Raw genomic sequence first — 54,776 nt, 5'->3', positions numbered from 1 at the left:
CGGAGTAGTACTCGTGGTTGCCGGTGACGAAGAAGCTGCCGTGCCGGGACCGCAGGTCCCGCAGCGGCGCGGCGGCCTCGCCCAGCTCGGCCACCGAGCCGTCGACCAGGTCGCCGACGACCGCCACCAGGTCGGCGTCCAGGCGGTTGATGGCGGCCACGATCCGCTCGGTGTGCGCCCGGCCGCGCAGCGGCCCGAGGTGGATGTCGGAGACGGTGGCGATGCGCAGGCCGTCCATGCTCCGGGGCAGCTTGGCCAGCGGGATCTGCACCCGGTCCAGCTGCGGTGGGCCGAGCGCGGTGCGGATGCCGTACCCGGTGAGACCGGTGGCGGTGAGCCCGGCGAAGATCGCCGCCCCCCGGGCCAGCAGCAGCCGCCGGGACGGGTCGTGGTCGGGCTGGCCGACGGCGCCGGCGGCCGGCGGATCGGCCGGACCGGCCGCGCCGACCAGCGCCGGCTCGGGCGCGGCGGCGGTCGGCTCGGCCGCGACCACCCGGCGGCGCAGCACCAGCTTGGTCACCAGCATCGGCACTTCCAGTGCGACGAGCAGGACCAGCAGGTAGAACATGATCGCGAGCCAGAGGTAGCCGGGCCATGCCAGCCAGTACAGCCCGGCCTGGGTGCCGACCATGGTGGCCGGCACCAGCAGCGCCAGCACGAGCGCGGTGATCCCGCCGGCCCGCCGCCAGCGCCCCGGCAGCGTCGTGTCCCGGACCAGCCGCTTCCACAGGTAGAGGTGGATCAGGCCGGTGACCAGCGCCAGGGTCCCCACGAAACCCAGCACTGCGAGCATGTGCGCCTCCTTCAGCCGCCCGCGAAGGGGGGCAGTACGTCGATCGTGGTCCCGGCCGGCAACGGGGCCTGACGATCGTGGCAGGTCACCCCGTCCACCAGGAAACTCGCCACCCGCAGCACGGCGGCGAGCCGGTCACCGTGCCGCTCGGTCAGCTCGGTGACGAGGTCGTCGAGGGTGCGCCCGGCCGGCACGGTCTCCTCGGTGCGGCCGGCGGCGGCGCGCGCTCCGGCGAAGTAGCGCACGGTCAGCGGGGGCAGCCCGGCGGTGGGCCGGGTCGGATCGGTCACGGTCAGCCTCCGATGGCCGACATCGGCCGGGCGGGTTGCAGGAACGTCGGGTCGTCGATGCCGTGGCCGGCCCGCTTGCCCCACATCGCGGTACGCCACCGCCGGGCGATCTCGGCGTCGTCCGCCCCGGCCCGCAGCGCCCCGCGCAGGTCGGACTCCTCGGTGGCGAACAGGCACGCCCGTACCTGGCCGTCGGCGGTGAGCCGGGTGCGGTCGCAGTCGCCGCAGAACGGCCGGGTGACGCTGGCGATCACGCCCACCCGGGCCGGGCCGCCGTCGACCAGCCAGGTCTCGGCCGGCGCCGCGCCGCGCTCGGCCGGGTCGGGCCGCAGGTCGAAGGTGGTACGCAGGGCGGCGAGGATCTCCTCGGCGGTGACCATGGCGGCCCGGTCCCAGCCGTGCTGCGCGTCCAGCGGCATCTGCTCGATGAACCGCAGCTCGTAGCCGTGGTCGAGGGCGAAGCGGAGCAGCGCCGGCGCCTCGTCGTCGTTCACGTCCCGCATCAGCACCGTGTTGACCTTGACCGGGGTGAGCCCCGCGGCGGTGGCGCCGGCCAGGCCGGCCAGGACGTCGGCGAGCCGGTCGCGCCGGGTCAGCCGGGTGAACCGGCCGGCGTCGAGCGTGTCCAGCGAGACGTTCACCCGGTCGAGCCCGGCGGCGCGCAGCGTGGGGGCGAGCCGGGCCAGCCCGATGCCGTTGGTGGTCAGCGAGATCCGGGGACGCGGTTCGAGCGCCGCCACCTCGGTGACGATGCCCACCAGCCCGGGCCGGATCAGCGGCTCGCCGCCGGTGAAGCGCACCTCGGTGACGCCGAGGTCACGCACGGCGACCCGGACCAGCCGGACGATCTCCGCGTCGGTGAGCAGTTGCGGCCCGGCGAGCCAGGGCAGCCCTTCGGCCGGCATGCAGTACGTGCAGCGCAGGTTGCACTTGTCGGTCAGCGAGACCCGGAGGTCCCGGGCGACGCGGCCGTACCGGTCGACGAGGGGGCCGTCGGTCGGCTGGGCGGCAGTCACCTGTCGACGGTAGCGCGTGTCAGCCCGCCGAGGGCGGCCCGGGCGGCCCGGCCGACCGCATCGCGGTACGCGGCGCCGAACAGGGCGGTGTGCACCAGCAGCAGGTGGAGCTGGTGCAGCGGCACCCGGTCCCGCCAGCCGTCGGCCAGCGGCCACGCCTCGTCGTACGCGGCGAGGATCCGGTCGAGGTGCGGCGCGCCGCCGAAGAGGGTCAGCTGGGCCAGGTCGGTCTCCCGGTGCCCGCCGTGCGCCGCCGGGTCGACCAGCCAGGCCCGGTCGTCGGCGCCCCAGAGCACGTTGCCCGGCCACAGGTCGCCGTGGACACGGGCCGGCGGTTCGTCGCCGCCGAACTCGCCGATCCGGTCGACCACCTCCTCCACCAGGGCGACCTCGGTGTCGCCCAGCGCGCCGCCGTCCACCGAGCGGCGCAGGTACGGCACCAGCCGGGCGCGGGCGAACCAGCTCGACCAGGGGCCGGGGTCGGGCGTGTTGTCCGCCGGGAGCGCGCCGATGAACCCGGGCCAGTCGGCCCCGAAGGCCGGCGCGCCGGCCCGGTGCAGCCCGGCCAGCTCCCGGCCGAACCGCTCGGCCGCCTCGGCGGTCGGCTCGCCCGGCTCGACCCACTCCAGCGCCAGCAGCTCGGGCAGCGCCACCAGCACCTCCGGTACGGCCACCGTGCCGGCCGCGCGCAGCCAGCGCAGGCCGGCCGCCTCGGTGGCGAAGAAGTCCTCCGGCACCGGCCGCCCGGCCCGCTCCGGCCAGGTCTTGGCGAAGATCGAGTGACCGTCGTCCAGGGTCAACCGGGAGGCGGCACAGATGTCCCCGCCGGCCACCGGCGTCTCCCGGATCCGCTGGTGGGTCAGGAAGGTCGGCAGGTGGGACGGGTGCGCCCGCAGGTACGCCAGGTCCATGACGGCAAGGTAGCCCCTCCCCACCCCCGCCGCCGGGCCACCTTCCCCTGAATCTTGGAACCTCCCGGCCCGGCCGGGGGCCGTTTCCCACCGAGATCTCCGGCGATCCGGTGCCGGTGAGGGGTGGTGGATCGGCGTGGGCAGGGTGAATACGGTCGGTAGCTGTGGATGAGCGGCGTGTCGTCCACAGGGGCTGCCGGGCGGGGTCGCCGGATCGCAGGCTGCCGGCATGACCTCGACCGACCCGCCCCGGCTCGCCGTCCGTTCCCCCGCCGACCTGATCGCCGCCGTGCCCTACCTGCTCGGCTTCCACCCCGCCGACAGCGTGGTCGTGGTGGCCATGCGCGGCCGGCGGATCACCTTCGCGGCCCGGGCAGACCTGCCCGAGCCGGCGGGCGAGGCGGACCCGGCCCGGCACCTCGCCGCGGTGATCGCCCGCCAGCAGGCCGACTCGGCCACCGTCATCGGGTACGGTCCGCCGACCCGGGTCACCCCGGCCGTCGACGCGGTGCGCGCCGCGCTGACCGGCGCCGGGCTGGCCGTGCTCGACGCGCTGCGGGTCACCGACGGGCGGTGGTGGTCGTACGTCTGCACCGAGCCGGAGTGCTGCCCGCCCGACGGCTCCCCGTACGACCCGGGTGCCAGCGCGGTGCCGGCCGCCGCGGTGCTCGCCGGCCAGGTCGCCCTGCCCGACCGGGCCGCCCTGGTGGCGCAGGTTTCCCCGCTCGGTGGTCCGGTCCGGGTGGCGATGCGCCGGGCCACCGCCCGGGCCGAGCGGCGACTGGCCGACCTGCTCGACAAGGCGCCCCGCGAGGACCTGCTCGGCGGCCGGTCACTGCGCGCGGCGGGCGTGACGGCCGTGCGCGCGGCCCTGCGCCGGCAGCGCCGCGGCGAGCGGCTCACCGACGACGAGGTGGCCTGGCTGAGCCTGCTCCTGACCCACCTGCCGATACGCGACCACGCCTGGGACCGCACCGACGGCCGGGACGCGGACATCGCCCTCTGGACCGACGTGCTGCGCCGGGCCGAGCCCGAGTTGACCGCCGCGCCGGCCAGCCTGCTCGCCTTCGCCGCCTGGCGGGCCGGGCAGGGGGCGCTGGCCGCGGTCGCGCTGGAGCGGGCGCTGACCGAGCACCCCGACTACACCCTCGCGGCCCTCCTGGACGACCTGCTCCGCCGTGGCGTGCCGCCGTCGGAGCTGGACGGCTGGCCGGCGGTGGGCGCCGCGGGCGTGGTGCGCCGCCGCAAGCGGAGGCCGCGCCACCGGCCCAGGCTCGATCTTTGACCGCGGTGGTTGCCCGGCCTTCCCGCACGTGTTCGCCGATCGCACAACTTGTACTATCGTACAAGTTGTACGTTAGTACAAATTGTTGAGGGGGCGTCATGGCGGAAGCCGACAGTGTCGTGGCGGCAGCAGTCCGGCGGGCGGGTAGGCGCGAGTGGGCGGGTCTGGCGCTGTTGGCGCTGCCGACGGTGCTGCTGGGCCTGGATGTGACAGTGCTGTATCTGGTGCTGCCGAGCATGGCCACCGCGCTCGAACCCTCGGCGCCCCAGACGCTGTGGATCATGGACGCCTACGGATTCTTCATCGCGGGGTTCCTCATCACCATGGGAACCGTGGGCGACCGGATCGGCAGGCGCCGCCTACTGGTCATCGGCATGACGGCGTTCGCGGCCGTCTCGGCGTTCGCGGCCTTCGCCCCCAACGCCGAGCTGCTGATCCTCGCCCGGGCGCTGCTGGGGGTGGCCGGGGCCACGCTGATGCCCTCGACACTGTCCCTGATCTCGAACATGTTCGCCGATGTGCGCCAGCGCGCGGTCGCGATCGGGGTGTGGGCCACGATGTTCGCTCTGGGCATGGCCGCCGGACCCGTCGTCGGTGGCGCACTGGTCGACACGTTCTGGTGGGGTGCGGCCTTCCTGCTCGCCGTCCCCATCGCCGCCCTGGTCCTGGCCGGGGCACGGATCCTGCTGCCCGAGTACGCCGATCCGCAGGCCGGCCGACTCGACCTGACCAGCGTGGCGCTGTCGCTGGCCGCGATCCTGCCGGTGATCTACGCGATCAAACACTCCGCCGTCGACGGTCCCGACCTCAGCGCGGTGCTCCTCGCCGTCGTCGGGACGGTCGCCGGGGTGGTCTTCGTGCGCCGGCAACGTGGCCTCGCCTCGCCGCTGTTGGACGTCACGCTGTTCGCGGGCCGGGCGTTCTCCGCGGCCCTGGCGGTGCTGCTGATCGGACTGGTCGGGGTGGGCGGGACCATGTACCTGGTCACCCAGTACCTCCAGCTCGTCGAAGGTCTGACGCCGTTCGCGGCGGGCCTGTGGATGGGGCCACCCGCCCTGGCGATGTTCGCCGCGGCGATCGGCGCGCCGCTCATCGCCAGGCGAGTGCGGCCCGGCCTCGTCATGGCGGTCATGCTCGGGCTCTCCGTGGCGGGCTACGCGCTGCTCGCTGTCGTGGGCACCGGGGATGCCGGGATGGTGGTGGCCGGCTTCGCGTTCGTCTACCTCGGCCTCGGCGCGATCGCCGCGTTGGGCACCGACATGGTCGTCGGCGCCGCGCCCGCGTCGAAGTCCGGCTCGGCCGCCGCGATGTCGGAGACCGTTCAAGAACTAGGCATCGCCGTCGGCGTCGCTGTCCTCGGCAGCCTGACCACCGCCCTCTACACCTCCCGGATGGACCCGCCGGCGGACGTTCCGCCAGCGGTCGCGGGTCGTCTCACCGAGAGTCTCGCCGGGGCACTGTCCGTCGCCGACCAGGTGCCAGCCGAGGTCGTGCAGGCCGCGCGAGAGGTGTTCAGCAGCGGGGTGAACACCTCCGCCGCCGTGGCCGGTGTCGCCATCATCGCGGCGGCCCTGCTCTGCCTCACCGCGCTGCGGAACGTCCAGCCGCTCGGTGAGGAACAGCAAGCTGGAACGGAGCAGCGGGAGGTGGCCGACTACCCTGACACCTGTAGGAGGGGAGCATGAGCGACGAGAGCGACTCCGTCGATGGGCGCAAGGCCCGAGGCAACAAGCGCCGCGCTGAGATCATCGATGCGACCCTCGCCATCGTCACCCGTGACGGCGCCGCCGGCGTCACCCATCGCACCGTCGCCAAGCAGGCCGGCGTCGCCACCAGTCTGAGCACCTACTACTTCGCCACGCTTGACGACCTGCTCGTCGCGGCGCTGTCCAGCGTCGCCGATGTCTACACCGCGCGTATCCGCCAGATCATCGACGGCACCGGTGACAAGCTCCGTGGCCTGGCCGAGCTGATTGCCGAATCCGCTGGCCCCGGCCGGGAACGCGCCCTGGCCGAACGCGAACTGTCCACGCTGGCCGCGCGGAGGCCGGCGCTGGCGCCCGTAGCCCGTCGCTGGCGCGAGAACGTCGCCGAACTTGCCGCGACGCTCACCGAAGACCCCGAAGCGATCGCCGCACTCGTTGCCGCCTCCGATGGCCTGTGCACCGCCATCCTGATCGACAACGCTCCCTCCGATCCCGACTACGTACACCGAATCCTGGCCCGGGCCCTTGACGCGCATGCCGACAGAACAGGGCCCCGGCGCTGAACCCGACGCCGACGCTTCCGTTCAGCGGTCACGTTCGCCCGATCTTTTCGGGTTGGGGCTCGCGGCGCCGTTGACCGTGACCCGCAACGCGTAGCCGCTGATCTCGGCGGTGTCGAAGAGGTGACTAGCCCCGGGTGAGGTGGGCGACGAACGTGCGCCAGGCTGCGGGCGAGAAGGTCAGGGTGCCGCCGTCGCGGTCCTTCGTGTCGCGGACCAGGACGACGCCGGGCAGATTGTCCGCCACCTCCACGCAATCGCCGCCGTTGTTGCCGCTCTTCGTGCTCTTGCGCCACTGCGCACCGGTCAGGTCCATGATCGAGCCGCTTCCCTGAGCATCTCCAGGGACCGCCCTCGGGGCAGGGCTTCTCCCCGGATGCGTTCCCACCGTCGATCCAGGCTAGCAACGTCCGAAGGCTGCTCAATTATCTGAGCTTGTGCCTGGCTGTCGACGTGCGCGACCCGTCCACCGTCGCTCAGCTCCGCGATCGTGAAGGGCCCACCGAGCCCCGGATACATCCCCACCTCCGCAGGCACGACGTGCACCTGGACCGACGGAAGTTCGGCGCACTCGGCTAGATGCGCGCACTGCTCACGCATCAGCTCACGGTCACCGTAAGCAGGTCGGCGGATGACGGCCTCGTCTATGACCGCAACCAGGAGAGGCGGGCGCTGGCGATGCAGGATCGCCTGCCGTCCCAGTCGCGCGTCGACGAGTTCGTTCACCTCGTCGACGGTCAGTGCCTCTCCCGCCAGAGTGGCCCGCGCGTACGCCTCGGTTTGGAGAAGACCGGGCACCCATGCGAGCTGATACGCCCGCAGGGCGACTGCCTCGCGTTCAATGTCGACCCAGGCTCGCAGCCAGGTCGGCTCACGTCGCTTGAGGACGTCCGGCCACAGGTCCCCTACGTCCCGCCCGAGAATTGCCGCGACCCGGGAACGGTGCCGAGGCTGGGGCACGCGTCCTGGGTTGACCCATCGCTGCGCGGTCTTGGGGTCGACACCGATCTGACCAGCGAGAGATTCCGCTGTCTCGCCGGCCTCGGCCATCGCCGCTATCACTCCGTGGTTCATGCGGCCTCCGATGAGGACGTCCCGAACATCGACTGACCATACCTGAACGCTGTGTACCGGTCCCATCACGGAGGGGCAGGGTGCGGTCAGGTGCCGGCCGCGATGACCCGAACTCGGCGGCCGGGCTAGTGGGGCCGCCTCGGCGAAGGCGGGGCGGCCCCACCAGATCACGAGGAGGCAAGCCCGTGCGATTCAGGTTCTGGCGCCGTGAGCCCGTCCCCACGCCGCCCCCGTCTGTCGGCCCGTCGACCCGCAACGAGCGATCGACCTGGGCGCAGCCGACCGCCGTCTTCCCGACCGCCGGTCCCGGCCGCCCGGGCAACCTGACCCCGGCCCAGCGCTGGCGCGGAGACGGAGGCCGGTGGTGAGCCTGACCGTCGGCAGCACGATCCGGGTGCCCGAGGACTCCTACCGCTTCGGCACCGGGCCGCTCACGCTGCACGTCACCGAGATCCTCAGTCGCGGACCGTTCGAGGGGCACGTCTGGGCGGAGGTGCGCGGCCACGACGTACGCGAGGACGGGTCGCTCGCCGTCCGTGCGCGCTTCGCCTTCGTCCGGGTCGACCGGGTGCGCGTCGTACACGTGGTGAGCCTGTGAGCCGCCGGTTCCGGGACCACCTGCCCACCCGGCCGACCTGGCGCTGCCAGGCGTGCGGGATCGCCTGGCCGTGTTCGGCGGCCAAGCTGCGGCTGCTCGCCGAGTACCGGACGGACCGGGCGGCCCTGCTGGTCTACCTGGCCACGCTCCAGGCCGAGGCGGCCCTGGAGCTCACCGGACTGGACCAGGCCACGCCACCGGTCGTGCTGGCCGAGCGCTTCACCAACTGGGCGCGCCCACGCGGATGACCGTTGTCAGTCCGGGACGCGCCGACGCGAGCGGGGCCGGCACGCGGGCGAGGTGACTGCCGCGCTCCGGCCCCCTGCTGACAGCCGCCCCGGCCGGCCGGGTGCCGCCGCGCACCGGTCACAGCGGCCCGCGTATCCGGTCACCACCGGCCCGCGTACGTCGCGGTACCTCGACCGGGTGAGTCGCCCGTCGTGCCGCCTCCCGGCCGGTGCCGGCGCCGGGAGAATCGGCGGGTCCAGGGCCAGGGTGGACGCGGCCCCGACAGGTGAGGAGATCGGGTTGAGCTCATCCGCCAGCCGGTGTCCCGTCGCCGAGCAGCCTCCCGGCCGGCTGCCGGCGGCGCTGACCGGGTTCCTCGCGGTGCCCCGCGTCGAGCGGGCCGGCGGTTGACGATGCCGATCCCCGCGTTCCAGGTCCAGCGGTGGGTGAACTCGCCGCCACTGACTCCCGAGGCGCTGCGCGGCCGGGTGGTGCTGATCGACGTCTGGGAGTACACCTGCGTCAACTGGATCCGCACCTCCCCGTACGTCCGGGCCTGGCACCGCGACTACGGGCCGGTCGGCCTGACCGTCATCGGCCTGCACGCCCCGGAGTTCGAGTTCGGCCGGCACGCCGAGAACATCGACCAGGGCATCCGCGACCACGGCCTGACCCACCCGGTCGCGCTGGACAACGACTTCCGGGTCTGGGCGGGCCTGGGCAACATCGCCTGGCCGGCGCGGTACCTCTTCGACGCGGACGGGAATCTCGCCGACCGGTGGATCGGGGAGGGTGACTACGACCGCACCGAGGCGGAGATCCGGCGGCTGCTCGCCGCCACGGTGCCGGAGCGCGACCTGCCGCCGGTCACCCCGGAGGTGGCGGCCTTCGCCGCGACCACCCCGCCGACGTACGCCAATCTCACCGAGGAGACGTACGTCGGCACCGACCGGCGGGTCCCGGGCAGCTTCACGCTGACCGGCGACTGGCGGGACAGCGGCGAGTACGTCGAACTCGCCGGCGGGACCGGCGAACTCGGGCTGCCCTTCAACGCCGGCGAGGTGAACCTGGTCGTCGACCCCGGACCCGGCCGGCCGGTCCCGGTCCGCGTACTGCTCGACGGGGAGCCGATCGGCACCGAACGCGGCGCCGACGTCGGCCCGGACGCGGTGGCCCACATCGACCGGGCGGCCATGATCCGCCTCGTCGCCGGGGCGTCCCGCGACGACCACCTGCTGACCCTGGTCACCGACCGACCCGGCTTCCGCGCGTACGCCTTCACCTTCGGCCCCTGAGCGGGGACCGGGCCGGGACCGGTGCCGTTACCGGCTGCGCCGGGCGGTCCGCACGCCGAACACGACAGCGCCGACGACGAGCGCGACGCCAAGGAGCTGGAGGCCGGGCGAGTCGTCGGCCTCCCCGTACACGACACCGGCGACGCCGAGCGCGACGCCGAGCAGGGCGACGAGGGCGAGGACGTACTTCACGGGTTCTCCCTCCGGCGGCGAACCCGCCGCCGATCTCGCCGGTGCGCGGGCGCCGTGGTCGATGTGGTCAGTGCGGTGCCCGGTGGTCGCTCATTCGTCGACCCACTCGAGCAGGTCGCCGGGCTGGCAGTCGAGCACCCGGCACATGGCTTCTAGGGTGCTGAACCGGACCGCCTTGGCGCGGCCGTTCTTCAGCACCGCGACGTTCGCCGGGGTGAGCCCGACCCGCTCGGCGAACTCGCCGACGCTCATCTTGCGCTTGGCCAGCTCCACGTCGATGCGGACGACGATGGGCATCAGATCACCGCTTCCATGTCGGTGCGCAGCGTGGTGGCCTGGCGCAGCAGCGCCCGCATGACCACCATCAACAGCCCCAGCACCGCGACGCCGGTCACCATCAGGAACAGCAGCAGCGGCAGCCCGGGGTCGTCCGCGTTGAAGCCGACGTAGAGGAAGACACCGACGAGCACCACCCAGGCGGCGGCGACGGCCCACACGATCGCGTCCACCCAGACCAGCGAGGCCGGACTGAAGATGCGGTCGTTCTTGACCATGGTGAGCAGTTGCCAGGTGGCCACGATCACCACCTGGGCGCAGAGCACCCAGAACACCGCGAGGGCGGTCAGCGGCCACCGCAGGTACGCCTGGTCCGGCGACTCCTCGGCCATGTGCGCGAACTGCCCGGGCAGCGAGAAGGTCTGCAAGACGACCAGGATCCCGAACAACAACACGAGGAAGACCCGGAGAGGGGCTACCGCCCGATGCTCTGTGATCATACATCGACTATCACTCGTTACCTATCGATTGTCAATAGGTTTCGGGGCTCCCGCTGGAGACGCTGACGCGGTACGCCCGGCTCGTCCCCCGGGGGTGTCGATCGTCCGGGTGAACCTGGACAATGATCAGGTGCCCGCTCTACCCGTCGGCCCGTCATGAGTATCGGGCTGCTGCTCGCGCTCGTCGGGCTGGCGCTGGTCGACAGCACCAGCATCGGCACCCTCTTCATCCCGGTGTGGCTGCTGCTCACCCCCGGCCGGGTCGACGCCCGGCGGATCCTGCTCTACCTCGGCACGATCGCCGGCTTCTACCTCGCGGTCGGCCTGCTGCTGGTCTGGGGCGGTAGCCGGCTGGCCGACGCGCTCGGCGGCGCGCTGGACAACCGGCCGGTGCTCTGGGGCCAACTCGTCCTCGGGGTCGGGCTGTTCGCGCTCAGCTTCCGCTACGACGGTAAGCGCAAGCGGCCGGGCGGCGGTGCGGTGCTGCGCTGGCGGGACCGGGCCACCTCCGGTGACTCCTCCGCGCGCTGGCTGGTCGGGCTGGCCCTGCTCGCCGCGCTGGCCGAGGTGGCGACGATGCTGCCGTACCTGGGCGCGCTGGGCCTGCTGACCACCTCCGGGCTGGACGCCGCGGCCGTGGTGGCGCTGCTCGCCGGCTACTGCCTGGTGATGGTGCTGCCGGCGACGCTGTTGCTGGCCGCCCGGGTGGCCTGGCCGGCCGCGATCGAGCCGCTGCTGGCCCGGCTGAACGCGTGGATCGTCCGGTCCGCGGGCAGCGCGATGGGCTGGATCCTCGGCATCGCCGGGTTCCTGCTGGCCCGCGACGCCGCCGTCCGGCTGGAGCTGTTCGGCCGCTTCGTCGACCTCTGACCGGCGCGGCCGCGCTCAGACCGAGATCCGGTGCGGGTGGGCGTAGACGTTCATGGTGCGGCCGCGCAGGAAGCCGACCAGGGTCAGCCCGGCCTCCTCGGCCAGGTCGGCGGCGAGGGTGCTCGGCGCGGAGACCGCCGCGAGCACCGGCACCCCGGCCATCCACGCCTTCTGGGTCAGCTCGAAGCTCGCCCGCCCGGAGACCAGCAGCACGTGCCCGGTCAGCGGCAACCGCCGTTCCCGGACGGCCCAGCCGACCACCTTGTCCACCGCGTTGTGCCGGCCCACGTCCTCGCGCAGCACCACCAGCTCACCGGCCGCGGTGAACAGGCCGGCCGCGTGCAGCCCGCCGGTGTGGTCGAAGCCCTTCTGCGCCGCCCGCAACCGGTCCGGCAGCTCCGCGAGGACCGCCGCCGGCACGCCCACCGGGTCGTCCGCCACCGCGAAGACCGACCGGGTCCGCACCGCGTCGATGCTCGCCTTGCCGCACACCCCGCAGGAGCTGGTGGTGTAGAAGTTCCGGGCCGGGTCCGTGGTCGGCTCCGGCACGCCGGGCGCCAGCACCACGTCCACCACGTTGTACGTGTTGGGCGTCTCCGCGCCGGCGCAGAGCTGCGCGGTGTGCACGTCGTCCGCCGACCGGATCAGCCCCTCGGTGAGCAGGAATCCGATCGCCAGGTCCAGGTCGTCGCCGGGGGTGCGCATGGTCACCGCCAGCGGCTGCCGCCGGCCCGGCCCGGCCGGGCCGACCCGGATCTCCAGCGGCTCCTCCACGCTCAGGCTGTCCCGCCGCCGGACGGCCGCGCGCTCGTCGGTCGCCGCGTCGAGGTCGATCCGGAGCACGCTCCGCCGGTCAGTCGCCCGTCCCATCCCGCCATCCTGCCCCGCCCGCCGGACGGCCCGCAGGGCTACCGTGGCCGGGTGAGGGCGTACGCGGCGGTGGTGCTGGCGGGCGGCGCGGCGCGCCGGATGGGCGGGGTGGACAAACCGGCCCGCCCGGTCGGCGGCCGCCCGATGCGGGACCGGGTGCTGGCGGCCGTCGCCGACGCCCGTCCGCGCATCCTGGTGGGGCCGGCCGGGCTGGTGCCCGAGGGGGTCCGGGTGACCCGGGAGCAGCCGCCCGGCGGCGGGCCGGTGGCCGCCACGGCCGCCGGGTTGGCCCTGCTCGAACCGGGCACCCCGGTGGTCGCGCTGCTCGCCGGCGACCTGCCGCTGCTCACCCGGGAGGCGATCGCCCACCTGCTGCGCCACCTCGACGCCGGGCCCCCGCCGCGCGACCTCGACGCCGAGCCCCCGCCGCGCGACCTCGACGCCGGGCCGGACCGCCGTGACGCGGCCGGCGGGTCGGCCGGGCACGATCTCCGGCTCGACGAGCCGCCGGTCGGGGCCGGTGCGCCGGGGGCGGCCACCGGGAGTCGGCCCGGAACCGCGCCGGACGGGGCCTGCTTCGTGGACGACGCCGGGCGGCGGCAGACCCTCTGCGGGGTGTGGCGGGTGCCGCCGCTGCGGGCCGCCGTCGACCGGCTCGCCGCCGGGCGGGGACTGGCCGGCGCCCCGATCCGCGCCCTGCTGGCCGGGCTGACCGTCCGCGAGGTGCCGTGGCCCGGTGCCGGCCCGCCGCCCTGGTTCGACTGCGACACTGACTCGGACGTACGCCGGGCGGAGGAGTGGGTGCGATGACGGTGATGGACGACTGGGTCACGGCGGCCTGTGCCGAACTCGGCCTGGACCCGGCCCAGGTGCCGGTGCCAGCCGTGCTCGACCTGGCCAAGGAGGTGGCCCACCAGGTGCTGCGGCCGGGCGCGCCGGTCAGCGCGTACCTGCTCGGGCTGGCCGTCGGGCGCGGCGCGGACCCGGCGGACGCGGCGGCCCGGCTCGTCGCGTTGGCCGGCGGGTGGCCGGTGGAACTCGGCGCGGACCGCCCGGGCGACACCCCCGCCTGACCGGCCGTCCGCCACCGCTGTCCGATCCCGGTCGGGGCTGATTCGGCCCCCTGGCCGCGTGGGTAGGGTGACCCCTGACGGACGGAGGCGATCATGACGGCTGACCACCCCTCGGCGCCGGCCGGTGGCTCGCCCGGCGAGACGCCGGCGCACCACGAGTCGATCCTGCTCGACGAGCCGAGCACGGCCGACCTGCGGGCGAAGGTGACCCAGGCGTGGCAGGAGTTCGCCCGCGCGCTGGCCGACCGGCTGGCCGCGCTGCCGGCCGGGGCGCACCTGGAGGTGACCCTCGACCCGACCGCCTCCGGCACCGGTGACGCCATTTACTCGGTCAGCGTCGACGCCGGCCCGGAGGGGGTGCTCGCCGCCCGGGCCGTCGGCAACGCCAGCCTGCCGCAGGGCTACCGCCTGGACCGCAACGCGGTGGCGGACATGATCGCGCTGGGCTGGTCGCCGCCGGGCGTGGTGGAGGGCTCCGGCGAGTACTTCGGGCTGGACTCCTCGACCGGGGACGCCGCGCGGCTGTCCGCGCTGCTCTCCCGTACCCTCCGCGACGTCTACGGCGCTCCGCACCCGGCCTTCCTGGTCTACCTGGTGCACGACGCGGAGGGGGAGTCGCTGCCGGTCGAGCCGCTCGGCACCGCGCGCAGCGAGTTCGGCCCGGACCGGGACGTCGAGGCCGACCTGGACGAGGCGCTGGCGGCCGCGGCCGCCGCGAACCAGTCCGGCGAGGGCGACGTGCTGGCGCTGGCCGAGCGGGTCCGCACGGTGGTCTCCACCATGCTGAAGTCGGACTCCGACCGGCTCCAGGTCGACTCGGACGGCGACATCAACATCCGGGCCGGGTCGGCGATGGTCTTCGTCCGGGTGCGCGACAACCCGCCCCTGGTCGACGTCTTCTCCCCGGTGCTCACCGAGGTCGAGCCGACCGAGCGGCTCTACGTCAAGCTCTCCGAACTGACCAACCGGATGCCGATCGGCCGGCTGTACTGCGCCGACGACACCGTCTGGGCGTCCATCCCGGTGTTCGGCCGCAACTTCCAGCCGACCCACCTGATGCTCGCCGTGCAGGTCATGACCGGGCTCGCGGACGAACTGGACGACCGGCTGCACGGCGAGTTCGGCGGCAAGCGCTTCTTCGGCGAGGGCGACAAGCCGGTCCGGCGGGACGAGGGCGAGCACCGCACCGGCATGTACCTCTGACCTCCCTGGTGGGTGGGGCCCGGAGTCCCCGAAGAAACCGGGCCCCACCCGTGGGGAGGGCGGATCAGGTCGAGGGGAGCCAGGCGAGGCTCCGCGTGGTGGCCGGGTCGGTGGCCCGCAGGCCCGCCTCGGAGACGGTCCAGAGCGCTCCGCTGACCAGCAGCGAGCGGCTCACCATGCCGGCCGTGCTCGGGTGGCGGACCGGGCCGACCTCGCTGATCACGTCCCCGGTCACCCGGAGCAGCCGGACGTGGTCGTCGACCGGGAGGGCGACCAGGCCGCTGTCGGGGTGGTACAGGAAGGCGTGCGGGTCGAACTCCACCGAGGAGTACGCGTCCGGCACGTGGTACTGGTCGAGCCGGGTCGGTCGGGCGGGATCCCGGACGTCGAAGAGCGAGACCTGGAGCCCCTGCGTCCGTCCCCGGCCGTCGGCCTCCTGCCCCACGCCGAGCAGCCGCCCGTCGGGCAGCGGGTGCAGGTACGCCGAGTAGCCGGTGATCTTCAGCTCGCCGGTCACCCGGGGCGCGGTCGGCTCGGTCAGGTCGAGCGAGTAGAGCGGGTCGGTCTGCCGGAAGGTGACCACGTACCCGACCGCGCCGAGGAAGCGCACCGAGTAGATCCGCTCGCCCCGGCCCAGGCCGGTCACCGAGCCCACCGGCGTCAGCGTGCCGCCGTCCGGGCGCAGCACGTGGACGGTGGACTCCGACGGCCGGCGGCTGGTTCGGACGTCGTCGACGGTGGTGGCGACCCGCAGGTGTCCCTGCCACTCCGACAGCGCGTACTGGTTGACGAGCCAGCCCGGCACCGAGCCGGTGGCCACGTAGCGGGGGCGGCCCGGGGCAGCGGTGTCGAACTGGTGGATGTCGGTGGCCTGCGCGGGCGTCGCCCGGCCCCAGCGGGGCGAGCCGGGCCGGTCCGGCGGCCGCTGCCCGGCGAGGTAGAGACTCCGCCCGGTGCCGTAGACGGTGTCCGCGTCGGCGGCCACGCTGACCGGGTCGCCGTCGCCGAGCCGGTCGGCGGCCAGGTCGAAGCTGAGCACGGTCAGCGTGGAGGCGCCGGAGAAGCGGTCCGGGCGGCTCAGCCGCTCGCAGCCGACCCGGCCGGTGTGCCGGAGCGGGCCGTCGGTCCACTCGTACGCCGGCAGCCAGGCGTCGATCCCGGCGGCCGCGATCACCGCCCGGTTGGTAGCGGTCCGCTGCGCGTCGGTGGCCCGCTCCGCGTACGGGAAGGTGAGCCGGGCGGCCGACCGGATCACCACCCGGGCGGTGCTCCCGGTCAGCCGGGCGTCCGCCAGATCACCCTCGATCCGGTAGGTCCCGGTGATCCGGGGCGCGCCGGTCAGGTCGACCAGGAGCAGCCGGGCGTCGGTCTCGTGCTGCCCGGCCGGCCGGGTGGCCGCCAGGTCCGGCCGTACCTGCGCCCCCGCGACGAGCACCAGGGCGCGGTCGCCGTGCAGCAGCAGGTTCTGCGCCCAGCCGACCACCGGCGTGGTCCGGGTCAGGTCGAGACGGCCGGTGATCCGGCGGGTGGCGGGATCGACCACCCGCAGCACGTTGCCGGTGACCGTGACGATCCGCCGGCCGTCGGTCTTGACCAGGTCCGGCTCGTCGGCGTCGGCCTCGTGGTTGTTGGTGCCGGTGTGCTCCGGGGCCGCGGCGCCGGCCGCCCGCGCGCCGGGGGCCGCCTTCTCGGCCGCCCCGGCCGCGTCCAGGGCCACGGCGGTACGCCAGCCGCCGGAGAAGCCCCACGGGCCGACCGAGGCGGACGCGGCGGCGCGCAGCCCGGCGAGCGCCTCGGCGCAGGAGTCGAAGGAGACCAGCCGGAGCGCGGCTGGCTGCGGCGGCGCCGGCGGCGGGACCGGCATCGGCGCGGACCCGGTAGTGCTGCCGGCGAGCAGGGCGAGCGCGACCAGCGTGGTGGCCGCGGCGGTGGGCACTCCCCGTTTCATGGCCGGTTCGACGCCGGCCGCCCCGGCCCGGTTCCCGCCCGGCCGTCCGGTCTCGCCACCGCCCGGCCTCGCCGCCCGATCCCGCCGCCGCGGGCCCCAGCGGTACTGCCGCCGGGGCGCGGCGGCGTCAGCCGGCGGAGGGGCCGACGCCGGGGGACTCGACCAGCCGGGACAGCACGATGGTGCTGCGGGTGGAGGTCACGAACGGCTCGGCGCGCAACCGTTCCAGGGCCGCCTCCAGGTGGGCGATGTCCGCCGCCCGCAGGTGCACCAGTGCGTCGGCCTCGCCCGAGACGGTGTAGGCGCCGACCACCTCCGGGTGCCGGCGGGCGGCCACGCCGATCTGGGCCGGGGTGGTCCGGCCGGCGCAGAACAACTCCACGAACGCCTCGGTGGTCCAGCCGACCGCTGCCGGGTCGACGACGGCGGTGAATCCCCGGATCACCCCGGCGGCGCGCAACCGGTCGACCCGGCGCTTGACCGCCGGGGCGGAGAGTGACACCCGGGTGCCGATGTCCGCGTACGAGGCGCGGGCGTCCGCGACGAGCAACGCAATGATCCGCTGGTCAACCGCATCTATCTGCAACGTTCCGCCTCTGGCATGCAATGGTTGTGGCTGTTACCAAAGTTGTACGGTACCTACTCTTGGTGACCGTGAACCAGCAGCGAGTCCCGCGAAAGCGGACATATCTCATGTGCTCGCCCGAGCACTTCGCGGTCGAGTACGCGATCAACCCGTGGATGGACGTGACCACGCCGGTCGACCCGGAGCTGGCGGTCAAGCAGTGGGACCGGCTGCGCGAGACCCTGGTCGGTCTCGGCCACGAGGTGCACCTGCTCAGCCCCGAGCCGGGCCTGCCCGACATGGTGTATGCCGCCAACGGCGCCTTCGTCGTGGACGGGACGGTCTACGGCGCCCAGTTCAAGCACGAGCAGCGGACCGCCGAGGCGGCCGCGCACCGGGCCTTCTACGAGTCGAACGGCTGGCGGTTCATCGCACCCAGCGAGACCAACGAGGGCGAGGGCGACTTCGCGTACCTGCCGGAGGCGCACGGCGGGTTGATCCTCGCCGGGCACGGCTTCCGCACCGAGCTGCCCGCGCACGCCGAGGCGCAGGAGGCGCTCGGCCGCCCGGTGGTGTCGCTGCGCCTGGTCGACCCGCGCTTCTACCACCTGGACGTGGCGCTGGCCTCGATCGACGACACCAACATCGTCTACTTCCCGGGGGCGTTCTCCGCGGCCAGCCAGCGGGTGCTCGCCCAGCTCTTCCCGGACGCCGTGGTGGCCGACGACGAGGACGCCATGACGTTCGGCCTGAACCTGGTCAGCGACGGCGCGAACGTGGTGCTCAACAGCGAGGCGACCCGGCTCGCCGGCAAGCTCAAGGCCGCCGGCTACAACCCGGTGCCGGTGGAGCTGGCCGAGCTGAAGAAGGGCGGCGGCAGCGTGAAGTGCTGCATCGCCGAGCTGCGCCACTGAGCCGGAGCCCAGCTTCGCCACTGAGCCGGAGCCCAGCTTCGCCACTGAGCCGGACCAGCGCCGGTACGACCCGGGGCCGGCCTCCCGACGGGAGGCCGGCCCCGGCGCGTTCGCGGGGTGCTCCGCTCAGCCGAGCGTGGCCAGCTCGTTGATCAGGATGTTGGAGAGCACCTGGCCGTCGTTCTGCACCTCGCGCAGGTACCACTTCTGCTGCGGGGTGCGCGGCTGGTTGAACTGCCAGATCCCGCGCGGGCTGTCGATCTGGCCGATCTTGCCGAGCGCCAGGTTGACCTGCTGCGGGGTGGGCTCCCCACCGGCGAACCGGATGGCCTGGTCCAGCACCTGCGCGGCGTCGTACGAGGCCATCGCGTAGGTGGTGGGGGACTGGTTGTACTTCTTCCGGTAGGCGGCGGCGAACCGGCGGTTGGCCGCGTTGTTGATGTCGGCCGAGTAGTTCAGCGCGGTCCGGATGCCCAGCGCGTACTCCTTGGGTTTGATGCTCTCCAGCACCGTGCCCTCGGTGAGGAAGCCGGGCGCGTAGATCGTCCCGGTGAAGCCGGCCTGGCGCACCTGCCGGATGAACTCGACAGCGGCCTCGCCGGAGAAGTGGCAGAACAGCGCCGCCGGCTTCCGGTTGAGCGCGGTGCGGATGTCGTCGGCGTAGTCCGACTTCTTCGGGCTCGCGGTCGCCGACGTCCAGATCACCGGGTCCTTGATCCGCGAGTCGGACCCGCCGAACTCCTCCCGGAAGCCGCGCACCACGTCCCGACCGCCGACGTCGTCCGGCACGATGATGGCCAGCTTGTCGGTCGGCTTCAGCTCGTCCTTCAGGTAGCGGCCGAGGGCCCGCCCCGCCTCGTCCAGCACGTACGACGTTCGCCAGATGTAGACGACGCTCTGCAGGCTGGTCGGCGAGGCGTTGGAGCCCACCAGGGGCACCCGGGCCTGCTCGACGGTGTCCCGGATGCCCGCCATGACCTCCGAGTCGACCACGCCGGTGAGGGCGAGCACGCCCTCCTTGAGCAGGCCCTCGACGGCCTTCTTGCCGCTCGCCGGCGAGTCGCCCTCGTCGGCGGTCACCAGGGTGACCGGGTGGTCGCCGAGGCGCTGCGCGTTGAGGTCGAGGAAGAGTTCGAAACCCCTGAGGATCTCGTCACCGATCGCCTTGAGGCTGCCGGTTTGCGGCGCCACCAGGCCGATCTTGATCGGGCTCGCGGTGGTGACCGGTTCGCCCTCCGACTCCGAGCCACATCCGGCTGCGAATCCGGCAGTACCCAGGGCGGCCAGCAGTTGGAGTGCCCGCCTGCGGTTCATCTGCGACACCGAGTTCCTTCCGGGGGAGCGTTGCAGCGCTGATCAGCGCCCCCTCGGCGTTCTACCTGCTTGGCGACGCTGCGTCAATAATTAGTGATCTTCACGCAAGCTTCGGAAAGCGGTTGTTATCTGCGGCCAGGCCGACGACTCCGGGTCGATAAGCCCGAAATGCTCGCACTCCGACAGCTCGACGAGCCGGACGTCCGCCCCCGCTGCCCGGCTGGCGGCGACGTAAGCCCGGCTCATCGTCACCGGCACCTGCTCATCCAGCGCACCGTGTACGACTACTGTCCGTGTTTGCGGCGGTACCAGAGCCCGCGGGTCGGTGGCCGCGTACCGGTCCGGGAACTCCGCCGGGCCGCCGCCCAGCAGCGCGGCCACCGCGCCGCCGTCCAGGTCCAGCCGGTACGCCTCGGCGAGATCGCTGACCGGGGCCAGGGCCAGCACGCCGCCGGCCACGGCCGGAACGGTGGCCGCCGCGTACAGCGCCAGCTGGCCGCCGGCCGAGTGGCCGACCAGGATCGGCGCCCCGGCGCCGACGAGGCCGGGCATGGCGTCGGCGGCCAGTCGGGGCAGCGCCGTCACGCCCGCCACCACGTCGGAGAGCGTCCCCGGCCAGCCGCCGCCCGGCTGCCCGGTCCGGCGGTACTCCAGCTGCGCCACCGGGTGACCCAGCGCGGCCAGCGCGGCGGCCAGCGGCCCGGTGTGGCAGCGGTCGTACTCGGCCCGCCAGAAGCCGCCGTGCACCACCACCACGAGCTGCCGGGCCGGCCCGGCGCCGGCCGGGCGGCGCAGGTCGGCGATCTGGTCCGGGTGCTCGCCGTAGGCCACTGTGTGGTCCGGCGGGGGTGCCGGACGGGTGAGGACGGCGCGGGGGTCGGCGGGCATGGCCAGACGGTAGCGCCCGCCCGGGTGGTTCCCGGCCACCGACCCCGGTCCCGGCGAGCACCGGCGGGGCGGGCTGGGTAAAGATGGATCCCATGACCGAAACGCGCTCTGGACAGAACGACGAGCCGGGTCCCGGCGACACCGGCCACGCCGGCACCGTGGTGGTGGTCGGCCCGGACGGCCGGCCGGTCGGCACGGTGCAGACCGAGGAGGGACAGGGCGAGGACCCGACCCGGCTGGTCGAGCAGCCGGCCAAGGTGATGCGGATCGGCAGCATGATCAAGCAGCTGCTGGAGGAGGTCAAGGCGGCTCCGCTGGACGACGCCAGCCGCAACCGCATGCGGGAGATCCACGAGCGGTCGATCGTCGAGCTCAAGGAGGGCCTCGCCCCGGAGCTGCGCGAGGAGCTGGAGCGGATCTCGCTGCCCTTCACCGAGGAGCAGACGCCGAGCGAGGGTGAGCTGCGCATCGCCCACGCCCAGCTGGTCGGCTGGCTGGAGGGCCTGTTCCACGGCATCCAGGCGGCCCTGGTCGCCCAGCAGATGGCCGCCCGGGTCCAGCTGGAGCAGATGCGCTCCGGCCGGCAGGCGCTGCCCAGCGGCCCGGGCGGGATGGTGCCGGGGATGCCCGGAATGGGGCAGCCGTCGGGCAACGAGGGGCACAGCACCGGCCAGTACCTCTGACATCGGTCGGGAGACCCCGGCCGCCCGTCGCGCCGGGGCCGGGGTCTCCCGACCCGCTCAGCCCACCCCGAAGACCTGCTCCAGGTACGCGGCCACGCCGTCCACCGAGTTCGCCGAGGTGACCTCGTCGGCGATCTCCAGGACGGCGCGGTGCGCGTTGGCCACCGCCACCCCACGGCCGGCCCAGGTGAGCATCGGCACGTCGTTGGGCATGTCGCCGAAGGCCAGCACGTCCCGGGCGGCGATGCCGAGCCGGGCGCAGTACCAGGCCAATCCCGCCGCCTTCGTCACCCCGGCCGCGGAGATCTCCACCAGCCCCGAGTACGACGAGTGAGTGGCCTCGGCCAGCCCCTCCAGCGCCCCGGCGACCAGCGCCAGGAACGCGTCCGGGTCCTGCTCCCCGGCGCGCGCCAGCAGCTTCACCGCCGGGGCGGAGAGCAGCTCGTCGGGCGTCTCGACCGCCCGGATCGCGTCGAGGTCGGCGTCCCAGCGCAGCGGGTAGTGCGCCTCGTGCCGCATCTGCCGGCTGTCCACGATCTCCACCGCGAAGCTCACCCCGGGCACCTCGGCCCGCAGTCGGCGGGCCACCTCGGCGAGCAGGTGCGGATCGAGCGGGTCGGCCCGGAGCACCTCGTCGGCGACCGGGTCGTAGACCACCGCGCCGTTGGCGCAGATCGCCGGCAGCGGCTCGGCGAGCTGGTCGTACACCAGCTTGAGCCAGCGGATGGGACGGCCGGTGACCAGCACGACCGGCGTGCCCCCGGCGGTGATCCGGGCCAGCGCCGCCGCGGTGCGCGGACTCACCGTCCGGTCGTCGGTCAGCAGGGTGCCGTCGATGTCGGTGGCGATCAGCCGGGGTGTCTCTGCCATCAGCGGGACAGTAGTCGATCGAGGTACACCGCCACCCCGTCGTCGTCGTTGCGCAGGGTGATCTCGTCGGCGGCGGACCGGACCGCCGGGTGGGCGTTGGACACCGCCACCCGGGCCCAGCCGGCCCAGTCGAACATCGGCAGGTCGTTGGGCATGTCGCCGAAGACCAGCACTTCGGCCGGGTCGACCCCGAGGGTCTGCGCCACCACCGCCAGCCCGGTGGACTTGTCCACCCCGGGCGGGCAGATCTCGACGAAGCCCAGCCCGGCCTGGGTGAGCGTCGCCACCTGCGGCGGCACGATCCGCCGCGCCCGCGCGAGCAGCTCGTCGACGTGGTGGTCGGCGGTCCGGACGAACGCCTTGATCACGTCGCCGGAGAGACACTCGGCGCGGCTGCGCGCCTCGAACGCGTCCTGGTAGGGCCAGCTCGCGTGGTAGTCGCCCCAGAGCGGGGCGTTGTGCTCGTCCGACGCCTCGACCATCACGGTCAGCGGCCCCACCGCGGCCTCCAGGTCGGCCAGCAGCCGGGCCAGCACGTCCCCGGCGAGCCGCTCGTCGCGCAGCACCACCGGGCCGGCCGGGTCGCTCTGGTCCACCACCCGGCCGCCGCCGGCCATCACCAGGAAGTCGGCGGCCCGGATGTCGTTGCGGGTCAGCTCGGTCAGCCGGGGTCCGCGGCCGGTCGCGCCGACCACCGGGATCCCGGCGGCCCGCACCCGGTCGAGCACCTCGTGGGTGTACGCGGAGACGGTGTCGTCGCTGCGGACGAGCGTCCCGTCGAGGTCGGTGGCGATCAGCTTGGGCAGTCCCGGGCGGGTCATCGTTCCTCCTTCGCCCGCCGCCGTCGCAGCCAGCCGTCGCGGCCCGAAGTGCCTCGACCCTTCCGACGGCGGGCAGCAACCGTACCTCGCGGAACCGGCCGCAACCATGGCTTCCCGGCGAATCGGGTGCCAACGGACGGCGCACCCCGGGTGACGTTGCGTGCCCCGCCCCGGCGCGCCGCCGGGGCGGTCGTACGGTTACCGGATGGCAGAACGGGACTGGCCGGTGGCGGAGGTCATCGGCACCGAACGGCTGGTGCTGGAGCCGCTCCGGGTCGAGCACGCCGAGGAGCTGGCACCGCTGCTCGACGACCCGGTGCTGTACGAGTACACCGGTGGCGGGCCGGCCAGCCCCGACGAGCTGCGCCAGCGGTACCGGCGGCAGGTCGTCGGGCGCTCGCCCGACGGCAGCCAGGGCTGGCTCAACTGGGTGGTGCGGCACCGGGACACCGGGGCGGCGGTCGGCACCGTGCAGGCCACCCTCCGGCTCGACGGCGACCGGCCGGTGGCCGAGCTGGCCTGGGTGGTCGCCGCCCCCGAGCAGGGCCGCGGCTACGCCGGCGAGGCCGCCGCCGGCATGGTCGGCTGGCTGGAGGGCCACGGCGTACGGGCGCTGCTCGCGCACGTGCACCCCGACCACCGAGCCTCCGCCCGGGTGGCCGAGCGGCTCGGGCTGCGCGCCACCGACGTGCTGGTGGACGGCGAGATCCGCTGGGCGAAGCCCTGAGCCCGGCGGTCCGCCGGCCGGTCAGATCGGCGGTTCCGGGCGGGCGAACGGGATGGCCGGCCCGACCGTGAGGTCGGCGGGCGGCGGCAGCTCGTCCTCCTCCGTCACGCGTCCCGACCGGCGCCGCCGGCCGCGCGCCGCCGGCTCGCCGGGCTCCTCGTCCGCCGCGTCGGGCGACGCCGCCGCGGCGGCCGGGGCCAGCTTGAGCGCCACGGCGAGCAGCGCGCAGGCGACGAACGCCATCACCAGGCCGCGGCCGTACTCGACCCGGAAGCCGTCCTCGGTCGAGTAGAAGAGGGTGCGCTGGCTGGTGTCGTCCAGGGTGGCTGCCGTCGCGGTCAGCAGGGCGAGCAGCGCCCCGGCCAGGGTCAGCCCGGCGATCCGGGCGTTCGGTCGGACGGCCGGGGTGCCGCGCAGCGCGAGCCCCACCGCGCTGGCCAGCACGAGCAGCCCGACCAGGTAGCCGACCCCGAAGCCGCCCACGTCGGAGACCCCGGCGGGCACCCGGATCGAGGTGTTCCCCTCCGGGCCGCCGTTGGGCAGGGTCATCACCAGCCACTCGCCGAACAGCGACGCCACGGCGGCCACCGCGCCGAGGGCGGCCATCAGCGGGGGCAGCCGGCGGTCCGTGCCCAGGCCGGAGAGCAGCCGGCCGAACCGGCCCGCCGCCGGGGCGGGCTCCGACCCGCCCCACTCCACGACGGCCGTACCGTCGGACCGGTCTTCCTGCCGTGGGATGGGGAGATCCTTGGACATCGCCTCACCCTTCCGCGTTCACGGGCCTGAGCCGAATCATGACACAGGCGGCAGGATGGGACGTGGATCGCGAACGGTCGCAGGGGACACCCGGTTTCGGCTAGCGTCGGTGCATGCCTATCCGTACCGCTTCCGCACGTTGGCAGGGCAACCTCACCGAGGGGTCCGGCACGGTCCGCACCGGCAAGGGCGGGCTCGAGGGGAACTACTCCTTCAAGTCGCGTTTCGAGGAGGGTGAGGGCACCAACCCCGAGGAGCTGATCGGCGCCGCGCACGCCGGCTGCTTCTCGATGGCCTTCTCCAAGGCGCTCGCCGACGCCGGCTCGACGCCGACCTCGGTGGAGACCACCGCCAAGGTCCACCTGGACAAGACCGACGCCGGCATGACCGTGACCCGGATCGAGCTGGAGACCGTCGGCCAGGTTCCCGGTATCGACGACAGCGAGTTCCAGAAGCTCGCCGAGGCGGCCAAGGCGAACTGCCCGATCTCCCGCCTGCTGTCGCCGGGCGCCGAGATCACCCTCACCGCTCGCCTCACCTCCTGACCGCAGCGCGAAGAGTGGCCATCCGGCGCCGGGTGGCCACTCTTTCCGTACCCGGCCGGGATCTTGGCGGGGTCCGGCGCGGCACCGGTCGGGCAGAATGGGTGGGGTGCCGGTGGAGATGAGCCGCGAACGCTTCGAGGAACTGGTCGCCGACGCCCTCGACGAGGTCCCCGAGGAGCTGCTCGGGCTGATGAGCAACGTGGTCATCCTGGTCGAGGACGACCCGCCGCCCGGCGACGAGGAACTGCTCGGCCTCTACGAGGGGCACGCCCTGACCGAGCGGGGCTGGGACTACGCCGGGGTGCTGCCGGACCGCATCCTGATCTACCGCCACCCGATCCTGCGCATCTGCGACACCGACGACGACGTGGTCGACGAGGTCGCGGTGACCGTGGTGCACGAGATCGCCCACCACTTCGGCATCGACGACGAGCGGTTGCACGAGCTGGGCTGGGCCTGAGCGACCGCCGGGACCGCCGCCCGGGCTCCGGGTCGCTCGCCGCGGGGCCGCCCGACAGCCGCTGACCGGCGGATGCCGCCGGTTGCGGCTCTGCCCTACCGTCGCAGGCAGGCATCACGACCTCAGGAGGCACTTTCCATGCGCAGCGAGCTGTTCTCGGCGGAGAACCTGGAGAAGGAGTCCGCGCAGCCCGGCATGCGGCTGCAGAACTCCAAGATGTTGAAGATCGAGCTCAACGGTGAGGCGATGGCCCGGGTCGGGTCGATGGTCGCCTACCAGGGGCAGGTGCAGTTCCAGGCGCTCGGCTCGGGCGGGCTCGGCAAGTTCCTCAAGCAGAAGCTGACCGGCGAGGGTGTGCCGCTGATGAAGCTCACCGGCCGCGGTGACGTCTTCCTCGCCGACTTCGCCAAGGACGTGCACGTCATCGACCTCGAGCCGGGCGACGCGCTCTCCATCAACGGCTCCAGCGTGCTGGCCTTCGACTCGACCCTCCAGTACGACATCCGGATGGTCCAGGGCGCCGGCATGGCCTCCTCGTCCGGCCTCTTCAACTGCGTCTTCACCGGTCACGGCCGGATCGCCATCACCACCAAGGGCACCCCGGTGGTGCTCAACGTGGACGCGCCCACCTACGTCGACCCGCAGGCCGCGGTCTGCTGGTCGGCCAACCTCCAGACCGGCTACCACCGGGCCGAGCAGCTCGGCCTCGGCACGCTGCTCGGCCGGCGTACCGGCGAGGCGTTCACGATGACCTTCGCCGGTCAGGGCTTCGTGGTGGTGCAGCCGTCCGAGGAGCCGCCGATCATGGGCAGCGGCACGCAGGAGCAGCAGGGCGGCCTGCTCGGCGGCCTGCTGAGCTGACCCGTCCGGGGCGTCCCGCCGGCACGGTGGGGCGCCCCGCGCTCAGCTCAGCTCGCCGGCCCGCAGCCGGGCCAGCCACGCCGCGGCGTCCGCGTAGTCGGCGTCGGAGAGCCCGGCGGGGGCCGGGACCGGCCGGTCGCCCGCCGGGCCGGTCCAGCGGTGCCGGGGGTACGAGCCGAGGAAGCGCACGTCGGCGCAGACCCGCCGGAGCCCCTGCAACGCCTCGCCGAGCCGGACGTCGGCGACGTGCCCGGTGCAGTCGAGGAAGAACACGTAGCGGCCCAGCGCCTCGCCGGTCGGCCGGGACTCGATCCGGGTCAGGTTGACCCCGCGGACGGCCAGTTCCATCAGCACCGACAGCAGCGCGCCGACCCGGTCGTGGGCGATGTAGACGGCCAGCGAGGTGACGTCGTCGCCGGTCGGTGGCGGGGGCGGGCCGGGGCGCGAGACCAGCGCGAACCGGGTCACCGCGTCCGGGTGGTCGGCGATCTTGTCGGCCAGCACGGCCAGCCGGTGCCGGGCCGCCCCGATCGGGGCGCAGATCGCCGCGTCGTAGTCGCCGGCCGCGGCGCCGGCCGCGGCGGCGCCGTTGGAGAGCACGTCGACCACCACCGCGTCGGGCAGGTGCGCCCGCAGCCAGCCGCGGCACTGGGTGGACGCCTGCGGATGGGCGGCGACGGTCTGCACCGTGGCGAGTGACGTGCCGGCCCGGGCACCGAGCACGAACTCCACCGGCAGGAGCACCTCGCGGGTGATCACCAGCGGCTCCCCCTCGGCCAGTTCGTCCAGGGTCACCCCCACCGCGCCGCCGATCGAGTTCTCCAGCGGCACCAGGGCGGCATCCGCCTCACCGGCCCGTACGCTCTCCAGCGCCTCCCCGACGCTGCGGGCGGGCGTACGGGTGCCGCGCTCGGCGGCGGGGACGGTGCGCAGCGCCTGCTCGGCGAAGGTGCCCTCCGGCCCGAGGTAGACGAAGCGCGTCGGCGGTGTACCCGGCATGGCGACCAGCCTACGCACTCGGTACGCCGAGCGCCCCGCCCTCGCAGGCCAGGTTCCGGATGCCGGGCGGGCCGGCCGCCCGTACCTCCGCGGTGCACACGTCGGTGCCCGCGGTGACCAGCCGTGGGGCGCTGCCCGACCCCCGGGTGACCACCTGGAGCTGCTCGTGGCCGGTCACGTCCAGGATCGTGTAGTGCCATCCGGCGGCGCAGAGCGGCCCGCTGCTCACCCGGACCCGCACGTCGCGGGGGAGCACCCCGCCCCGCCCGCGCACCAGGTCGATCACCCGCGCGCCGGTCGGCCCGTTCGCGCAGGCCACCGCGACCAGTCCGGGGTCGGTCGTCGGGGTGGGGGTGCCGAGGCCGGGCAGTCCGGTCGGGCCGACCGGGGCCGGTGCCGTGCCGGTGGGGGCCGGGGCGGCCGTCCGGCCCGGCGTGCTCACCGGCCCGGGTGAGGCGGTCCGCAGCTCCGGTGGGGTGCCGCAGCCGGCGAGCAACCCGGCCACCAGCACCACGGCCACCACCGGCCGCCGGGGCGGGACCGGGGCGCGGACGGCACCGGACGATCCGCGCGGGGCGCGGCGGGGTGGGGTGGGCGGCACGGGGTGACCTCGGACATCGGGGGTCGTCGTTACGGCCGGGGGGTGGCCGAGCCCATCGTAGGAGGATCGGCCCGCGCGGTGAAGCGGTGGCCGGGGTTCAGCGCAGGACGCGGTGCCCGGCGCGCTCCAGGGCGCTGGTCGCCGCGCCGAGGCGGACCGCCGGGACGAGCAGGTAGTCGGTGTCGTAGCTGGAGAAGGCCAGCGCGCTGACCCGGGCCTCGGCGAGCGGATCCACCAGCGCGGCGAGGGTGCCGGTGACCGCGAGGTCGACCGGCCCGGCCACCCGCAGGCACCGCCAGACCGTCTCGATGGTGGCCTGGTCTGGTATCCGGTCGGCGGGGCAGATCAGCGAGATCCCGTCGGCCGTCCAGGTCACCGTGACGACGTCGCCGTCGCCCAGCCCGCCCGACAGACCCGGCGGCAGGGTGGAGTCGGCGGCCAACCGGCACACGGCGTACTCCCCCGGCAGCAGAGCGATATCGAGCATGAGGGCACCTTACGGCCTGGTGGGGGGCCGGCCCCAGCTTCGCCGCGTGCGGCGAGCACCACACCCTGCCGCAGGTCAGACCTCGGAGAAGAAGGTGAGCGAGCCGGCGACCGACCCCTCGGCGAGCACCGGGGTGGAGATCGCGTCGACCGTCGCGTCCGGTGCCCCGGTCGACGCCGCCTGGACGCGGAGCAGGCCGCGGGCGAGCCGCCCGGAGGAGAGCGCGAGCAGCGGCGGGATCTTGTCGATCTCCTGCTCGGTCAGCTCGCGCGGGTTGGCCGTGAAGTCGAGCAGCCGCAGCCCGCCGCCGAGCAGCGGCAGCCCGATGACGTCCTCGGGCGCGCCGAGGCAGAGCAGCTCGCACCCGGCGGCGGAGACCGCCACCACCTTCGTCTCGGCGTCGATCAGCAGGCAGGGCTCGTCGGCGTGGGACACCGTCAGCGACCACTGACCGACGTTGTCGGACTCCTGCTCTGTCGGTGTCCCGGCCGCGGGCGCGAGGACTTCCGAGAGCGAGAGTTCGACGTGGGCCACCGCGCCTCCTATGTACACCGACGGTCTGTCCACGCTAGCCGGTCGCCCCGGCCGTCGCCGACCGCGCGTGAGCCACCGGGCCGCCGGGGGTGGACGTTGCCCTGACCGGGCGGGCCGGCGACGGCGCGACCGACGGTGCCGACACCGGACCGGGTCGCGTGGCGTCGCCGGTGACGTTACCGGCGGTTGGCCGGCTTGTCAGCGGCCGTTCGGCCCTCCTCGTACCACCGGTAGTCGGCCGCTGGACGGTAGGTGCCGTTCAGCCAGGTGTTCGGGTGCTGGGCGACCCGGGAGAGCTTCTCGGCGGTGGCCGGGCTGATCCGGTTGCCCGCGGCCACCAGCAGCCGGTCCAGCTCGCGGTGGGTGGCCATGAGGCAGTCCTTCGGCAGCCCGTAGACGCTGATGACGCCGGAGCCGACGAAGGTCAGCACCGGCGTCACCGGGATCGGGTGCCCCACCGCGGTACTGAGCGCCTTGCTGGCCCGCTTGGCGTCCCGGCGGGCCTCGGCCACGTAGGGCGGTCGCTTGCCGTTGATCTGCACCACGTCGCCGGCCACCAGCACCCGGGCCCGGCCGTGGTCGGCGATGGTGACCGCGAACAGCCCGCTCGGGCCGATGGCCAGGAAGCCGGCCCGGTCGTCCTGGCGGTGGTCGAGCAGGACGTCGGCGACGTCGGTGCGCGGCCACTCGATGACGTGCCAGGCCGGACCGAGGTGGTCGAGCTGGCCGAGGGCCCGCGCGCCGGCCGCCTCCAGCCGCCGCGCGCCCCGCTCCGCCCGCCGGCGGCGGGCCCACTCCAACGGGGACGGACGGGACGGTGTGAGCACCCCCGGCGACTCCACCCGGGGGTGTGGCACCGCCGCGGGCGGCAGTGCCCGGGTCGGGGGTACGGCTCGGCGAGCGGGAAAGACAGTCATCGCGACCTCCGGCAAAAGGTCCCTCGAAGTTATGTCCTCACTACCCTACGTTGCCAGTCCGGGGGCTCGGCAAGTTGGAGCGCCGGAATGACTGTGGATGAATGCCATATTCATTCACAGTTGTTTTCTCGGATGCCGCCAAACCCTGCCCTACGCTGCGAGGGTGACCCACTACGTCGACAGCGAGGTCGGCCGGCTCGGCACCGTACTGCTGCACCGACCCGGCCCGGAACTCGCCCGGCTGACACCACGGAACAACGACTCGCTCCTGTTCGACGCGATCCCGTGGGTGGGTCGGGCGCAGGAGGAGCACGACGCCTTCGCGGCGGCGCTGCGCGAGCGCGGGGTCGAGGTGCTCTACCTGGCCGACCTGCTGGCCGAGACGCTCGCCGTGGACGAGGCGCGGGCCGAGCTGACCGCCGAGGTGCTCCGCTCGCCCCGGCTCGGCGACACCCTGCGCGCCCGGGTCGCCGACCACCTCGCGTACCTCGACCCGGCGGCGCTGGCCGACGTGCTGATCGCCGGGTTGGCCCACGAGGAACTGCGGCTCAGCCCGGAACGGCCGGGTGGCCTGGTCTACACCCTGATGGACCGGCACGACTTCGTCATCGACCCGCTGCCGAACCTGCTCTTCACCCGCGACTCGTCGCTCTGGATCGGCGACCGGGTGGGCGTGACCAGCCTGGCCATGCCCGCCCGGCGCCGGGAGACCACGCTCACCGAGGCCATCTACCGCCACCACCCGCGCTTCGTCGGCACCGAGGCGGTCTACCACCCGCACCTGGAGCACCTGGAGGGCGGCGACGTGCTGCTGCTCGCGCCCGGCGTGCTCGCGGTCGGGGTGGGTGAGCGGACCACGCCGGCCGGCGCCGAGCGCCTCGCCCGGCAGGTCTTCGCCGCCGGGCTGGCGCACACCATCCTGGTGGTGCCCATCGCCCAGGAGCGGGCCACCATGCACCTGGACACCGTCTGCACCATGGTCGACGTGGACGCCGTGCTGATGTACCCGAACGTGGCGAACACGCTCTCGGCGTACACCGTGATCGCCGGCGCGGACGGCGAGGACCCGCGGGTGGACGGCCCGGCGCCGTTCCTGCGGGCCGCCGCCGACGCGATGGACCTGGACCAGCTCCGGGTGATCGACACCGGGCTGGACCCGGTCACCGCGGAACGCGAGCAGTGGGACGACGGTAACAACACCCTCGCCCTGGCTCCCCGGCTCTGCGTCGGCTACGAGCGCAACGTGGAGACCAACGCGCAACTGGAGCGCGCTGGCATCGAGCTGATCCCGATCGCCGGCTCGGAACTCGGCTCCGGCCGCGGCGGCCCCCGCTGCATGTCCTGCCCGCTCGTCCGCGACCCCCTCCGCCCCTGACCCCGCCCCCGCTCCGCCCCCGAAGATCGTGCAGGTGCTCTGAACGAGTGGCTGTTCCGCCCGGGAGCGACCACTCGTTCGCTGAACGAGTCGACCCAGGGCGGCCGGGTGCGCGCGAGCCCGCGGGCGCGGGCGGCGGGTGGGGTGGGAGGGTCAGCGGAGGGTGAGTTGGCGGCCGAGCAGGCCCTGGCGGGAGCGGCGGCCGGCGGCGTCGAGCGGGGTGGTGTCGGCGAGCGCCTCGGCGTACCGCTTGGCGAACTGGGCCACCGGGTCCTCCCACTCGGCGGCCGGCGTCTCCTCCGGCAGGTCCCAGACCGGCACCAGCCGGCCGTGCGCGCGGAACATGCCGGCGAACCGGGTCTCCTCGCCGAGGGTCAGCGTGCCGGCGGCGCCGAGCCGGGCCAGCGCGTCGAGCGCGGCGTCCTCGTCGTCCGGGAGCACCCAGCGCACGTGCGCCTTCTCCGGCACCTGGCACCAGTAGGCGGCGCGGGCGGCGGTCAGCCGGACGGTCGGGTAGACGGCGGCGTTGGCCCGCTCCAGGGACGCCTGCACGGTCGGGTCCTCGCCGGCCTCCGGGTCGAGCCAGAACTCGAACCCGTCGTGCATGGTGATCTCCAGCGGGCCGTCGACCAGGACGTCCTGGAGCCGGGGGCCGGGGCCGGGCAGCGGGGGCACCGCGACCTGCCGGCCCGGCTCGGTACGCAGCGCGCAGAGCAGCGCGTCGGCCAGGTCCCGGGACACGTCCCCGGACTGCTGGTGACGCTGGAGACCGATGAAGACCCGCCCGTCGGGCTTGGTCATCGCCGGGGCGGCCATCGGCAGCACGGTGGCCAGCGTGACCGGCCGCTCACCGAACTCCTCGACCAGCTCGGGGACGAGCCGCAGCGGGGCGGAGGCGGCCGGCACCAGCTCGCGCAGGGCGATCCACTCCGGCTCGTCGGTCAGCCCCTCGAAGGGACGGGGCGCGAAGATGTCGCGCACCTTCTCCCGCTTCGGGGTGGCTTCGGCGGCCCGCTGGCTCTTTCGACGCTTGCTCACGGCGAGACAGCCTAGAGCCCGCGGCCGGACGCCGTGGGCAGGACCCGCCCGCGGTGCCCGATCAGCCGGCCGCGACCAGGTCCGACCGGGCCGCGCCGACCGGCTCGAACTCGGCCCAGACGCTCTGCCCCAGCCCGTCGCGGTCCACGCCCCAGCGGCTGGCCAGGCCGGAGACGATGTGCAGGCCCCGGCCGTCGGCCGCGTCCGGGTCGGCCGACCGCATCCGCGGCCCGTCGCTGGCGCCGCCGTCGGTCACCCGCAGCGTGATCCGTTGGCCCTCGTCCGAGGTCCGCAGCCGCCAGGCCACCCGCACCACCCCGCCCGGCAGCGGGTCGGCGTGCCGGACGGCGTTGCCGACCAGTTCGGCCAGGACCGCCACCAGGTCCGCCAGCAGCGTGGCGGGTACCACCTCGCCCAACTCCTCGGCGAGCCGCCGCCGGGCCAGCCGCGCCCCGCTGGCGTGGTGCGGCACCACCACGCACCACGCCCGTTCGCCCGCTCCCGTCGACACGTTCGCCCCTTCTCACCTCGCCGCCGCCGGTCACCCGCGGGGCAGCCGCACCTCAGCGACCGTACCGCCACCGGCCCTCGGTCTGAGGAATACCCAGCCATTCTGCTGTTCAACGATCCGGCGGACGAGATAGAGACCCAGTCCGGCGCCGGGGAAGCGCCGCCGGTCGCCGGACTCACCCTGCCAGAACCGGTCGAACGCCCGCTCCACGTGCTCCGGCCGGATGCCGATGCCGCGGTCGCCGACCCGGAACGAGACGGTCTGCCCGTCCGCGCCGGCGCTGACCTCGATCGGCGACCCGGGCGGGCTGTACTTGCCCGCGTTGGTGGCCAGCTCGGTGAGCACCGTCGCCAGGCTGGGCCGGTAGCCGAGCGCCTTGGGCAGGTCGGCCGGCAGGTCGAGGACGAGCCGGTGGCGCAGCTCGGCCGGCAGGTCGGTGACCGCGGCCCGGAGCGCGTCGCCGAGGTCGAAGGGGGCCGGCGGGTCGTCGCCCGGCCCGGGCTCGGCGGCGGAGGAGAGCAGCCGGTCGACCAGCCGGGCCAGCTCGTTGGCGCGCTGGCCGATCACCCGGGCGGCCTGCCGCCGGTCGTCGTCGGTGAGCGACTCCCAGTGGTCGGTGAGGGTGTCCGCGTACCCCTTGATCACGGTCACCGGGGTGCGCAGCTCGTGGCTGGTCACCGCGACGAACAGGTCCCGGTCGTGGTCCCGGCGCTGCTGGTCGGTGATGTCCCGGAAGGTGACCACGCGCAGGGCGCCCGGCCCGGCCAGCTCGCCCGAGGTGATCCGCAGCCACCGGCCGTCCGGCAGCCGGTGGTCGCGCACCTGGCCGGACGGGGGCAGCGGGAACGGCAACGGCCGGTTGAGGGCCTGGCTGGCGGCCCGGCCGGTCACCTGGGCCGCGGCCGGGTTCCAGAGCCGGACGTGTCCCTCCCGGTCGACCACCGCCAGCCCGTCCGCGAGCGCGGCCACCACCGGCCCGTCACCGTGCACCGGGAGCCCGCTCTGGTCGCCGTACATGTGCGCGATGCAGGCGGCGAGGTAGGCCACCACGGCGTGCTGCCCGGCGCCCGGGTCCTCGTCGCCCGCCGGATAGAGGGCGTGCAGGCTGCCCACGGTGAGCCCGCCGATCTCGGCCCGGGCGACCACCATCCGGTGCAGGCCCCGGGCGACCAGTTCACCGGTGAGCTGGCCGGTGAGCTGGTCCGTCCGGACCTGCTGCACGCGCGGACCGGCGAGCAGGCAGACGGTGGTCGGGTCGGTGGCCGGCAGCGGGCGGCCGACCGCCCACTCGGCGGCCCCGGTCGCGGCGATCACCCGGCCGCCGGCCGGCCCGAACTCCACGAATGCCATGGCCGCCGCGCCGAGCGCGGGCTGGGCGACCCGGAGCAGCTGGGTGAGGACCGGCAGCCCGGCGTCGCCGGAGTTGATCATCTCGATGACCACCCGGTGACCGGCGATGAGTGCCGCGTAGTCGGTGCGCTCCGGCATGCCCCGAGTGTGCCGCGCCGTCCGGCTTTCGCACACCCCCGGCCGGACCGACCACCGCGCCCGCCGGGACGACCCCGCCGGCGCCCGTCCCGCCCGCCGCCGGCCGGCGTCCCGCGGCGGTCATCGCTCCCGGCCGCCGCCGGTCCGCCCGGTCGGCAGCGGGCGGGACGGCCGAGGTCGGCGTCGGCGGCCGCCCGGGCCGGAGCGGCGGTCACCGGCCGAGGTCGGCGGCGGCGGCCGCCCGGGCCGGAGCGGCGGTCACCGGCCGAGGTCGGCGGCGGCGGCCGCCCGGGCCGGAGTGGCGGTCACCGGCCGAGGTCGGCGGCGGTCGGTGGTGGTCGGCGGCCGAGCCGGGCGAGGGTGTGCGCCGGCCGGTCGGTGATGATCCCGTCCACCCCGGCGGAGAGCACCAGGTCCAGGTCCGCCGGTTCGTTGACGGTCCAGACGTAGACCTGGTTGCCGGCCGCGCGCAGCGCGGGGACCAGCTGCGGGCGGGCCCGCACCAGGCCGATCCCCGGGCCGGCGATCCGGCTGCCGAACGGCAGCCGACCCAGCCGCAGCCAGCGCGGCAGCACCTCCAGCAGCAGCACGGTGGGCAGCGCCGGGGCGAGCTCCCGCATCCGGCGTACGGCCAGCGGGGAGAAGGACATCACGGTCACCCGCACCGGATCGTCCGGTTTCGGCTCGGCGAGCCCGTACCGGCGCAGCACGGCGACCAGCCGGCGCTCGACGTCCCCGCCGTACCGGGACGGGTGCTTGGTCTCCACCAGCAGCCGCACCGGCCGGCCGGCGGCCAGTACGGCGTCGAGCAGCCGCTCCAGGGTGAGCAGCCGGGTGTGCGACTCGTCGAGCACCTCGTCCCCGTCGGCCGGTACGCAGCCGGGGTGCCACGAGCCGAAGTCCAGCGCCTCGAGTTCGGCGAGGGTACGCGCGCTGACCAGACCGCGGCCGTTGCTGGTCCGGTCCAGCCGGCGGTCGTGTACGCAGACCAGGTGCCCGTCCCGGGTCAGCCGGACGTCGCACTCCAGCCCGTCCGCGCCCTCGTCGAGGGCGCGCAGGTAGGCGGCGAGGGTGTGCTCCGGCAGGTCGTACGAGGCGCCGCGGTGCGCGAAGACCAGGGGTTCGGCCATGCCGTCCGCCTAGAGGACCCGCCCCGGCTGCCCGTTGCCGTCGACCACCGGGCGGCCGGCGGCGGCCCACTCGCCCATCCCGCCCGCGACGTTGCGCACCTGGTCCCAGCCGTTGCGCGTCAGGTACGCGACGACCTGGGCGGAGCGCCCGCCGGAGCGGCAGATGACCGCCACGTCGCGGTCGGTGGGCACCTCGGCCAGCCGGGCGGGCAGCTCCATCATCGGCAGGTGGTGGGCGCCGGGGGCGTGGCCGGCGGCCCACTCGTCGTCCTCGCGGACGTCGAGCAGGTAGGTGTCGTCGGCGATCTCGGGCACGGTCACGGTGGGAACCTGGGGTCCGAACACGGGTACCAAGCCTAGATCCTGGCCGGGCCGACCGCCGCAGCCACGGTCGCCGGTCCGGTCACAACCGGGTCACCCAGCGGGGATTGGCCCGGGCCCAGTCGGCCACCCCGGCCCCCCGGACCGCCTCGAAGAGACCGTTGCCCCCGTTGTCCAGCAGCACGTACGAGACCTGGTCGATGGTCTGCGGGTAGGACGGGACCTGTACCCCGCGCAGCGCGTCGCTGGGCAGGTCGCGCAGCGCGAGCAGCAGATCCTCCAGCGGCACGCCGTTGGTGTCCACGGTCAGCGAACCGCCGACCGCGCGGATCACCTGGTCGAGCTTGACCGGGTTGGTGCGCAGCCGGTTTTCGGAGGCGCGTTCCAGCATCGCCCGGAGCAGTTGCTGCTGGTGGGTCTGCCGGTCGTAGTCGCCGCCGGGCAGGTCGTAGCGCTGGCGCACGTAGTCCAGCGCCTGCGCCCCGTCCATCTGCTGGCAGCCGGGGTGGTAGACCCGGTCGGTGTGGATCGAGCGGACCTCGGTCTGCACGCACATCCGGACCCCGCCCAGCAGGTCGATCACCTTGCGGAGGCCGGAGAAGTCGATCAGCGCCGCGCCGTCGAACCGGATGCCGGTCAGCCGGGCCAGCGTGGCGGAGAGCAGTCGGGCGCCCCCCTCGCCGCCCCCGCCGTGCTCGTACGCGGCATTGATCTTGTCCGGCCCGCCGCCGAAGCCGTTCGCGCCGGCCGGGATGGCCACCAGCAGGTCGCGCGGGACCGAGACCAGGTACGCCTCGCGCAGCCCGGCCGGCACGTGCACGATGAGGATGGTGTCGGTGCGCTGGTCCGGGCCGGTGGCGCCGGGGCGCGCGTCGGAGCCGATGAGCAGGTAGTTCAGCGGCCCGTCGAGGTCGGTCCGGTCCCGCCGGGCGCTCGGGTCGAGCAGTTGCTCGCGGAGCACCGTGCGGTCGTACCGGTCGGTCAGGGCGCGGACGCCGAACACGGCGACCCCGGCCAGCACCACCAGCGCCAGGCCGACGCCGAGCAGGACGCGGGACCAGCGCGGCGGCGCGGACCGGCTGCCCGCCCGGATCCGCTTCCGACCGTCCCGCCCCGACCTGGACGTGGCGCCCCCTCCCCGCCGCCCGTACGTGAAACCTGCTCACGTCAGGCTACGGTCGGGATGGCCCGGCCAGGCCCGGTTCGCCGAGATCCGCCCGGTCGCCCGGCCCTCGCCGGTCGCCGTCGGACCCACCGCCGCTACTTGCGGTTGGAGATCACTCCGGGGTTGGCGAAGACGAATTCGGCCAGCTTGTCCTCCTTGACCGCCCGGAACATGGCAAGGGTCTCCTCGCTGAGGGTCTCCTTGCCCGCGCCGTCGCCGTGGAAGGTGCCGCCGTTGGTCTTCAACATGGTCAACTCGTTGGCGGTGACCCCGCGCATGGTGAAGACGAAGTCGGCGACCGGCACCCCGCCGGTGTCCAGGATGAAGGCCTTGCCCGCCGCCTTGATCAGCTGGTTCAGCTTGACCGGGTTGGTCAGCGTGCCGTTGTCGCTGGCCTTGCGGGCCATCGCCTTGATCAGCTGCTGCTGGTTCGCCTGCCGGTCGTAGTCGCCGTTCTTGAGGCTCTTGCGCTGCCGGGAGTAGTCCAGCGCCGCCCAGCCCTCCATCTCCCGGCAGCCCTTCTTGTGCACCACCGGGGTCATCGGCTTGCCGGTCTTCTTGGCGTCCGCGTTCCACATCGGCTTGCCGTCGACGTACGACATGTGGATCGAGGCGACCTCCTGCTTGACGCAGATCCGCACCGACCCGAGGGCCTCGATCACGTTCTTGAAGCCGCCGAAGTTGATGATCGCGGCGCCGTCGAAGCTGATTCCGGTCATCTTCTTGATGGTCTGCGCCATCAGCTGGGCGCCGCCCTCCCAGCCGCCGCCGTTGCGGGCGCCGGCCTGGAACGCCGCGTTGATCTTGTCGACCCCGCCGGCGTAGCCACTCTTCTTGAAGGCCGGGATGTGCGCCTCGGTGTCCCGGGGAATCGAGATCAGGTACGCCTGGTCGTGGGTCGCCGGGATGTGCAGCACGATGATGCTGTCCGCGCGGACGTCGTCGGCGGCCCAGCGCTCCCGGGCGTCCACGCCCAGCAGCAGCATGTCGATCGGGCCGTCCAGGTTCGCGCCGCCCTCCGCGTCGGTCTTGCCGGCGTCACCGAGCAGGTTGCGCTGGGCGATGTTGCCGGTCGCCTGGCTGATCAGGGCCTTGCTGCCGACGATGGCGACACCGCTGGTCATCATCAGCACCGCGCCGAAGACGACGGTGAGCCGGGCCCAGAGCGGGTCCTTGCGGCGCTTCCGCTTCTTCGCCGGGCCGCCGCCGCCCTTGCCGGGTGGTGCCGCGACGGCGGAGGACACCCGCACGGCGGCGCGGGGTGGCTCCAGCGACGAGGGGCGTCGGCTGGTCTGAACCGGCATGCGTGCTCCAGCTCGCGTGATCAGGGGGCGGGACCACTGTACGTACGCTTTCCCGTCCTGGCGAGTTCGTCCCACGGCAAATTTCCGTTGCCCTGTAGGCCATCCAGGCGATCTGACCGAACGGACAGATCAATGCGACCGGTCGGCGGTTGGCCTCCCGGCGACCGGAATCCGGCCGCCGACCGACGTCGACGACCGTCGACGTCCGACCCGACGCGGTGGCGCCGGGCCGGTCGATCCGTGGCGGGTCAGCCGCCGTCGCCCGCGGCCGGCTTCTGGTTGGCCTTCACCCAGTCGCCCATCGTGTCGCCGGCCATCGCCCGGTACATGGCGAGGGCCTTCTCCCGGTCGGAGACCACCACCGACTCCCCGTTGATCGTCTGGCTGCCCACGTGCGGGCTGGTGACGAAGGTGAGGTTCTCGCCGCGCAGGTTACGGAACTGCACCGCCATGTCCATCAACGAGAAGCCCTGGTCGACGGTGACCGCGTCGGTCACCGACTGGAGGAAGTCGTGCAGCTTCTTGGGATTGGTCAGCGTGCCCGTGCTCGCCGCCTTGTCCATCAGCGCGCGGAGGAACTCCTGCTGGTGCCGCATCCGGGCGAAGTCGCCGTCCGGGAACTGCTTGCGCTGCCGGATCCAGTCCAGCGCCTCGGCGCCGTCCATGTGGTTGACGCCCTTGGTGAACGTCCGGTACGGCTTGTGGATCGAGGTGATGGTCCGCTCCACCTTCAGGTCGACCCCGCCGAGCGCGTCGGTGACCTGCTTGAAGCCGGCGAAGTCGATCGCCATCACGTGGTCCAGCCGGACGTCGGTGAAGCACTCCACGGTCCGTACCGCGAGCGGCAGGCCGCCGAACGCGAACGCCGCGTTGATCTTTCCGCGCTGGCCGGAGCCGCACTCGGCGTTGGCGCTCTCCGGGATCGGCACGTACAGGTCGCGCGGGATGGAGACCAGGTAGGCCTGCTTGTGGTCGGAGGGGATGTGCATCACGATGATCGTGTCCGCCCGCCACTTGCTGCTCTGGTCGACCGGGGCGTCCGGGTCCCGGGAGTCGCTGCCGACCAGCAGGATGTTCAGCGCCCCCTCGACCGGCTTGGCCGGCCGACCACCGGTGATCTCCGAGAACGGGTCGGTGCGGGCCAGGTCGTTGTTCAGGTTGCGGGCGTAGAACCAGGCACCCACGCCGCCGAGCAGCGCGAGCACCAGCACGGCCACGCCGGCCACCATGGCGATCCGTCCCCAGCGCGGGCGCGGACCCCGCCGCTCCGGCCGGCCGGGCCGGCCCGGGCCACCGGGGCCGTCCGGGCCGATCGGGCCACCCGGGCCGCCGGGCCCGCCGGCCTGCGGCTGCTCGTCCGGCGCCGGGTACCAGCGCGCCTCACCCGGGCGGGCGCGTCCGGTGGCGCTCCGACCGGAGCCGGGCACCGACGCGCGCCCGGCGCTGCGGTGCAGGTACGGGAGCGGAAGGCCGGCTGGCGTGGTCGCTGACATGTAACTCAGGGTACGTAGCCCGAGCGAGTACCGCCCTGATCCGCGGGCCGGTGTGGCGTCGGCGCGGTTACCCTAGCCGCTCGCGGAAGTACTCGATCGTGCGTCGCAGGCCCTCTTCGGGCGCCACGGTCGGCTCGTATCCCAGCAGTTCGCGGGCCAGCGTCAGGTCGGGCCGGCGCATCTCCGGGTCGTCGGCCGCCCGGGTGACGTACGTCACCTCTGAGCTGCTGCCGGAGAGTGACACGATCGTCTCGGCCAGTTGCCGCATGCTCATCTCGTGCTCGGTGCCGCAGTTGATCGGCCCGGTCTCGGTCGAGTCGAGCAGCAGCAGGATGCCCCGGACGAGATCCTCGACGTAGCAGATCGAGCGGGTCTGGTTGCCGGTGCCGTGCACGGTGATCGGCTCGCCGCGCAGCGCCTGGGAGATGAAGGTGGGGATGGCCCGCCCGTCGTCCGGCCGCATCCGCGGGCCGTACGTGTTGAAGATCCGGACGATCGCGGCGTCCAGTCCCCGACTGCGGTGGTAGGCCATGGTGGCCGCCTCGGAGAAGCGCTTCGCCTCGTCGTAGACGCTGCGGATGCCGATCGGGTTGACGTTGCCCCAGTACGTCTCCCGCTGCGGGTGCTCCTTCGGGTCGCCGTACGCCTCGGAGGTGGAGGCCATCAGGAACCGGGCGCCGTCGGCGACCGCGCGGTCCAGCAGGTGCAGGGTGGCCACCGAGCCGACCCGCAGGATCTCCACCGGCAGCTTCTCGAAGTCCGTCGGGCTGGCCGGCGAGGCCATGTGCAGGATCGCGTCGAACCGCTCGGCCACCGCCGGGTGGTGGTTCGGCAGGCCGTCGGAGATGTCCGCCTCGACCAGGGTGAAGGTCGGTTCGTCCAGCAGGTGGGCGACGTTCTCCTTCGACCCGGTGACGAAGTTGTCCAGCGCGACCACCGTGCAGCCCCGGGAGATCAGCACGTCCACCAGGTGTGACGGGACGAAACCGGCGCCGCCGGTGACGAGGATGCGGTGACCCGGTCCGAAGCGCGCTGCAACCTTCATGGTGGTCAGCCTACTCACCGGGCCGGTCCGGCACCCGGGGCCCGCGCCGCCGCGCGAAGGGGCCCCCGGTCGGTCGACCGGGGGCCCCTGGCGCGGGCCGGCTCAGTGCGCGCCGGCTCCGGTGAGGGAGCGGACCTCCAGTTCGGCGTACTTCGCGTCGTCGCGTTCCTTGGAGATGACGGTGCCGATCCACCCGCACAGGAAGCCGAACGGGATGGACAGGATGCCCGGGTTGGACAGCGGGAACCACTGCCAGTCGTGGTCCGGGAACATCGACGTCGCGGCCCCGGAGACCACCGGCGAGAAGAACACCAGCAGCACGGCCGAGAGCAGGCCGCCGTAGATCGCCCAGACCGCGCCCGAGGTGTTGAACCGCTTCCAGAACAGGCTGTAGAGGATGGCCGGCAGGTTGCCGGAGGCGGCCACCGCGAACGCCAGCGCCACCAGGAACGCCACGTTCAGGTTCTGCGCGAAGATGGACAGCACGATCGAGATCGCGCCGATCACCAGCGCGGAGATCCGGGCCACCGCGACCTCCTGCCGCTCCGAGGCCTGGCCGTTCTTCATGACGTTGGCGTAGAAGTCGTGCGCGAGGCTCGACGACGAGGCCAGCGTCAGTCCGGCGACCACGGCCAGGATGGTGGCGAAGGCGACCGCCGCGATCACCGCCAGCAGCGTCGCCCCGCCCAGGTCGCCGCCGAGGAAGTCCACGCCGAGCGCCTCGGCCAGCTGGGGCGCCGCGGTGTTGCCGGCCCGGTCCTGGGCGGTGATCGCCTCGCCGCCCACCAGGGCCGCCGCGCCGAAGCCGAGGGCCAGGGTGAGCAGGTAGAAGGTGCCGATGATGCCGATCGCCCAGAGCACGCTCTTGCGGGCCGCCTTCGCGGTCGGCACCGTGTAGAAGCGGATCAGGATGTGCGGCAGGCCGGCGGTGCCGAGCACCAGGGCGATGCCGAGCGAGAGCAGGTCCATCTTGTTGTAGAAGGTCTGCGTGGCGTTGCCGGCCACCTCGACCCCGTAGCGCAGCCCCGGCTCCAGGAACGCGCTGCCCTTGCCCGACGACGACGCGGCGTCGCCGAGCAGCGAGGAGAGGTTGAACTTGTACTTGGCCAGCACCAGCAGCGTCATGATGATCGCGCCGCCCATCAGCAGGAACGCCTTGACGATCTGCACGTAGGTGGTGCCCTTCATGCCACCCACCGTGACGTAGATGATCATCAGGGCGCCGACCAGGATGATCGTGGCGATCTTGGCGGCGTCCGCGTCCATGCCGAGGAAGGTCGTCCCGGGCTTGATGCCGAGCAGCAGCGCCACCAGCGCGCCGGCGCCCACCATCTGGGCCAGCAGGTAGAAGATCGACACGGTGATGGTGGAGACCGCCGCGGCGGTCCGCACCGGGCGCTGGCGCATCCGGAAGGCCAGCACGTCGGCCATCGTGTACCGGCCCGAGTTGCGCAGCAGCTCGGCGACCAGCAGCAGCGCCACCAGCCAGGCGACCAGGAAGCCGATCGAGTAGAGGAAGCCGTCGTAGCCGTAGAGGGCGATCAGGCCGGCGATACCGAGGAACGAGGCCGCCGACATGTAGTCGCCGCCGATCGCCATGCCGTTCTGGAAGCCGGAGAAGGACCGGCCGCCGGCGTAGAAGTCGGTGGCGGTCTTGGTCTGCCGGCTGGCCCAGATGGTGATGGCCAGGGTCACCGCCACGAAGACCAGGAAGAGGGTGATGGTCAGGTTGCGGGCGGTGGTGTCGCCCGCCTCAGCCGCGAGGACCGTGTTCATGGGTCACCTCCCCGATCTCGGCGCGGATCCGGTCGGCGACCGGGTCGATCTTCCGGTCGGCGTGCCGGGAGTAGAGCCAGGCGATGAGGAAGGTGGAGACGAACTGGAGCAGGCCGAAGACGAGGGCGACGTTGATGTTGCCGAACAGCTTCGTGCCCATGAACCCCCGCGCGTACGCGGACAGGATCACGTAGAGCGCGTACCACAGGAAGAACGCGACGGTCATCGGGAAGACGAAGCCGCGCAGCGCGCGGCGCAACCCGGCGAACTCGTCCGACCGCTGTACGGCGAGATACCGGTCCGGCGTGGACGCGTCGGCCGGCGCGGGTGTGTCCGTGGACATCTGTGGATCACCACCTTCACAGGCATCGGGGATTTCCGCGCACGGTAGGAAGCGCGCTCCCCGCCGGGGAAGGCCGAGATCGACGCCGGTCGCCGGGTGCGCCGAACGGCACGGTGGCTGCGCCGAGTGACCCAGCTCACTCCGACGAGCGGTCGCCGGACGGCAGCCCGGGCCGTCGACCGGGTCGGTCGGGCCGGCTCGGTCCGGCGCTGGTCAGACCAGCTCGCGGTAGCGGCCCCGGTAGTGCAGCAGCGGGTCCGTCTCCTCGGCCAGCTCGACGGCCTCGATGGTGGCCTCCACCAGCAGGCCCCAGCCGTACTCCCGGGCGGTGTCCAGCCGGCAGCCGGCCCACCCGCCGGCGTCGGCCGGCACCGGCCCGTAGGGCGTGTCGGTCCACTCGCCGGTGGCGAAGAGGCCGCCGGGGGACGGGAAGAGGCCGGCGAACCGGTCGGCGAGCTGCCGGTGCGGCGGGCCCAGCGGGGCCACCGCGAACCGGCCGGCGGCCTCGGCCGCCGCCCACAGGTCGGACTCCGGGTCGACGAGGCCGAGCAGCCGGTCCGGCTCACCCTCGGCCACCAGGGTGGACGACACCGTCAGGCCCGCCGGGCCCGGCGCCGTCCAGAGCGTCACCGGCGCGGCCAGCCGACCCCGCAGCCGGCGTACGGGCGAGCGCTGCCCCGCCGGTACGGCGAACGGATCGGTGTGGTGGATCTCGGCACCCGGCTCATGATTCACGTGGAACATTCTGCCGCTCGCCGCCGTCGCCCGTGCCGGCTCCGCACGCCGACGACGGCGGGGGCGCCCGGCGGAACCCAGCGCCTCCCACCCCGCTGAGCACTCCGCAAGATCGTGCTCGATCCACGAAGTAGTGGCCTCCAGGCCGGTGGGAGGCCATTACTTCACTGATCGAGCGCGACCCTGGCCGGCAGATCCTGCTCAGTCGGGGGTGAGTGAACGGCGGGCGGCGGCCAGGACCTCGGGGTCGGTGCAGCCGGTGGCGTAGCCGGCGATCCGGCGACGGATGTCGCGGCCGAGCAGCCACACCCCGATCCGCTCGGCGACCGGGCGCAGGAACGCGGGACGGCAGCGGAAGCTGTACCGCCAGGTGGCGATCGTGTGGCCCGGTTGTGGGGCCGGCGCGAACCGCCAACCGCCGGCGAAGACCTCGAAGAACCACGGCCCGCGCACCATCTTCATGCCGACGTGGCTCGGCGGGGCCCAGGAGACGTACTCGCTCACCATGACCAGCCCGTGCCGGGAGCGGGTGAAGGTGCGCACCCCCCTGCCGGGCCGGATCGCCCCGTCGGTGAAGTGCTGCTCCCGGACGAACGGGTCCCACCGGTAGCGGACCGGCGCGGTGGTCTGGGAGACCGCGAAGGCCAGCGCGGGTGGCACCGGCACGGTCGTCACCGCCTCGACGACAGGCATCCGCCCATTCTGGCCGCCCCCGGCAAACCGACCGGTCAGCGGCGGGGGGTCACGGTGGCGAGCAGTTCGGGCTGGCGGCGGTCGAGCACGTCCCCGACCAGGTACGCGCCGAGCAGCGCGGCGCCCAGGCCGTAGGCGGCGCCGACCGGCAGGGCCAGCCAGTGCCAGACGTCGCCGAGCAGCGCCGCGGCCACCACCATCGGCACCGCCGCGACCATCGTGCCGACCATGGCCAGCAGGGTGAGGAAACTCTTCGCCACGCCGGCGCCGCTGTTCAGCGCGAACGGGTTGCTCGTCTCCGGCAGCGCGTACGCACCGAGCACCGAGACGAGGCTGTTCACCGCCAGCCCGACGCCGTAGGTGGCGAGCAGGCTGCCGGAGGTCACCCCGACCCAGCCGGGCCGGCCGAGGATCACCGCCAGCGCGACCGAGACGACCGCCAGCATCGGCAGCACGTAGAGCGAGAACGCCGCCATCCGGGCCCGCAACTCCTGCTGGCCCGGTACGCCGGCGACCAGGTGCGCGGCGTACGCGCTGCCGTCGAAACCGAACTGGTTGGCCAGGGTGACCGAGGCGAGCACGCCCACGAAGACCATGGAGAGGCTGACCAGCAGCGGTGACGAGGTGTCCGGCACGGCGAACCCCTGGGTGTCGCCGGCGGTGAGGTTGGCGCCACCCAGGTTGACCATGACGGGCACGAAGAGCCCGACCACCGCCACGGTGACCAGGTTCGCCCGCCGCCGGGCGTCCCGCCACCAGTACCGGGCCTCCCGGGCCACCAGCGCGCCGAACCGGTCCCGCCGGGCCCAGCCCACCCAGCGCGGGAAGAGCTGCGCCACCGCGCCGCCGGCCGGGCCGCGCCGGGCCGGAGCCGGGCCGGCGCTGGCCGCACCGACCATCGCCGACTCCAGCGAGCGGGACCACCAGGCCAGCAGCGCCACCAGGGCCAGTGCGGTGATCAGCAGCTTGACCGGGGCGGCCCAGACCCGCCCCTCGGCCAGGTCGATGCCGGCCGTCCAGGGTGCGCCGAACGGGGTCCAGCCGACCACCTCCGCCACCGGATCGAGCCGGTCCCAGTCCGCGTCCCGCAACGCCGCCAGGCCGAAGATCTGCAACGGGCCGAGCAGCGCCGCGGCCACCGCGAGCAGCACGGCGGCCAGGTCACGGACCCGCCGCGAGCGGAGCATGGCGGCGAACGCGCTGGTGACCGCCCGGGCGGCGGCGACGCAGAGCAGCACCCCGGCGAGCACCCCGACCACCTGCACCACGGCCGCCGACCAGCCACCCAGCGCGCCGGCGGTGACCACCAGCCCCGAGAGGGCCAGCAGCACCGCGACCGCTGGCACGCTCACCAGGGCGGCGGCGAGCAGCCCGGTGACCAGGGTGCGGCGCGGCAGTGGCAGCAACGCGAACCGGGCCGGGTCGAGGGTCTCGTCCACCCCGAAGAAGACCAGGGGCAGCAGCAACCAGCCGAGCACCGTCAGGCCGCCACCGAACGCGGCGATCATCAGCGCGTACCGGTCGTTGCCGGCCAGCCCGGGCGCGGCGAAGAGGAAGAAGCCCGTGCCGGCGAACCAGAGCCCGAACACCGCGCCGACCACGTAGAGCGCGATCCGCCAGGCCTGGCCGCGGAAGTTGTTGACCATCACCCGGAGCTTGAGCCGGACGAAGTGGCGCGGGGACACCCGGTGGGTCGCCGCGGCCGTGGCGGTCGGGGCGGCCGGGGCGGTCACCGGGACAGCCACGCCAGCTCCTCGCCGGTCGCCGTCCGCCCGCCGACCACCTCGACGAAGACCTCCTCCAGCGAGCGGTCGCCGCGTACCTCGGGCAGCGTGCCGACCCGCTTGATGGTGCCGGCGGCCAGGATCGCGACGTGCGAGCAGAGCCGCTCGACGACCTCCATCACGTGGCTGGAGAAGACCACCGTCCCGCCGCCGGCCACGTACCGCTGGAGGATGTCGCGGATGAGCGCGGCGGAGACCGGGTCGACCGCCTCGAACGGCTCGTCGAGCACGAGCAGCCGCGGCCCGTGCAGCAGCGCGCAGGCCAGGCCGATCTTCTTCTTCATGCCGGCCGAGTAGTCGACCACCAGGGTCCGGCCGGCGTCGCCGAGCGCGAGCACGTCGAGCAGCTCCGCCGCCCGCTGGTCGACCACCGCCGGGTCCATGCCGCGCAGCAGGCCGTGGTACGCGAGCAGCTCCGCGCCGCTGAGCCGGTCGAAGAGGCGTACGCCGTCCGGCATGACGCCGAGCAGCCGCTTGGCGGCGACCGGGTCGGCCCAGACGTCGTGCCCGAGCACCCACGCCCCGCCGGCGTCCGGCCGGAGCAGCCCGACGGCCATCGACAGGGTGGTGGTCTTGCCGGCGCCGTTCGGGCCGAGCAGGCCGTAGAACGAACCGGCCGGCACGTCGAGGTCGACCCCGGCCACGGCGATCTTGCCGTCGAACGCCTTCGCCAGGCCACGCAACGACAGGGCCGGCTGCTCACCAGTCATGCGTACGACGGTAACCGTCGGTGCCGAATACCTGGTCCGGCCGAGGGATGATCCGCCGTCATCCCGCAGTCGTACGCGCCAGCATGCAACCGGACACCCGGCTGGCGGGTGACAGGTGCAGGATCGGCGGTCGGAGGTGCGATGAACACCGATGTCGGGTTCGAGGAGTTCTACCGGGCCACGAGACACCGGGTGGTCACCGTGCTCTACGCGCTCTGCGGCGACCTGACCGAGGCGCAGGACGCCGCCCAGGAGGCGTACGTGCGGGCCTGGCAGCGCTGGCGACGGATCGGGGGGTACGGCGACCCGGAGGCGTGGGTACGCACGGTCGGGCATCGGCTGCTGGCCAACCGTTGGCGCAAGATCCGGAACGGGCGGCTCGCGTACCGCCGGCACGGCGTCGCCCCCGTGGTCGGACCGCCGTCCGAGGACACCGTCGCGCTGGTGGCGGCGCTGCGCCAGTTGCCGGCCGAGCAGCGGGAGGCGGTCCGTCCTGCACCACCTGGCCGACCTGTCAGTCGCCGAGATCGCCGCGCAGACCGGGGTGCCGACCGGCACCGTCAAGGCGCGCCTCGCCCGCGGCCGCAAGGCCCTGGCCGACCTGCTCGGCACCACCCTTCCGGAGGAGGTCAGCAATGCCTGATCCGCTCTTCGCCGGCCTGTACCGGGACACCGAGCAACTGACCTGGGCGTCGACGGAGCAGCTGCGGGGCCGCGCCCGGCAGTTGACCCGCCGGCGGGCCGCCGCGGTGCTGGCCGGCGTCGTCGCCGTGGCGGTGGTCGCCGCCGGCACGGTGGCCCTGGCCGGTCGCCCGGACGCGGCCCCCCGGCCGGTACCGCCCGCCACCGGCTCGCCCACCCCGTCGGTGGCGCCCACCCTGCCACCCGCGCCCTGGCCGGCTCCCGACCCGGACGAGCCGCCCGTCGAGGAGGCGGCCATGCTCCAACCGGGCGACGTGACGGCCGGCTACCGCCCGACCGGCGCCGAGGCGGACGAGGACGGGAGCTTCGGATCCCGGACGGTCCACTGCCTCGACCCGAACCACCCGTTGCGCCGCCACATTCCGCCGCGGGCGGAACGGGAACAGACCTTCCAGCGGGGTGCCGACGAACTGATCTTCGAGCGGGTGCAGCGGCACCTCAACACCAACCGGGTCCTGCTCGTGGTGCGGGCCACGGTCGAGGTCTGCCGCGACGAGGGGGTGGCGCTGACCGTCCTCGAGGACGTCCCGTTGCGGTCCCCGGACCAGTTGAAGGAGTTGCTGGTGGTCCGGGTCGATCACGCCGGCGGTGGCAGTTCGCTGCACGTCTTCGTCGCGGCGGGGGAGCTGCTCGCCGAGGTGTGGGGACCCGGGCTGATCGATCCGGCGGAGGCCGGACGCCTCGCCCAGCGGGCCACCGAGCGGCTGTGCGACGTGCAGCTCTACTGCTGACGGCCGGGCTGCAGGCGCAGCGACTCCGGGGTGTGCAGGCGGAGCATGGTGGCCCCGACGTCGGCCGGCGCCCGGCGGCGGGTGGCCAGCGACACCGCCACCATCACGGTGAAGGCGAGCGGCACCGTCCAGGCGGCCGGCTGCGCGGTGAGCGTGGCCGGCCAGCCGGACAGCGGCGGCCCGACCACGGTGACCAGCACCGCGACGATCGCGGCGCCGCCGCCGACCAGGATCCCGGCGGCCGCGCCGAGGTCGGTCAGCCCGCGCCACCAGATGCCGAGCACCAGCAGCGGGCAGAAGCTGGACGCGGCGACCGCGAACGCCAGCCCGACCACCTGCGAGACGTCGAGCCCGGCGAGGTTGAGCGCGAGCACCGCCGGCACCGCGCCGGCGATCACGGTGGCCAGCCGGAAGCCGCGTACCGAGCCGCGGCCGAGCACGTCCGTCGAGATCACTCCGGCGACGCTGGTGAGCAGCCCGGACGAGGTGGAGAGGAAGGCCGCGAACGCGCCCGCGGCGACCAACGCGGCGAGCAGCCGCCCGGTGGTGCCGTGGCCGAGCACGGCCTCGGGGAGCAGCACCACCACCGCGTCGGTCTGCCCGGTGACCAGCAGTTGCGGGGTGTAGATCCGGCCGAGCACCCCGTAGATCGTGGGGAGCAGGTAGAAGACGCCGACCAGGGCGAGCACCACCAGGGTGGTGCGCCGGGCAGCCGCGCCGTCCGGGTTGGTGTAGAAGCGCACCAGCACGTGCGGCAGCCCCATGGTGCCGAGGAAGGTCGCCAGGATCAGCGAGTAGGTGGCGAAGAGTCCCTGGTCGTCGTCGCCGGCCGTGCTGGGCAGCAGCCACTCGGCGGCGTCGGTGGCCACCCCGGAGACCTCCGGCACCGGGTCGCCGGCGGCGAAGCTCAGCTCGTCGCCGGGGCGTACCTCCCGGATCTGGCCGTCGGGCAGGGTGAGGGTCGCGTGATGCTCGACCACGACGGTGGTCGCGGCGCGGAACGCCGGCCCGTCGGGCGGGGTCACCGCGGGGCGGGCGTCGGCCTGCCACTGCAACGCCAGGAAGATCGCGGGTACGGCGAGCGCGGTGAGCTTCAGCCAGTACTGGAAGGCCTGGACGAAGGTGATCGCCCGCATGCCGCCGAGCGCCACGTTGGCGGTCACCACCACGGCCACCACCAGCGCGCCGACCGGGTACGCCGAACCGGTGACGGTGCTCAGCGTCAGTCCGGCCCCCTGCAACTGCGGCACCAGGTAGAGCCAGCCGATGAAGATGACGAAGATGGTGGCCAGGGTGCGCAGCCGACGCGAGCCGAGCCGCAGCTCGCAGAAGTCGGGCAGGGTGAACGCGCCGGAGCGGCGCAGCGGCGCGGCCACGAAGAGCAGCAGGGCCAGGTAGCCGGCGGCGAAACCGACCGGGTACCAGAGCACGTCCACGCCGTACTTGAGGATCAGCCCGGCGACGCCGAGGAAGCTCGCCGCGGAGAGGTACTCCCCGCCGATCGCCGCCGCGTTCCAGGTCGGACTGATCACCCGGGAGGCGACCAGGAAGTCGGAGGTGGTGCGGGCCAGCCGCAGCCCGTAGAAACCGATGCCGACGGTCACCAGGGTGACCGCGACGATCGCCGGTACGACGAAGGAGTTGCCCACCTCAGCGCTCCGGCCGCTGGACCAGGTCGGTGAAGTCCTGCTCGTTGCGCTCGGCCAGCCGCACGTACGCCCAGCCGACCCCGATCAGGAACGGGAACGACACCACCCCGAGCAGCAGCCAGGGCAGCTTGACGCCGAGCACGGTGACCCGGCCGACCGACGGGGCGATGGCGAACAGCCAGGGGAGCCCGCCGAGCCCGATCGCCACCACCAGCGAGAGCCGCAGGGCCAGCGCCAACTGGGCACGCACCAGGCCGCGGACCAGCGCCTCGCCGACCCGGGTCTGCTGGGCCAGCTCGGCGCGGGTGCGGTCGGCCCGGTCGTCCCGCCGGGACACCTCGGCCAGCACGATCCGGGCACGCCGGGGCGGCTCCGGCGCCCGGGGCGCCGGTACGGGATCGTCGGCAGCGGCCACCCGGGAAGTCTCGCCTGCTCAGCCCGAATGTCAAGGGGCGTCACGACCGCTGTGGACAACTTGTGGAAAACGCTTCACCCCTGTGGACAACGCCGGGCACGAAGCTTTAAGGGACCATTAAGTCCGGATTCGTCCGTCAGCTGTTTTACCCGGTCGTTCGGGCCGGATCGGCCTTGCCGGCATTGACCCCGACACCTACGCTGGGGCGGCAATTCCCTATTCCTCTTCTTCCACGGGGTTTCTATGCGCAAATTCCGCACTCTGCTCGGCGCTACCCTCGCCGGCGCATGTGCACTCGCCGTGGTGCCGGGTACGGCCTCCGCGGCACCGGCCGCACCGCAGCAGGCGGCGGCGGCGATCGACGACACCACCGGTGCCTTCTATTCGCTCGCCCCGGCCCGCCTGCTCGACACCCGCAGCGGCGTGGGCGCGCCGGCCGGCGCGATCGGCGCGACCAGGAAGGTCGACCTCCAGGTCGCCGGGCGGGGCGGCGTTCCGGCCGCCGGCGTCGGCGCGGTCGTGCTCAACGTGACCATCACCGGTCCGACGTCGAGCAGCTTCGTCACCGCCTACCCGGCGGGCGAGGCGCGGCCGAACGCCTCCTCGATCAACTTCCCCAAGGGCTGGCTGGGCTCGAACAACGTCACGGTCAAGCTCGGCGCCGGCGGCAAGGTGTCGGTCTACAACCACGCCGGGTCGACCCACGTGGTGGTGGACGTCGTCGGCTTCTACGCCGCCGACAACAGCATGGTCAACCGCAACGGCGGTGAGTACCAGGCGTACATCCCGGAGCGGATGTTCGACACCCGCTCCGACGGCACCGGCAAGATGCCGGCCGGCTCCTACATCGACTACGCGATCGACTTCCCGGGGGCGAACCCGAACGTCCGGAGCGTGGTCCTCAACCTGACCGCGGTCTCGCCGGCGAAGGCCGGCTTCCTGACCGCCTGGTCCGGTGCTGGCGCCATGCCGGGAGCATCGACGGTCAACTACGGCGCCGGCAAGGTGGTGCCGAACCTGGCCTTCGTGCAGACCCGGCCGTGCTACGAGGACTGGTGCTCGGAGATCTGGGGCGCCCCGATGTTCCGGGTCTACACCTCGCAGTCCGCGCACATCGTGACCGACCTGGTCGGCATGATGGACGACGGCAGCCTGGAGTACGGCCTGCGGTTCAAGCCGATCACGCCGACCCGGATCGCCGACAGCCGGATCGGCCAGGGCTATCAGGGCATCCTCGGCCCGGGCTCGGTCCGCAAGGTCGCCACCCCGTCCGCGTTGCTCACCGAGACGACCGACGTGCTGGCGATGAACATGACCGCCGTCGCGCCGACCAACAACACGGTGATCACCGTCTGGCCGTTCGGCTACCAGAACTTCCCGCAGCCGGGCACCAGCAACCTCAACCCCGCCGCCGGTCAGACCGTGTCCGGTGCGGTGCTGACCCCGATCGGGCCGGCCTCGGCGACGCCGCCCTTCGCGTTCAACACGCACAACCTCTCGGGGAACGTGCACATGATCGCTGACGTGGTCGGCACGTTCTACTACCCGGAGCCCGTCTCGGCGACCGCCGCCGCGACGCTCAAGGCCGGCAAGGCCGCTCCGGTGGCCGGTAAGGCGTTCCGGGCGTCGACCGCCAGCTGAGCACCATCCGCGTCAAGGGGCGCCCCGGCCGGACGGCCGGGGCGCCCCCGCTTTGTGCCGCCCCGGCGGTGTGCGGCGTCGACCAACCACCATGGGTGCGCGGACGGGATCCGAAAGGGACTTATATGCAGGTCACGGTCTTGCCGACATAGATGACCAACCCTAGTCTGGGCGGGCGAAGCCCTGTCTCTCTCCTCCCCCGGGGTCCCTTATGCGCACAGTCCGTGCCCTGCTCGCCGTGACCGCCGTCGGGGCGTGCGCGCTGGCCGGGCTGCCGGCGTCCGCCGCGCCCGTCACGAAGCCGGCCGCGGCGCCGGCGCGCTCCGCCGTCGCGGCCGACACAGTGGTCGGGACGTACTATCCGTTGGCGCCGGAGCGGCTGATGGACACCCGCAGCGGGCTCGGCGGGCGGACCGGCCCGCTCGGTGCCCGTACCACTGTCGAGCTGGCGGTGGCGGGACGCGGCGGGGTTCCGGCGAGCGGAGCCGGCTCGGTCGTGCTCAACGTGACAGTCACCAGCCCGACCGCGAGCAGCTACCTGACCCTCTACCCGGCCGGGCAGACCCGGCCGACCGCGTCCTCGGTCAACTTCGGCGCGAGCTGGCTGGGCTCGAACAACGTCACGGTGAAGCTCGCGCCGAACGGCCGGGTAGCGATCTACCAGCATGCCGGCAGCGCACACGTGGTGGTCGACGTGGTCGGCTTCTACGCCAGCAGCGACACGGTGCGTGGCAGCCACGGCCGGGGCGGGCAGTACCAGCGGGTCACACCGACCCGGTTGGTCGACACCCGGCGGGAGCGCGGCCCGATCGAGGGCAACACCCGGATCAACCGCTGGGTCGACTTCGGCCCGGTCAGCCCGCACGTCACGGCGCTGGTCCTGAACATCACCGCCGTCCGGCCGCAACGCTCCGGATTCCTCAGCGCCTGGGCCGGCGACGGACCGGTGCCCACCTCCTCCACTGTCAACTACGGCGCCGGCACGGTGGTGCCCAACCTGGCCTACGTGCGGACCGCCATCTGCCACGACTGCGGGCCCTGGTACGGGGTACCGATCTTCGCGGTGCACAGCCTGCGCACCACCGACATCGTCGTCGACCTGGTCGGGGTGATCGACGACGGCACCCTGCCGGGCGGCCTGCGGTTCACCCCGCTCGCCCCGACCCGCATCGTGGACAGCCGCATCGACGTCGGCACCTCGGGGGCGCTCGGCGCGAACGCGACCCGCCGGATCACGGCGCCCGCCACGGTGGCCACCGGCGCCACCCACGTGCTGGCGACGAACGTGACAGCGGTCGCGCCGACGGCCGACACCGTCGTCACGGTCTGGCCGGCCGACGCCGGCGTGGCCCGGCCGGCGGCCAGCAACCTGAACCCGGCCGCCGGGCAGACCGTCTCCAACGCGGTGCTGGCCGGGATCGGCCCGACGGACGCGTTCGCGGCGCACAACCTCGCCGGCAGCACGCACCTGGTGACCGACGTGGTGGGCACCTTCCACCTGCCGTCGGGGGCCGCGCCGGCCGACCCGCTGCGGGTCCTCGCCACCGGCGGCTACTGACGGCCTCGGTCCACAGCGGTTGATCAAGCCGAACGTTTCGGACCGTAGCGGGACGTGGCCTTGTAGCCCGTGGTCGTCGCTCCTAAGCTGGGCCGACCCATCTTCGCCCATCGTTCTTACGGGGACCGAATGCGAACACTCCGCGCACTGCTCAGCACCGGTGTCGCCCTGACCACGGCCTGCGCGCTCACGGCCGCCCCGGCCACCGCCCAGCCGCAGGCGGCGAGCGCCGCCGTGGACGTGACCGGCACCTACTACCCGGTCGCTCCGGCCCGGCTGATGGACACCCGAGCGGGTCTGGGTGCGCCACAGACCACGATCGGTCCGTCGGGCCAGGTCGACCTCCAGGTCGCCGGGCGGGGCGGCGTACCGGCCAGCGGGGTCGGTGCGGTCGTCCTCAACGTGACGATCACCGGCCCGACCGCGGACGGCTTCGTCACCGTCTATCCAGCGGGTCAGCCCCGCCCGAACGCGTCCTCGGTCAACTTCGCCAAGGGCTGGTTGGGCTCCAACAACGTCACCGTCAAGCTCGGCTCCGGCGGGCGCGTGTCGGTGTTCAACCGGAACGGCGACACGCACGTCGTGGTTGACGTGATCGGCTTCTACGCGGCGGACAACGCTCTGGCCAGCCACGGCATGGGCAGCTTCTACCACTCGCACCGGCCGAGCCGGATCTACGACAGCCGGACCGACCCGGACCTGGGCGGCCGGAAGCGCGGGGCCGGCAGCTACCTGCACCTGACCCGGCTGCTCGGCGGGGACAACCCGCACACCCGGGCGCTGGTCCTGAACATCACCGTGGTCGACCCCGAGCAGGACGGCTTCGTCACGGCCTGGTCGGGTGCGGGCGAGCGACCCGCCGTCTCCACGGTGAACTTCCGCGCCGGCACCGTCACGCCGAATCTCGCGATCGTGCAGACCCGGGCCTGCGACGGTGACCTCTGCTCACCGGAGGGCGCCCCGACCTTCTCCATCTACACCTCGGCCACCGCACACATCGTGGTGGACGGCTTCGGGATGATGGACGACGGGACGAAGCTCTACGGCTACCGGTTCCAGCCGTTGCACCCGACCCGGATCGTCGACAGCCGCACCGGCCTGGGCACGGCGGGCGCGTTCGGCGCCGGCGACATCCGCAAGGTGACCCCGCCGGCGGCGATGGGGACCACGGAGGACGTGGCGCTGGCGATGAACGTGACGGCCGTGGCGCCGACGGGGCACACAGTGCTCACCGTGTGGCCGGCCGACTGGCCCGACTACGGCATCCCGGAGGCGAGCAACCTCAACCCGGCACCCGGGCAGACCGTGTCCGGCGCGGTGTTCGGCGAGCTCGGTCCGTACGGGAAGTTCAACGTACGCAACCACGCGGGCAGCGTGAACGTCGTCGTCGACGTGGCGGGCCGCTTCTACCGGTCGTGAGGTACTCCGGCATCCGTACCTGATAGGGCAGGGTCGACGTGGCGGGGGCCCCCGCCCCACCCGGGCGCCCCCCCCCCACCACAGGCCCCCCCGAAACCGTGCACGCGGGCCGCTGCGGGG

At 73.6% G+C, this 54,776-nt stretch carries 59 protein-coding genes and 2 pseudogenes (1 of these 61 running past the window's edge); 22 read left to right on the top strand and 39 right to left on the bottom strand.

The window, feature by feature from the left end; genetic code table 11:
• The 4 genes in view from SM577_RS22050 to SM577_RS22035 are tightly spaced (at most 11 nt apart) and all read right to left on the bottom strand, a layout consistent with a single transcriptional unit that may run on beyond the window.
• Positions 1-793, bottom strand: the 5' portion of a protein-coding gene (locus tag SM577_RS22050; RefSeq protein ID WP_302922525.1) for a metallophosphoesterase. 452 nt of this gene lie to the left of the window's left edge; 793 of the gene's 1,245 nt are visible here — the first part of the coding sequence; the start codon lies at positions 791-793; the stop codon falls past the left edge of the window.
• A gap of 11 nt (positions 794-804) precedes the next feature.
• The gene (locus SM577_RS22045; protein WP_474587941.1) at positions 805-1,089 is read right to left on the bottom strand and encodes a MoaD/ThiS family protein; all 285 of its coding nucleotides are present in this window, start codon (positions 1,087-1,089) and stop codon (positions 805-807) included.
• Positions 1,086-2,099 (bottom strand): GTP 3',8-cyclase MoaA, encoded by a 1,014-nt coding sequence (moaA, locus tag SM577_RS22040; protein ID WP_474587862.1) that lies wholly within the window; start codon positions 2,097-2,099, stop codon positions 1,086-1,088. The genes SM577_RS22045 and moaA overlap by 4 nt, the downstream gene beginning before the upstream one ends.
• On the bottom strand, positions 2,096-3,010 hold the full coding sequence (locus SM577_RS22035) for a fructosamine kinase family protein (protein WP_474587861.1): 915 nt from the start codon (positions 3,008-3,010) through the stop codon (positions 2,096-2,098). Before SM577_RS22035 ends, moaA begins: the two co-directional genes overlap by 4 nt.
• Positions 3,011-3,239: 229 nt before the next feature.
• Here SM577_RS22035 and SM577_RS22030 point away from each other — a divergent pair, with 229 nt between their 5' ends.
• The 3 genes from SM577_RS22030 to SM577_RS22020 all read left to right on the top strand — a co-directional run bounded on the left by SM577_RS22030 (position 3,240) and on the right by SM577_RS22020 (position 6,564).
• Entirely contained in the window at positions 3,240-4,295 is a 1,056-nt protein-coding gene (locus SM577_RS22030; protein WP_302922529.1) for a DUF4192 domain-containing protein, read from the top strand.
• Positions 4,296-4,393: 98 nt separating this feature from the next.
• Positions 4,394-5,980: an MFS transporter gene (locus SM577_RS22025; protein WP_474587860.1), complete on the top strand. Its 1,587-nt coding sequence runs from the start codon at positions 4,394-4,396 to the stop codon at positions 5,978-5,980.
• Positions 5,977-6,564 (top strand): TetR/AcrR family transcriptional regulator, encoded by a 588-nt coding sequence (locus SM577_RS22020; RefSeq protein WP_474587859.1) that lies wholly within the window; start codon positions 5,977-5,979, stop codon positions 6,562-6,564. The genes SM577_RS22025 and SM577_RS22020 overlap by 4 nt, the downstream gene beginning before the upstream one ends.
• Positions 6,565-6,688: 124 nt before the next feature.
• Here SM577_RS22020 and SM577_RS22015 read toward each other — a convergent pair whose 3' ends face one another.
• Both SM577_RS22015 and SM577_RS22010 read right to left on the bottom strand, forming a co-directional pair.
• Positions 6,689-6,877, bottom strand: coding sequence for a DUF397 domain-containing protein (locus SM577_RS22015; RefSeq protein WP_302922532.1), 189 nt, complete (start codon positions 6,875-6,877; stop codon positions 6,689-6,691).
• A complete protein-coding gene (locus SM577_RS22010) occupies positions 6,868-7,635 on the bottom strand; it encodes a DUF5753 domain-containing protein (RefSeq protein ID WP_474587858.1) in 768 nt (255 codons plus the stop codon). The genes SM577_RS22015 and SM577_RS22010 overlap by 10 nt, the downstream gene beginning before the upstream one ends.
• A 364-nt stretch (positions 7,636-7,999) precedes the next feature.
• Here SM577_RS22010 and SM577_RS22005 point away from each other — a divergent pair, with 364 nt between their 5' ends.
• From SM577_RS22005 to SM577_RS21995, 3 genes are all read left to right on the top strand, one after another.
• Complete coding sequence (locus SM577_RS22005) at positions 8,000-8,233, top strand: hypothetical protein (RefSeq protein WP_474587857.1); 234 nt, start codon at positions 8,000-8,002, stop codon at positions 8,231-8,233.
• Positions 8,230-8,481, top strand: a complete 252-nt coding sequence (locus SM577_RS22000) for a flavin reductase (protein ID WP_302922535.1) — start codon at positions 8,230-8,232, stop codon at positions 8,479-8,481. The genes SM577_RS22005 and SM577_RS22000 overlap by 4 nt, the downstream gene beginning before the upstream one ends.
• A gap of 393 nt (positions 8,482-8,874) precedes the next feature.
• Positions 8,875-9,756: a thioredoxin family protein gene (locus tag SM577_RS21995; RefSeq protein WP_474587856.1), complete on the top strand. Its 882-nt coding sequence runs from the start codon at positions 8,875-8,877 to the stop codon at positions 9,754-9,756.
• Between the two features lie 27 nt (positions 9,757-9,783).
• On the opposite strand, the gene SM577_RS21990 is transcribed toward SM577_RS21995, so the two are convergent.
• From SM577_RS21990 to SM577_RS21980, 3 genes are all read right to left on the bottom strand, one after another.
• Positions 9,784-9,948: a hypothetical protein gene (locus SM577_RS21990; RefSeq protein WP_302922537.1), complete on the bottom strand. Its 165-nt coding sequence runs from the start codon at positions 9,946-9,948 to the stop codon at positions 9,784-9,786.
• Between the two features lie 90 nt (positions 9,949-10,038).
• Positions 10,039-10,245 (bottom strand): helix-turn-helix domain-containing protein, encoded by a 207-nt coding sequence (locus SM577_RS21985; RefSeq protein WP_026874506.1) that lies wholly within the window; start codon positions 10,243-10,245, stop codon positions 10,039-10,041.
• Positions 10,245-10,724: a DUF2975 domain-containing protein gene (locus SM577_RS21980; protein ID WP_302922538.1), complete on the bottom strand. Its 480-nt coding sequence runs from the start codon at positions 10,722-10,724 to the stop codon at positions 10,245-10,247. Before SM577_RS21980 ends, SM577_RS21985 begins: the two co-directional genes overlap by 1 nt.
• A 156-nt stretch (positions 10,725-10,880) precedes the next feature.
• Here SM577_RS21980 and SM577_RS21975 point away from each other — a divergent pair, with 156 nt between their 5' ends.
• Positions 10,881-11,594, top strand: coding sequence for a GAP family protein (locus SM577_RS21975; RefSeq protein WP_474587855.1), 714 nt, complete (start codon positions 10,881-10,883; stop codon positions 11,592-11,594).
• Between the two features lie 15 nt (positions 11,595-11,609).
• On the opposite strand, the gene fdhD is transcribed toward SM577_RS21975, so the two are convergent.
• Positions 11,610-12,464: a formate dehydrogenase accessory sulfurtransferase FdhD gene (gene fdhD / locus SM577_RS21970; protein WP_474587854.1), complete on the bottom strand. Its 855-nt coding sequence runs from the start codon at positions 12,462-12,464 to the stop codon at positions 11,610-11,612.
• A 51-nt stretch (positions 12,465-12,515) separates the two neighbouring features.
• Here fdhD and mobA point away from each other — a divergent pair, with 51 nt between their 5' ends.
• The 3 genes from mobA (at position 12,516) to SM577_RS21955 (ending at position 14,740) form a co-directional block, all read left to right on the top strand.
• Complete coding sequence (mobA, locus tag SM577_RS21965) at positions 12,516-13,274, top strand: molybdenum cofactor guanylyltransferase (protein ID WP_302922541.1); 759 nt, start codon at positions 12,516-12,518, stop codon at positions 13,272-13,274.
• Positions 13,271-13,537, top strand: coding sequence for a DUF6457 domain-containing protein (locus SM577_RS21960; RefSeq protein WP_474580221.1), 267 nt, complete (start codon positions 13,271-13,273; stop codon positions 13,535-13,537). Before mobA ends, SM577_RS21960 begins: the two co-directional genes overlap by 4 nt.
• A 93-nt stretch (positions 13,538-13,630) precedes the next feature.
• Complete coding sequence (locus tag SM577_RS21955) at positions 13,631-14,740, top strand: T3SS (YopN, CesT) and YbjN peptide-binding chaperone 1 (protein ID WP_474580222.1); 1,110 nt, start codon at positions 13,631-13,633, stop codon at positions 14,738-14,740.
• A 64-nt stretch (positions 14,741-14,804) separates the two neighbouring features.
• On the opposite strand, the gene SM577_RS21950 is transcribed toward SM577_RS21955, so the two are convergent.
• Entirely contained in the window at positions 14,805-16,688 is a 1,884-nt protein-coding gene (locus SM577_RS21950) for a beta-propeller domain-containing protein (protein WP_474587853.1), read from the bottom strand.
• A gap of 127 nt (positions 16,689-16,815) precedes the next feature.
• Positions 16,816-17,274, bottom strand: coding sequence for an Lrp/AsnC family transcriptional regulator (locus SM577_RS21945; protein ID WP_302922545.1), 459 nt, complete (start codon positions 17,272-17,274; stop codon positions 16,816-16,818).
• Positions 17,275-17,333: 59 nt separating this feature from the next.
• Here SM577_RS21945 and ddaH point away from each other — a divergent pair, with 59 nt between their 5' ends.
• The gene (gene ddaH / locus SM577_RS21940; protein ID WP_368051289.1) at positions 17,334-18,167 is read left to right on the top strand and encodes a dimethylargininase; all 834 of its coding nucleotides are present in this window, start codon (positions 17,334-17,336) and stop codon (positions 18,165-18,167) included.
• A 126-nt stretch (positions 18,168-18,293) separates the two neighbouring features.
• On the opposite strand, the gene SM577_RS21935 is transcribed toward ddaH, so the two are convergent.
• The gene (locus SM577_RS21935) at positions 18,294-19,490 is read right to left on the bottom strand and encodes an ABC transporter substrate-binding protein (protein WP_302922546.1); all 1,197 of its coding nucleotides are present in this window, start codon (positions 19,488-19,490) and stop codon (positions 18,294-18,296) included.
• An 81-nt stretch (positions 19,491-19,571) separates the two neighbouring features.
• Positions 19,572-20,369 carry an alpha/beta hydrolase family protein gene (locus SM577_RS21930; protein WP_474587852.1) on the bottom strand — a complete coding sequence of 266 codons (798 nt, stop codon included), beginning with the start codon at positions 20,367-20,369 and terminating at the stop codon, positions 19,572-19,574.
• Positions 20,370-20,452: 83 nt separating this feature from the next.
• Between SM577_RS21930 and SM577_RS21925 the strand changes: the two genes are divergently transcribed.
• Entirely contained in the window at positions 20,453-21,052 is a 600-nt protein-coding gene (locus tag SM577_RS21925) for a bacterial proteasome activator family protein (protein WP_302922548.1), read from the top strand.
• Positions 21,053-21,109: 57 nt separating this feature from the next.
• Here SM577_RS21925 and SM577_RS21920 read toward each other — a convergent pair whose 3' ends face one another.
• Together SM577_RS21920 and SM577_RS21915 are read right to left on the bottom strand one after the other, a co-directional pair.
• The gene (locus tag SM577_RS21920; protein ID WP_302922549.1) at positions 21,110-21,922 is read right to left on the bottom strand and encodes an HAD family hydrolase; all 813 of its coding nucleotides are present in this window, start codon (positions 21,920-21,922) and stop codon (positions 21,110-21,112) included.
• Entirely contained in the window at positions 21,922-22,743 is an 822-nt protein-coding gene (locus tag SM577_RS21915; protein WP_302922550.1) for an HAD family hydrolase, read from the bottom strand. The genes SM577_RS21920 and SM577_RS21915 overlap by 1 nt, the downstream gene beginning before the upstream one ends.
• Before the next feature lie 205 nt (positions 22,744-22,948).
• Here SM577_RS21915 and SM577_RS21910 point away from each other — a divergent pair, with 205 nt between their 5' ends.
• Positions 22,949-23,470 carry a GNAT family N-acetyltransferase gene (locus SM577_RS21910; protein ID WP_302922551.1) on the top strand — a complete coding sequence of 174 codons (522 nt, stop codon included), beginning with the start codon at positions 22,949-22,951 and terminating at the stop codon, positions 23,468-23,470.
• Positions 23,471-23,491: 21 nt separating this feature from the next.
• On the opposite strand, the gene SM577_RS21905 is transcribed toward SM577_RS21910, so the two are convergent.
• Positions 23,492-24,226, bottom strand: a complete 735-nt coding sequence (locus tag SM577_RS21905; protein WP_302922552.1) for a hypothetical protein — start codon at positions 24,224-24,226, stop codon at positions 23,492-23,494.
• Between the two features lie 113 nt (positions 24,227-24,339).
• Here SM577_RS21905 and SM577_RS21900 point away from each other — a divergent pair, with 113 nt between their 5' ends.
• The 3 genes from SM577_RS21900 (at position 24,340) to SM577_RS21890 (ending at position 26,092) form a co-directional block, all read left to right on the top strand.
• Entirely contained in the window at positions 24,340-24,771 is a 432-nt protein-coding gene (locus SM577_RS21900) for an OsmC family protein (RefSeq protein ID WP_302922553.1), read from the top strand.
• Between the two features lie 112 nt (positions 24,772-24,883).
• Positions 24,884-25,231 carry a metallopeptidase family protein gene (locus SM577_RS21895; protein WP_302922575.1) on the top strand — a complete coding sequence of 116 codons (348 nt, stop codon included), beginning with the start codon at positions 24,884-24,886 and terminating at the stop codon, positions 25,229-25,231.
• A 138-nt stretch (positions 25,232-25,369) separates the two neighbouring features.
• Positions 25,370-26,092 (top strand): AIM24 family protein, encoded by a 723-nt coding sequence (locus SM577_RS21890; protein WP_167180294.1) that lies wholly within the window; start codon positions 25,370-25,372, stop codon positions 26,090-26,092.
• Between the two features lie 42 nt (positions 26,093-26,134).
• Here SM577_RS21890 and pheA read toward each other — a convergent pair whose 3' ends face one another.
• The 5 genes from pheA to SM577_RS21865 form a co-directional block, all read right to left on the bottom strand.
• A complete protein-coding gene (gene pheA, locus SM577_RS21885) occupies positions 26,135-27,091 on the bottom strand; it encodes a prephenate dehydratase (RefSeq protein WP_474587851.1) in 957 nt (318 codons plus the stop codon).
• 10 nt (positions 27,092-27,101) lie between these two features.
• Positions 27,102-27,611 carry a hypothetical protein gene (locus SM577_RS21880; protein ID WP_474587940.1) on the bottom strand — a complete coding sequence of 170 codons (510 nt, stop codon included), beginning with the start codon at positions 27,609-27,611 and terminating at the stop codon, positions 27,102-27,104.
• 178 nt (positions 27,612-27,789) lie between these two features.
• The gene (locus tag SM577_RS21875; RefSeq protein ID WP_302922555.1) at positions 27,790-28,179 is read right to left on the bottom strand and encodes an ACT domain-containing protein; all 390 of its coding nucleotides are present in this window, start codon (positions 28,177-28,179) and stop codon (positions 27,790-27,792) included.
• 75 nt (positions 28,180-28,254) lie between these two features.
• Entirely contained in the window at positions 28,255-28,713 is a 459-nt protein-coding gene (locus SM577_RS21870) for a hypothetical protein (protein ID WP_302922556.1), read from the bottom strand.
• A gap of 176 nt (positions 28,714-28,889) precedes the next feature.
• A complete protein-coding gene (locus SM577_RS21865; RefSeq protein WP_302922557.1) occupies positions 28,890-29,630 on the bottom strand; it encodes a hypothetical protein in 741 nt (246 codons plus the stop codon).
• Between the two features lie 163 nt (positions 29,631-29,793).
• Here SM577_RS21865 and SM577_RS21860 point away from each other — a divergent pair, with 163 nt between their 5' ends.
• Positions 29,794-31,005 (top strand): arginine deiminase, encoded by a 1,212-nt coding sequence (locus tag SM577_RS21860; RefSeq protein ID WP_302922558.1) that lies wholly within the window; start codon positions 29,794-29,796, stop codon positions 31,003-31,005.
• A gap of 153 nt (positions 31,006-31,158) precedes the next feature.
• Here SM577_RS21860 and SM577_RS21855 read toward each other — a convergent pair whose 3' ends face one another.
• The 15 genes and pseudogenes from SM577_RS21855 to SM577_RS21785 all read right to left on the bottom strand — a co-directional run bounded on the left by SM577_RS21855 (position 31,159) and on the right by SM577_RS21785 (position 46,541).
• Positions 31,159-32,043, bottom strand: a complete 885-nt coding sequence (locus SM577_RS21855; protein WP_474580224.1) for a DUF5926 family protein — start codon at positions 32,041-32,043, stop codon at positions 31,159-31,161.
• 61 nt (positions 32,044-32,104) lie between these two features.
• Positions 32,105-32,521, bottom strand: a complete 417-nt coding sequence (locus SM577_RS21850) for an ATP-binding protein (protein WP_302922577.1) — start codon at positions 32,519-32,521, stop codon at positions 32,105-32,107.
• 63 nt (positions 32,522-32,584) lie between these two features.
• A complete protein-coding gene (locus tag SM577_RS21845) occupies positions 32,585-34,042 on the bottom strand; it encodes a PAS domain-containing sensor histidine kinase (RefSeq protein ID WP_474580225.1) in 1,458 nt (485 codons plus the stop codon).
• 305 nt (positions 34,043-34,347) lie between these two features.
• The gene (locus SM577_RS21840) at positions 34,348-35,172 is read right to left on the bottom strand and encodes a glycerophosphodiester phosphodiesterase (protein ID WP_302920444.1); all 825 of its coding nucleotides are present in this window, start codon (positions 35,170-35,172) and stop codon (positions 34,348-34,350) included.
• A gap of 9 nt (positions 35,173-35,181) precedes the next feature.
• Positions 35,182-35,517: a rhodanese-like domain-containing protein gene (locus tag SM577_RS21835; RefSeq protein ID WP_302920445.1), complete on the bottom strand. Its 336-nt coding sequence runs from the start codon at positions 35,515-35,517 to the stop codon at positions 35,182-35,184.
• A 58-nt stretch (positions 35,518-35,575) separates the two neighbouring features.
• Positions 35,576-36,517: an LCP family protein gene (locus SM577_RS21830; RefSeq protein WP_302920446.1), complete on the bottom strand. Its 942-nt coding sequence runs from the start codon at positions 36,515-36,517 to the stop codon at positions 35,576-35,578.
• Between the two features lie 236 nt (positions 36,518-36,753).
• Complete coding sequence (locus tag SM577_RS21825) at positions 36,754-37,962, bottom strand: LCP family protein (protein WP_302920447.1); 1,209 nt, start codon at positions 37,960-37,962, stop codon at positions 36,754-36,756.
• Positions 37,963-38,210: 248 nt separating this feature from the next.
• Positions 38,211-39,455, bottom strand: coding sequence for an LCP family protein (locus tag SM577_RS21820; RefSeq protein ID WP_302920448.1), 1,245 nt, complete (start codon positions 39,453-39,455; stop codon positions 38,211-38,213).
• A gap of 67 nt (positions 39,456-39,522) precedes the next feature.
• Positions 39,523-40,500, bottom strand: coding sequence for an NAD-dependent epimerase/dehydratase family protein (locus SM577_RS21815; protein ID WP_302920449.1), 978 nt, complete (start codon positions 40,498-40,500; stop codon positions 39,523-39,525).
• 102 nt (positions 40,501-40,602) lie between these two features.
• Positions 40,603-42,276, bottom strand: a complete 1,674-nt coding sequence (locus SM577_RS21810) for a solute symporter family protein (RefSeq protein ID WP_302920450.1) — start codon at positions 42,274-42,276, stop codon at positions 40,603-40,605.
• Positions 42,254-42,619 carry a DUF485 domain-containing protein gene (locus tag SM577_RS21805; RefSeq protein ID WP_088996602.1) on the bottom strand — a complete coding sequence of 122 codons (366 nt, stop codon included), beginning with the start codon at positions 42,617-42,619 and terminating at the stop codon, positions 42,254-42,256. The genes SM577_RS21810 and SM577_RS21805 overlap by 23 nt, the downstream gene beginning before the upstream one ends.
• 213 nt (positions 42,620-42,832) lie before the next feature.
• A pseudogene (locus SM577_RS21800) lies at positions 42,833-43,384 on the bottom strand (flavin reductase family protein); the annotation flags it as partial.
• 171 nt (positions 43,385-43,555) lie between these two features.
• Positions 43,556-44,047, bottom strand: a complete 492-nt coding sequence (locus SM577_RS21795; protein WP_474587850.1) for an SRPBCC family protein — start codon at positions 44,045-44,047, stop codon at positions 43,556-43,558.
• 35 nt (positions 44,048-44,082) lie between these two features.
• Positions 44,083-45,792: an ABC transporter permease gene (locus SM577_RS21790; RefSeq protein WP_474587849.1), complete on the bottom strand. Its 1,710-nt coding sequence runs from the start codon at positions 45,790-45,792 to the stop codon at positions 44,083-44,085.
• Positions 45,777-46,541, bottom strand: a complete 765-nt coding sequence (locus SM577_RS21785) for an ABC transporter ATP-binding protein (RefSeq protein WP_302920452.1) — start codon at positions 46,539-46,541, stop codon at positions 45,777-45,779. Before SM577_RS21785 ends, SM577_RS21790 begins: the two co-directional genes overlap by 16 nt.
• A 141-nt stretch (positions 46,542-46,682) precedes the next feature.
• Here SM577_RS21785 and SM577_RS21780 point away from each other — a divergent pair.
• Both SM577_RS21780 and SM577_RS21775 read left to right on the top strand, forming a co-directional pair.
• Positions 46,683-47,184 (top strand): annotated as a pseudogene (locus SM577_RS21780) (SigE family RNA polymerase sigma factor).
• Positions 47,177-47,974, top strand: coding sequence for a hypothetical protein (locus tag SM577_RS21775; protein ID WP_474587848.1), 798 nt, complete (start codon positions 47,177-47,179; stop codon positions 47,972-47,974). The pseudogene SM577_RS21780 and the gene SM577_RS21775 overlap by 8 nt, the downstream one beginning before the upstream one ends.
• Here SM577_RS21775 and SM577_RS21770 read toward each other — a convergent pair.
• On the bottom strand, positions 47,965-49,623 hold the full coding sequence (locus SM577_RS21770) for a sodium/solute symporter (protein ID WP_302920455.1): 1,659 nt from the start codon (positions 49,621-49,623) through the stop codon (positions 47,965-47,967). The genes SM577_RS21775 and SM577_RS21770 overlap by 10 nt on opposite strands.
• Position 49,624: 1 nt before the next feature.
• Complete coding sequence (locus tag SM577_RS21765; RefSeq protein WP_474587847.1) at positions 49,625-50,038, bottom strand: hypothetical protein; 414 nt, start codon at positions 50,036-50,038, stop codon at positions 49,625-49,627.
• A 303-nt stretch (positions 50,039-50,341) separates the two neighbouring features.
• On the opposite strand from SM577_RS21765, the gene SM577_RS21760 reads away from it, so the two are divergent.
• From SM577_RS21760 to SM577_RS21750, 3 genes are all read left to right on the top strand, one after another.
• Entirely contained in the window at positions 50,342-51,679 is a 1,338-nt protein-coding gene (locus SM577_RS21760; protein WP_474587846.1) for a hypothetical protein, read from the top strand.
• 211 nt (positions 51,680-51,890) lie between these two features.
• Complete coding sequence (locus SM577_RS21755; RefSeq protein WP_474587845.1) at positions 51,891-53,237, top strand: hypothetical protein; 1,347 nt, start codon at positions 51,891-51,893, stop codon at positions 53,235-53,237.
• Between the two features lie 129 nt (positions 53,238-53,366).
• Positions 53,367-54,656, top strand: coding sequence for a hypothetical protein (locus tag SM577_RS21750; RefSeq protein ID WP_474587844.1), 1,290 nt, complete (start codon positions 53,367-53,369; stop codon positions 54,654-54,656).
• The last annotated feature ends 120 nt before the right edge of the window (positions 54,657-54,776 follow it).

The sequence above is a fragment of the Micromonospora desertarenae genome (assembly GCF_056150265.1).
The sequence above is the reverse complement of the archived record's forward strand: the minus strand, read 5'-3'. Positions and strand labels throughout refer to the sequence as shown.

Bases quoted from the DNA above. Each gene is read 5' to 3' on its own strand.
- SM577_RS21910 (WP_302922551.1), top strand. From the start codon at position 22,949: ATGGCAGAACGGGACTGGCCGGTGGCGGAGGTCATCGGCACCGAACGG.
- SM577_RS21960 (WP_474580221.1), top strand. From the start codon at position 13,271: ATGACGGTGATGGACGACTGGGTCACGGCGGCCTGTGCCGAACTCGGC.
- SM577_RS21820 (WP_302920448.1), bottom strand. From the start codon at position 39,455: ATGTCAGCGACCACGCCAGCCGGCCTTCCGCTCCCGTACCTGCACCGC.
- SM577_RS21950 (WP_474587853.1), bottom strand. From the start codon at position 16,688: ATGAAACGGGGAGTGCCCACCGCCGCGGCCACCACGCTGGTCGCGCTC.
- SM577_RS21840 (WP_302920444.1), bottom strand. From the start codon at position 35,172: ATGGCCGAACCCCTGGTCTTCGCGCACCGCGGCGCCTCGTACGACCTG.
- SM577_RS21805 (WP_088996602.1), bottom strand. From the start codon at position 42,619: ATGTCCACGGACACACCCGCGCCGGCCGACGCGTCCACGCCGGACCGG.
- SM577_RS22035 (WP_474587861.1), bottom strand. From the start codon at position 3,010: ATGGACCTGGCGTACCTGCGGGCGCACCCGTCCCACCTGCCGACCTTC.
- SM577_RS22020 (WP_474587859.1), top strand. From the start codon at position 5,977: ATGAGCGACGAGAGCGACTCCGTCGATGGGCGCAAGGCCCGAGGCAAC.
- pheA (WP_474587851.1), bottom strand. From the start codon at position 27,091: ATGCCGGGTACACCGCCGACGCGCTTCGTCTACCTCGGGCCGGAGGGC.
- SM577_RS21980 (WP_302922538.1), bottom strand. From the start codon at position 10,724: ATGATCACAGAGCATCGGGCGGTAGCCCCTCTCCGGGTCTTCCTCGTG.
- SM577_RS21920 (WP_302922549.1), bottom strand. From the start codon at position 21,922: ATGGCAGAGACACCCCGGCTGATCGCCACCGACATCGACGGCACCCTG.
- SM577_RS21875 (WP_302922555.1), bottom strand. From the start codon at position 28,179: ATGCTCGATATCGCTCTGCTGCCGGGGGAGTACGCCGTGTGCCGGTTG.
- SM577_RS21975 (WP_474587855.1), top strand. From the start codon at position 10,881: ATGAGTATCGGGCTGCTGCTCGCGCTCGTCGGGCTGGCGCTGGTCGAC.
- SM577_RS21900 (WP_302922553.1), top strand. From the start codon at position 24,340: ATGCCTATCCGTACCGCTTCCGCACGTTGGCAGGGCAACCTCACCGAG.
- SM577_RS21825 (WP_302920447.1), bottom strand. From the start codon at position 37,962: ATGCCGGTTCAGACCAGCCGACGCCCCTCGTCGCTGGAGCCACCCCGC.
- fdhD (WP_474587854.1), bottom strand. From the start codon at position 12,464: ATGGGACGGGCGACTGACCGGCGGAGCGTGCTCCGGATCGACCTCGAC.
- SM577_RS21815 (WP_302920449.1), bottom strand. From the start codon at position 40,500: ATGAAGGTTGCAGCGCGCTTCGGACCGGGTCACCGCATCCTCGTCACC.
- SM577_RS21930 (WP_474587852.1), bottom strand. From the start codon at position 20,369: ATGCCCGCCGACCCCCGCGCCGTCCTCACCCGTCCGGCACCCCCGCCG.
- SM577_RS21785 (WP_302920452.1), bottom strand. From the start codon at position 46,541: ATGACTGGTGAGCAGCCGGCCCTGTCGTTGCGTGGCCTGGCGAAGGCG.
- SM577_RS22010 (WP_474587858.1), bottom strand. From the start codon at position 7,635: ATGAACCACGGAGTGATAGCGGCGATGGCCGAGGCCGGCGAGACAGCG.
- SM577_RS21810 (WP_302920450.1), bottom strand. From the start codon at position 42,276: ATGAACACGGTCCTCGCGGCTGAGGCGGGCGACACCACCGCCCGCAAC.
- SM577_RS21985 (WP_026874506.1), bottom strand. From the start codon at position 10,245: ATGCCCATCGTCGTCCGCATCGACGTGGAGCTGGCCAAGCGCAAGATG.
- SM577_RS22015 (WP_302922532.1), bottom strand. From the start codon at position 6,877: ATGGACCTGACCGGTGCGCAGTGGCGCAAGAGCACGAAGAGCGGCAAC.
- SM577_RS21955 (WP_474580222.1), top strand. From the start codon at position 13,631: ATGACGGCTGACCACCCCTCGGCGCCGGCCGGTGGCTCGCCCGGCGAG.
- SM577_RS21845 (WP_474580225.1), bottom strand. From the start codon at position 34,042: ATGCCGGAGCGCACCGACTACGCGGCACTCATCGCCGGTCACCGGGTG.
- SM577_RS21775 (WP_474587848.1), top strand. From the start codon at position 47,177: ATGCCTGATCCGCTCTTCGCCGGCCTGTACCGGGACACCGAGCAACTG.
- SM577_RS21750 (WP_474587844.1), top strand. From the start codon at position 53,367: ATGCGAACACTCCGCGCACTGCTCAGCACCGGTGTCGCCCTGACCACG.
- SM577_RS21905 (WP_302922552.1), bottom strand. From the start codon at position 24,226: ATGTCCAAGGATCTCCCCATCCCACGGCAGGAAGACCGGTCCGACGGT.
- SM577_RS21755 (WP_474587845.1), top strand. From the start codon at position 51,891: ATGCGCACAGTCCGTGCCCTGCTCGCCGTGACCGCCGTCGGGGCGTGC.
- SM577_RS22025 (WP_474587860.1), top strand. From the start codon at position 4,394: ATGGCGGAAGCCGACAGTGTCGTGGCGGCAGCAGTCCGGCGGGCGGGT.
- SM577_RS21795 (WP_474587850.1), bottom strand. From the start codon at position 44,047: ATGCCTGTCGTCGAGGCGGTGACGACCGTGCCGGTGCCACCCGCGCTG.
- SM577_RS21890 (WP_167180294.1), top strand. From the start codon at position 25,370: ATGCGCAGCGAGCTGTTCTCGGCGGAGAACCTGGAGAAGGAGTCCGCG.
- SM577_RS21915 (WP_302922550.1), bottom strand. From the start codon at position 22,743: ATGACCCGCCCGGGACTGCCCAAGCTGATCGCCACCGACCTCGACGGG.
- SM577_RS21995 (WP_474587856.1), top strand. From the start codon at position 8,875: ATGCCGATCCCCGCGTTCCAGGTCCAGCGGTGGGTGAACTCGCCGCCA.
- SM577_RS21925 (WP_302922548.1), top strand. From the start codon at position 20,453: ATGGATCCCATGACCGAAACGCGCTCTGGACAGAACGACGAGCCGGGT.
- SM577_RS22030 (WP_302922529.1), top strand. From the start codon at position 3,240: ATGACCTCGACCGACCCGCCCCGGCTCGCCGTCCGTTCCCCCGCCGAC.
- SM577_RS21865 (WP_302922557.1), bottom strand. From the start codon at position 29,630: ATGACTGTCTTTCCCGCTCGCCGAGCCGTACCCCCGACCCGGGCACTG.